The sequence below is a fragment of the Streptomyces flavofungini genome, assembly GCF_014650815.1.
Classification (GTDB): Bacteria; Actinomycetota; Actinomycetes; order Streptomycetales; family Streptomycetaceae; genus Streptomyces; species Streptomyces flavofungini.
The window spans coordinates 172,964-229,746 of the sequence record NZ_BMVR01000006.1; the positions used below are offsets into that span (position 1 = coordinate 172,964).

The window sequence follows — 56,783 nt, forward strand, 5'->3', positions numbered from 1 at the left end:
TTGGTGACGTCGGCCTGGTAGACCTTGACGGCCGCCGGGTCGTCGTCGGCCGGAGCCTTGGCCGGTCCGCTCGCCTGGGCGTGCGGTGCGGCGGCGAGTCCGCCGATGAGCAGTGCGCTCGCGGCGAGGATCGATCTCGCGCTCGCTCTTCGTCTCATGAGCCCCCCTTGCAGTTGTCCGGCACGTTTGTGCGCGAACGCCAGGCTCGTCACCCTTCATGATCATGTCAATACGACGGGTGAGCGGTCCTGGGGCGGACTGCCGGCCCTTCGAGGGGCGGCCGGGCCTTCGGGGGCGGCCGGGGCTCGCGCGGACGGCCCGGGCCCCCGGGGCGCATGGCGTACGGGCGTACGGGCGTACGGGCGTACGGGCGTACAAAGAAGCCGCCGGGGCCCTTGCAGGCACCGGCGGCTTCCGGGGTGTGCGGCGGTGTCAGACCGCCACGCCTCAGCCCACCATGTTGTCGGCGAGCTCCTCGCTCAGGTTGGACTCCGTGCCGGGGATGCCGAGGTCCTGCGCCCGCTTGTCGGCCATGGCGAGCAGGCGGCGGATGCGGCCCGCGACGGCGTCCTTGGTCAGCGGCGGGTCGGCGAGCGCGCCCAGCTCCTCCAGGGAGGCCTGCTTGTGGTCCATGCGCAGCCGTCCGGCGGCGGCCAGGTGCTCGGGCACCTCCTCGCCCAGGATCTCCAGGGCGCGCTGCACCCGGGCGCCCGCGGCGACGGCGGCGCGGGCCGAGCGGCGCAGGTTGGCGTCGTCGAAGTTGGCCAGGCGGTTGGCGGTGGCCCGGACCTCGCGGCGCATCCGCCGCTCCTCCCAGGCGAGCACCGACTCATGGGCGCCGAGCCGCGTCAGCAGGGCGCCGATGGCGTCCCCGTCCCGGACGACGACGCGGTCCACGCCGCGCACCTCCCGGGCCTTCGCGGCGATCTGCAGCCGCCGGGCCGCGCCGACCAGCGCGAGCGCCGCCTCCGGGCCCGGGCAGGTCACCTCCAGGGAGGAGGAGCGGCCGGGCTCGGTCAGCGAGCCGTGCGCGAGGAACGCCCCGCGCCAGGCCGCCTCGGCGTCGCAGGTGGCCCCCGAGACCACCTGCGGGGGCAGGCCGCGGATGGGCCGGCCGCGGCCGTCCACCAGGCCGGTCTGGCGCGCGAGCTGATCGCCGCCCGCGACCACCCGAACGACGTAGCGCGAGCCGCGGCGCAGGCCGCCGGGGGCCATCACGATCAGCTCCGAGCTGTGCCCGAAGATCTCCAGGATGTCCCGCTTGAGGCGGCGCGCCGCCATCGCGGTGTCCAGCTCCGCCTCGATCACGATGCGGCCGCTCACCAGGTGCAGGCCGCCCGCGAAGCGCAGGATCGACGAGACCTCTGCTTTTCTGCAGCAGGTCCGGGTGACGGGGAGCCGGGAGATCTCGTCCTTCACCGCTGCCGTCATCGCCATGGGCCGATCCTTCCATGCATCCGAAAAATACGGTCGTACGCGGCGGCCAGCAGCTCCGGGTCGTGCTTGGGGCTGCCGTCCTGCCGGGCCACCGGCGCCAGCTCCACCGTGGCGCCGAACCGCTTGGCGGCGTCGGTCAGGGATCCACGGTCGGGCACGGCGGCCTCGTCGGCCAGCACCACGTCCAGGGCGAGTTTAGGGGCGTGTCGGGCCAAAACCTCCAAATGACGCTGCGGAGAGAACCCTTCGGTTTCTCCGGGTTGCGGCGCGAGGTTGAGCGAGAGGACCCGGCGGGCCTTGGTCTCGGTGAGCGCGTCGAGCAGCTCGGGCACCAGCAGGTGCGGGATCACCGAGGAGAACCAGGATCCGGGGCCGAGAACCACCCAGTCGGCGTCAAGGACGGCGGCAACGGCCTCCGGCACGGCCGGCGGGTCGTGCGGGACGACGTGCACGGACTGCACCTCGCCCGGGGTGAGCGCGACCGTGGCCTGGCCGCGGACGGTGTCCACGTCGTCGGGGCGGTCCGGGTCGTGGCCCTTGACCAGCGCCTGCAGCTCCAGCGGCACGGCCGACATGGGCAGCACCCGGCCGTGCGCGCCGAGCAGCCTGCCGACCAGGTCCAGGGCCTGGACGTGGTCGCCGAGCTGTTCCCACAGGGCGACGATCAACAGATTGCCGACGGCGTGTTCGTGCAGGTCGCCGCGGGACTGGAAGCGGTGCTGGATGACGCGGGACCAGGTCTGGCCCCAGTCGTCGTCGCCGCACAGCGCGGCCAGCGCCTTGCGCAGGTCACCGGGCGGCAGCACGCCCAGCTCGGCGCGCAGGCGCCCGCTGGAGCCGCCGTCGTCGGCGACCGTCACCACGGCGGTGAGGTCGCCGGTGATGCGGCGCAGCGCGGCGAGCGACGCGGACAGGCCCATGCCGCCGCCGAGGGCGACGACCTTGGGCTGGGTGCCCCGCTTGCGGCCCAGGCGGTTCAGGCGGAGCACCCGGCGGTTGGGCTTCATTCGCGCCCCATGTCCCGGTGGACGAGGACGGTCTCGATCCCGGCGGCGGTGAGGCGGGCGGCCAGCTTCTCCGAGGTGGCCACGGAGCGGTGCTTGCCGCCGGTGCAGCCCACGGCGATGGTCACGTACCGCTTGCCCTCGCGGCGGTAGCCCGCGGCGATGAGCTGGAGCAGTTCGGTGTAGCGGTCGAGGAACTCCTTGGCGCCGGGCTGGTTGAAGACGTACGCCGACACCTCCTCGTTGAGCCCGGTGTAGGGGCGCAGCTCCGGGACCCAGTGCGGGTTGGGCAGGAAGCGCATGTCGACGACGAGGTCGGCGTCGACCGGCAGGCCGTACTTGAACCCGAAGGACATGACCGTGGCCCGCAGCTCGGGCTCCTCGTCGCCCGCGAACTGGGCGTCCATCTTGGCGCGCAGCTCGTGCACGTTCAGGCTGGAGGTGTCGATGACCAGGTCGGCGTCGCCGCGCAGCTCGCGCAGCAGCTCGCGCTCGGCCGCGATGCCGTCGACGATGCGGCCGTCGCCCTGTAGCGGGTGCGGGCGGCGCACCGACTCGAAGCGGCGCACCAGGGCGTCGTCGGAGGACTCCAGGAACACGATGCGCCGGGTGACGTGCTTGGACTCCAGGTCCGCGAGGGACTGGCGCAGGTTGTCGAAGAAGCGGCGGCCGCGGACGTCGACGACGACCGCGATGCGCGCGACATTGCCCTGGGACCGGGCGCCGAGCTCCACCATGGTGGGGATCAGCGCGGGCGGCAGGTTGTCGACGACGAACCAGCCGAGGTCCTCCAGACACTTGGCGGCCGTGGAGCGGCCCGCGCCGGACATCCCGGAGATGATCACCAGCTCGGGAATGGCCGCCTCTGCGGCTTCGCCCGGTTCGATGGTCGTGCCCGTACTCACTTGCTCTCCGCCTTCGTCGTGCTCGCTCATGTCTCCATCCCCCGTCGTGTCCGTGCGGCGCCCACGCGCGTGGGCGCCGTGCTGTCGCTCCGGGCCCCGGTCGTGTCGGGCCCGTCGCCGGGCGAGTCTCCCGCGTGCGCGGGCTCCTCGCCGTGGCCGGAGTCACCCGCCGTCGCGAGTTCCTCCTCTTCCATGATCTCTCCAGTCGCGGTGTTCACCGCGGGGGCCGCCGGAGCGGCCTGGGCGAAGGCCGCGACGACGGCCTCCGCCGTCTTGCGGCCTATGCCCGGGACCTCGCAGATCTGGTCGATCGTCGCGGACCGGAGCTTCTTCACCGAACCGAAGTGTTTGATCAGCGTCTGCTTGCGAGCCTCGCCCAGGCCGGGCACGGCGTCCAACGGGCTCGCCTTGAAGCGCTTGGTCCGTTTCGACCGCTGGTACGTGATCGCGAACCGGTGCGCCTCGTCCCGCACCCGCTGCAGCAGGTACAGCCCCTCGCTGGTGCGCGGCAGGATCACCGGGTCGTCCTCGCCGGGCACCCAGACCTCTTCGAGGCGCTTGGCGAGGCCGCAGACCGCGATGTCGTCGATGCCCAGCTCGTCCAGGGCCCGCTGGGCGGCGGCGACCTGCGGCTGGCCGCCGTCGACGACGACGAGCTGCGGCGGGTACGCGAACTTCTTGGGCCGCCCGTCCTCCTCCACCAGGCTCTCCTGCGCCTCCTCCGGAGACCACTCCCCCGTCTTCTCCTTCTCGGCCAGATACCGCCGGAAGCGCCGGGTGAGCACTTCGTGCATGGAGCGGACGTCGTCCTGCCCCTCGAAGCCCTTGATCTGGAAGCGGCGGTACTCGCTCTTGCGGGCGAGGCCGTCCTCGAAGACGACCATGGAGGCGACGACGTCGTCGCCCTGGAGGTGCGAGATGTCATAGCACTCGATCCGCAGCGGCGCGCTGTCCAGCTCCAGGGCGGCCGCGATCTCCTCCAGGGCGCGGGAGCGGGTCGTGAGGTCGGAGGCGCGCTTGGTCTTGTGCAGCACGAGGGACTGCTGGGCGTTGCGCGCGACGGTCTCCATGAGGGCCTTCTTGTCACCGCGCTGCGGGATACGCAGCGACACGTTCGACCCGCGGCGCTGGGTGAGCCACTCCTGGACCGGCTCGACGGGGTCGGGCAGGGCGGGGACCAGCACCTCCTTGGGGACGGCGTCGCCCGTCTCCTCTCCGTAGAGCTGCTGCAGCGCGTGCTCCACGAGGTCGGCCGTGGTGACCGCCTCGACCTTGTCGGTGACCCAGCCGCGCTGGCCGCGGACGCGTCCGCCGCGCACGTGGAAGATCTGGACGGCGGCCTCCAGCTCGTCCTCCGCCACGGCGATCAGGTCGGCGTCGGTGGCGTCGGCGAGGACGACGGCGCTCTTCTCCATCGCCTTCCGCAGGGCGTCTATGTCGTCGCGCAGCCGCGCGGCGCGCTCGTACTCCATGTCCTCGGCGGCGTCCGTCATCTGCCGCTCCAGACGGCGGATGTACGTCCCCGTGCGGCCCGTCATGAACTCGCAGAAGTCCTCGGCCAGTTCGCGGTGCTCCTCGGCGGAGACGCGGTCCACGCAGGGCGCCGAGCACTTGCCGATGTAGCCGAGCAGGCAGGGGCGGCCGGTGCGGGCGGCGTTCTTGAAGACGCCGGCGGAGCAGGTGCGGACGGGGAACACGCGCAGGAGCAGGTCCACGGTGTCGCGGATCGCCCACGCGTGGCCGTACGGACCGAAGTAGCGCACGCCCTTCTTTTTCTGACCGCGCATCACCTGCACGCGCGGGAACTGCTCGTTCATCGTCACCGCGAGGTACGGATAGCTCTTGTCGTCGCGGTACTTGACGTTGAAGCGCGGGTCGTACTCCTTGATCCAGGTGTACTCCAGCTGCAGCGCGGCCGTCTCCGTGGCGACGACGGTCCACTCGACGGACGCCGCCGTCGTCACCATCGTGGCCGTGCGCGGGTGCAGGTTCGCCAGGTCCTGGAAGTAGCTCGCCAGGCGCTGGCGCAGGCTCTTGGCCTTCCCGACGTAGATCACCCGGCGGTGCTCGTCGCGGAACTTGTAGACCCCCGGCGAGTCGGGGATCTGTCCCGGCTTGGGGCGGTAGCTGGAAGGGTCGGCCATGTCGGACAGCCTACTGGCGGGGGGTGACAGTCAGTGTCTGCGGCTGGGTGGCACGGGCATGGCGGGCCTCGTGCTCCGGCCGCCCGCGGGAAGTCCCCACCCGCCCGCCCTGTGCGGGGCGGGCGGGTGGGGGGGATGTCCCGGCCGGAGGCCGGGGCCGGGTCAGCTCAGGCGGCGGGAGCGGCGCCGGAGCAGGGCCGCGCCGGACAGGCCGAGGGCGACCAGGGCCCCGGCTCCGGCGACCGAGGAGGCCACGGTCATCGCCCCGTCGGAGGAGGACGACGCGGACTCAGGCGCCCCGCCCGCCTTGGCCGAGGTGGCCGCGGGCTCTTCGGCGTACCCACCCGCCTTGCCGGACTTGGCGTAGGCCGACCCCGGCAGCTTGTCCCCGTACGCCTTGTGGACGCGCTTGCGGTAGGCGTCGGTCGAGGTCCCCTCCGCGCCGACCGCACGCACCGCGTCCTTGTCGAGGGGCAGCACCCGCGTCCCCTTGGTGACGTACCAGCCGTTGATCTGCGGCTCGTGGAAAACGGTGCCTCCGGGAAGCTTGTCGGCACCCACGCGCGCGTAGCGGGTCTCGTCGTCCCCGGTGGCGATGTTCACGATCTTCCAGGAGCCCCCCTGTCGTACCGACCAGAGGGACGCCTCCTGGCCGTCGGACGAGACCGCCTTGCTGGCGAGGAACTCCATGCGGGCGACGGGCGCGTCCTTCTTGCCCGCGACGAAGTCGGGCGACAAGTAGTAGACGGGTACGGCCTTGTCGCCCGCCACGCGCGGCTCGGCCGCCGCCTTGGTGACGGCTCCCTCGCGGGCGAAGAAGCGGGAGAGCGTGTCGAGGGTCTTCGGTGCCTCGGCCGCGTCGTGGGCGGCACCGCGAGAGGCGTCCGAGGGTGCCGACGGCGCGGGCGGCGCGGGTCGCGCGGCCGGACCGGAGTCGGCGGAGGCGTGCGGGGCCGCGAGGCCGAGGAGCAGCGCGGCGGTCGAGCCCGCGAGCACGGCTTTGAGCACGCGACCGGACGTACCGAAGGAGCCGGACGTACCGGATACGGACGTACCGGATGCGAGCGAACCGGATGCGGCGGACTCCGGGGAAACGTGACGGGTCATCGCTCTCACGCCCCTATCCGGTACAGCGAGTGGGTCCAGGAGAAGGTGTTGTTGTTGACGTACCAGTCGTGGGACGCCCAGTTGTAGCGGTCGCTGGAGGGCCATGGGTCGCCCCAGTACACCCAGCTGCTGGCGGTGTCGTAGCCGTAGATGACGTGCATGTGGCCGCCGCCGTTGGACCACTGGATGCGGGTCTCGATCGGCCGGTTCGCGTCGATCTCCGACTGCACGGTGGGGTAGCGCAGCCAGCCGGTGACGTACGAGCCGGAGTTGATGCCCGCCCACCGGAGGCCGGTCTGGACGTTGCCCAGGGTGGCCTGGTTGTTGGGGCACTCGGTGTTCTGGTTGCGGCCGAAGGCGGCGTTGCAGAACTGGTTCTGGCTGTAGTTCTTGCCGAGGTACGTGGCGATGGTGTTGCCCGCCGCGGCCCAGCACCAGTTGGTCTTCTGCTGCGCCTGCATGGTGATGTTCAGGCGCTTGGCGGCGAGGACCGACGGGTCGGCCGCTCCCGAGGCGGCCGGAGCGACGGTCGACGACGTGTCGTGCGGTGCCGCGGCGGCGGTGGCCGCCGGTACGGCGAGGAAGGCCGCCGCGGCGACGGCCAGTGCGGACAGCCGTCTGCGACGGCTCAACCCGCGGGTGGAGTGGTGCATCGCGTTCCTCCCGAGCGGAGTGGGGGTGGGATGTGGAGGAGCGCGTCCGGACGCTGCGATTGAGCATCAGGTGTTGTCCAGTGCAGGTCAACACGCTTCAATGCGGCATGGTTTGAAGCGTGAACAACGGCGTACATCTGTGAACGCCGGTCGCGCGCTCACCTGGCCACCCGCTTCGACCGGGGCGTATACCCGCACGGCCGGAGTGAACGTTCACAGAAAGGACCTGCGGTGCGGAACGTCACCCCCCACGCAACGCCCCACGCGACGCCCCTCGCGGACGACACCCCGGCAGACCTCGCCACCGCCCTGCGCACCGGCCCGTTCCACGTCGCCCTGCGCGCCGCGATCGCCGCCCGGCGCCTGCCCCTGCAACGGGTGCGCCACCATCTCGCCCGCGCGGGCGTGCACGTCGGCGTGACCAGCCTGAGCTACTGGCAGCAGGGTGCGCGGCGCCCCCAGCGCGCCGAGTCGCTACGGGCTGTACGCGCCCTGGAGGAGATCCTGCAGCTGCCGGACGAATCCCTCATCCGGCTCCTCGCCCAGGCCGAGGATCGTATCAACACGGAGCGTCCCGCCGCGCGTTCGTACCGTTCCCTGGTGGAGGCCTCCGACGTCCTGCAGTCGCTCCTCGCGGACCTGGAGTCCCCGCTCGACGGCGGTCTGCACACCGTCGGCCACCACGAGCGCATCCGCATAGGCGCCCACCGTGAGCTGGTGGGACGCGATTCCCAGCACGTCGTACGCGCCCACACGGACGGCATCGACCGCTATCTGGCCATCCACCACGGAGACCCCGGCTGCACCCCGGAGCGGATGGAGGTGCGGGCCCTGGAGAACTGCCGCACGGGGCGGGTTCGCTGGCACCACGACACGGGTGTCCTTGTCGCGGAGCTGCTGTTCGACGCCCGGCTGCGCGCGGGCGACACCCATCTGTTCTGTTACGGCTTCGAGGACGGCACGGCGGGAGCGAGCGCCGAGTACGTACGCGGCTTCAGCTTCACCGGTGGCCAGTACGCCCTCCAGGTCCGCTTCGCGGAGGAGAACCTGCCCGTGCGCTGCCACCGCTTCACGCAACGGTCGACGGCCGCGCCTCGCCTCGGCCTGCGGGAGCTGACGCTGAGCGGCAGCCATCGGTCGGTGCACCTGGTGGAACCGCAGGTGCGGGCCGGGCTCATCGGGATCGGGTGGGACTGGGAGTGAACCGGGTGGGGGCGGGGTGAATCGGGTGGGACCGGGGGTGCGCCGGGTGGGACCGGGGGCACCGGGTGGGACCGGGAGTGGCCTGGCGCTCGGGGCGCCGGTGTCTCAGGCTCCCGGGCCCGCAACGATCTTGCCGCCCGCCACCTTCACCGGCAGTTCCTCCAGGGGCGTCACGGCGGGCTCGTGCAGCACCTTGCCGTTCCTCGCGTCGAACTGACTGCCGTGGCACTGGCAGGTCAGCCGGGAGCCCTGGAGCTTCTCGATGGGGCACCGCGCGTGCGTGCAGATGCTGCTGAACGCCTTGTACTCGTCGTCGGCGATCCGGCTGACCACCACGTTCTCGTCGGTGTAGAGCTTCGAGCCGCCCACCGGCACTTCGTCGGCCGCGCCCAGGTCCACCGGCTCGGTCGGCGCGGAGCGGCTGCCGCTGCCGCCGGACGAGCAGGCGGTGAGCCCGAGTCCGACGGCCGGGGCGAGGGCGGCCGCGCGCAGCACGGTGCGGCGGGCGGGGGACGTGCCGGGCATGGAGTCTCCACAGGTCAGGCTGGTTCGGCGACGAATCATGACCTTACCGGTGGACTCTCACGTGACCGGGTGGGGCTCGGGGGTGCCCGAGTGCCGCCCGCGTCGGCCGCAGCCACCGGGTCAGGCTCTAGCCTGTGCGCAGGCGGACGCCGGACCCGCCGGGCCCCCGACCGCCGGGACGCCCGAAGGCCGGAGCCCCGAACGCCGATCGCCGGGAAGGAACCGTCAGTGATAGTCGTCGCAGGTGAGGCCCTCATCGACCTCGTGCCCCAGGACGCCGCGCACGACAGTCCGGCGGACGGGCGCGGTACCGACGCGGGCTCCACCCCGGGCCGCACCCCCGCCCTGCCCGCCCTCGCGCCCCGCCTCGGCGGCGGGCCGTACAACACTGCCGTCGCGCTCGGCCGCCTCGGCTCCCCCACCGCCTTCTGCTCCCGCGTCTCGCTCGACGCGTTCGGCGAGGCGCTGCTCGCGAGCCTGCGGGCGGCGGACGTCGACGTGTCGTACGTCCAGCGCGGCGCCGAGCCGACGACCCTGGCCGTGGCCTCGATCGGCGCCGACGGCTCGGCCGGGTACTCCTTCTACGTGGACGGCACCGCCGACCGGCTCTTCGCCGTGCCGCGCCGGATCCCGGACGGCGTGCGGGCGATGTCGTTCGGGACCTGCTCGCTCGTCCTGGAGCCGGGCGCGAGCGCGTACGAGGAGCTGATGCGGCGCGAGGCGGCCCGTGGCGTCTTCACGGCCCTCGACCCCAACATCCGCTCCGGCCTCATCGCCGACGCGGACGCCTACCGCGCCCGGTTCAAGAGCTGGCTGCCGTCGGTGGCGCTCCTGAAGCTGTCCGAGGAGGACGCCCGCTGGCTGGGCGGCACGCCCGAGGAGTGGCTGGCGTCGGGCCCGGCGGCCGTGGTGGTGACGCGGGGCGGCGACGGCCTGTCGGTCTTCACGCGCGACGGCGGCGAGGTCTCGGTGCCGGGCGTTCCGGTCGACGTCGTGGACACGATCGGCGCGGGCGACACGGTGAACGCGGCGCTGCTGCACTCGCTGGCCGCACGGGACGCGCTGTCGGCACGGGCGGCCGGGGGGCTCGGGGGCGACGCCTGGGCGGAGGTGCTGCGGTTCGCGGCGCGCGCGGCGGCGCTCACCTGCTCACGGGCGGGGGCGGAGCCGCCGTACGCACGGGAGTTGGCCGGGGGCGCGGGGGCGGACCGCTGAGCCGGCCCCGTACCGTCCGGAGCCGTTCCGCTCGCCCTGGCTGCTGACCGCTGGCGCTGACCGCAACCACCTGCCGCGACCGGTGACCGCTGCCCGCGCGCTCCAGGGCCTCGCCGACCCATCGGACAGGCCCTAACCGCTGACCGCGCGCAGGCCCCCCGGCTGACGGCCGTTGAGCTGGTCGAGCGCCGCCGACGTGGCGTCGTCGGCCGGGAGGTGGACGAGGAGGCGCTGGCCGTCGACGTCGGGCAGTGCCAGCGTCTCGTACGACAGCCGGAGCGCGCCCACCTCCGGGTGCGTCAGGCGCTCCACGCCGCTGCGGCGCGGCAGACCGGGCACGGCCTCGACGCGGTCGGAGAACGGCGCCCCGGCGAGCACCGTCAACTCGTCGACGAGCTGCACCACATGGGGGTCGATCATCGGCGATTCGCTTCTGAGGTGTGCGATCTGCTCGTCGGCGACACGGTCCCACTCGGGGAAGACCGCCCGGGCCCGCTCGTCGGTGAAGACGAACCGCAGCAGGTTGGGCCGGTCCCCGTCGAGCAGGCCCAGGGGGCGGGCGACGCGCTCGTAGCCCGTCGTGTACGTGAGGATGTCGCTGAGCCGGTTGAGCAGCACGGCCGGGGTGGGTTCGAGGCGGTCGACCAGGGCCCGCACGGTGGGGCGCACGGACAGCGCCGGGGGCGGGGCCGCGGCGCAGCACGGGTTGTCGGCGCCGTTGCTCGCCTTCTCCAGGCGGCGCAGGTGGATGCGCTCCTCGACGGTCAGGCGCAGCGTGTCGGCGAGCGAACCGAGCACGGACGGCGACGGGTTGCGGTCGCGGCCCTGTTCGAGGCGGGTCAGGTACTCGACGCTGATTCCGGCGAGGGTGGCGACTTCGGAACGGCGCAGTCCGGGGGTGCGGCGGCGCGAGCCGCTGGGCAGGCCCACCTCGGTGGGGGTGACGGCCTCGCGGCGGGCGCGCAGGAAGGCTCCCAGCTCGTTCTCGCTCACCTTTCGAACGTATCAGGGTGATCCCGGGGGTCGCCGCCCCTGATCGTGGCCCTGCCACTACCAGTCTCCGCCCGGCCTTCCTCGGGCTCGACGGCCGCCCCAGAGTGAACGGCATGACCACCGAGACCAACACCACTGACGCTGCCGCCCCCACCGCCCTGCCGCTCCCGGCGGGCCGCTGGACGCTGGACCCGATGCACTCCGCCGTGAACTTCACCATCCGCCACCTGGGCATCTCCAAGGTGCGGGGCCGTTTCACCGAGTTCGACGCGGAGCTGGTGGTGGGCGCGACCCTCGACACCACGGCGGTGAACGCCACCATCGCCATCGCGTCGATCGACACCGGCAACCCGGACCGGGACGCGCACGTCCGCGCCTCCGACCTGCTCGACGTGGAGAAGCGCCCGACGATGGCGTTCCGCTCCACCGGGATCTCCGGTTCCGGCGAGGACTGGACGATGGCGGGCGAGCTGACCATCGGCGATGTCACCCGCCCGGTGTCACTGGCCGTGGAGTTCGGCGGGCTCGGCGAGTTCGGCGACACCCGCCACGCCGGTTTCGAGGCGACGGGCGAGATCCGCCGCAGCGAGTACGGCCTGACGTTCGCGCCCGGCATGCTCGGCGAGGCCGTGAAGATCCAGCTCGACATGCAGTTCCTGGAGCCGGGCAAGGGCGACGCGTAGGGCTGGGCCCCGGGAGGTTCAGCCCGTCCCGAAGGCGCCGTGCCGTCCCGCTCCGGCGGCGAACCGCGCGGCGCCTTCGGCTGCTTCGCCGAGGGCGTGCAGGCCGTGGGCCAACTCGCCCGCGAGCGCCTGCTGTTCGGGCAGTCCGTGCTGCTCGCGGGCGGAGAGCCGGTCGTGCCGCAGGCAGGTCTGGGGGAACGCGGCGATCTCGGCGGCGAGTTGCTCGGCCGCCGCGCGGGCGGTGCCCTTCGGTACGACGCGGTTGACAAGGCCCATGCCCAGCGCCTCCGCCGCGTCGACGGGGCGGCCGGTGAGGATGAGGTCCAGGGCGCGCCCCTCCCCGATGATCCGGGGCAGCCGTACCGTCCCGCCGTCGATGAGCGGCACGCCCCAGCGGCGGCAGAACACCCCGAGCACGGCGTCGTCCTCGGCGACCCGGAGGTCGCACCAGAGGGCGAGTTCCAGGCCGCCCGCGACGGCGTGTCCGGAGACCGCGGCGATGACGGGCTTGGACAGGTTCAGCCGCGTGGGCCCCATCGGCCCGTCGCTCTTCCCGTCCACCTCGGCGACTTCGTTCCCGTCCGGGGTGCCGAGCGCCTTGAGGTCGGCGCCCGCGCAGAACGTGCCGCCTTCGCCCCACAGCACGGCGACCGCCGCCTCCGGGTCGGCGTCGAAGGCCCGGAAGGCCTCGGCGAGGGCCCGCGCGGTGGGCCGGTCGACGGCGTTGCGCACCTGGGGGCGCGCCAGGACGACGGTGGTGACGGCTCCGTTCCGTTCGCTCCGTACGGGCGGGTCGGCTGCGACAGACATGTCGTACGCCTCCTGGGTCGCGGTGGGTGCCTGGGGACCGGCTCGGCCGGTCGCGGTACGTCCGTCCCGTAGCCGACCACGGCGACGCGTCCCCCAACAAGGCGTCAGCGCGCCGCCCCGGCGAGGGGCGACGCGCTGACGTGGCCGTGGACGATGCCGCGGACGACGGCCGGACGGACGCTCGGGGTCAGGCCTTGCGGGTCCTCGTCGCCGTCTTCTTGGCGGGGGTCTTCTTGGCCGCCGCCTTCTTCGTGGCCCCCGACTTGGTGACCGTCGACTTCGTGACGGCGGTCTTCGTGGGTGCCGACTTCGAGGCCACCGTCTTCTTGGCGGCGGTCTTCTTCGTGCTCCTGCGGGCCGGGGGCACCGCCGCGTCGCTGATGCGGTCGGCGGCGATGATGTCCCGCAGGAACTTGCCGGTGTGGCTGGCCGGGACTCCGGCGACCTGCTCGGGGGTGCCCTCGGCGATGACGAGGCCGCCGCCGCTGCCGCCCTCCGGACCCATGTCGACGACCCAGTCCGCGGTCTTGATCACGTCGAGGTTGTGCTCGATGACGATCACCGTGTTGCCCTTGTCGACCAGGCCGGACAGGACCGTGATCAGCTTGCTGATGTCTTCGAAGTGCAGACCGGTGGTCGGCTCGTCGAGGACGTAGACCGTGCGGCCCGTGGAGCGCTTCTGCAGTTCGCTGGCCAGCTTCACGCGCTGGGCCTCGCCGCCGGAGAGCGTGGGCGCGGACTGGCCGAGCCGGACGTACCCGAGGCCCACGTCGTGCAGGGTCTTCAGGTGCCGGGCGATGGCGGGCACCGCCTCGAAGAAGCCGAGCGCCTCCTCGATGGGCATGTCGAGGACCTCGGCGATGGACTTGCCCTTGTAGTGCACGTCCAGGGTCTCGCGGTTGTACCGCGCGCCGTGGCAGACCTCGCAGGGGACGTACACATCCGGGAGGAAGTTCATCTCGATCTTGATGGTGCCGTCGCCGGAGCAGTTCTCGCAGCGGCCGCCCTTGACGTTGAAGGAGAAGCGCCCGGGGAGATAGCCCCTGACCTTCGCCTCCGTGGTCTCCGCGAAGAGCTTGCGGACGTGGTCGAAGACTCCGGTGTACGTCGCCGGGTTCGACCGCGGGGTGCGGCCGATGGGCGACTGGTCGACGTGCACGACCTTGTCGACGAGATCGTCGCCCTCCACGCGCGTGTGGCGGCCGGGGACGGACCTGGCGCCGTTCAGCTCGCGGGCCAGGTGGGTGTAGAGGATGTCGTTGACCAGCGTGGACTTGCCGGATCCGGAGACACCGGTGACCGCCGTGAGGACGCCGAGCGGGAAGGAGACGTCGATGTCCTGCAGGTTGTTCTCGCGGGCGCCGTGCACCGTGAGCCGCCGGGTGGGGTCGGCGGGGCGGCGGAGGTCGGGGACCGGGATGGCCTTCTTGCCCGAGAGGTACTGCCCGGTGACCGACTTGTCGTTGCCGAGCAGCTCCTTCAGGGAGCCGCTGTGCACGACCTTGCCGCCGTGCTCGCCCGCGCCCGGACCGATGTCGACGACCCAGTCGGCGACCTTGATGGTGTCCTCGTCGTGCTCGACGACGATCAGGGTGTTGCCCATGTCGCGGAGCCGGACCAGCGTCTCGATGAGGCGGTGGTTGTCCCGCTGGTGCAGGCCGATGGACGGCTCGTCCAGGACATACAGCACGCCGACCAGGCCGGAGCCGATCTGCGTGGCCAGGCGGATGCGCTGGGCCTCACCGCCGGAGAGGGTGCCCGCGGCGCGGTTGAGCGAGAGATAGTCCAGGCCGACGTCGACCAGGAAGCGCAGTCGTTCGTTGACCTCCTTCAGGACCCGCTCGGCGATCTTCTTGTCACGGGCGTCGAGCTTCAGCTCGGCGAGGAAGTCCGCGCAGTCGCTGATCGACATCGCGGAGACCTCGGCGATGGACCTGTCCATGACCGTGACGGCGAGGACGATCGGCTTGAGGCGGGTGCCCGCACAGGTGGGGCAGGGCACCTCGCGCATATAGCCCTCGAAGCGCTCGCGGCTGGCGTCGCTCTCGGCCTCGCTGTGCCGCCGCTTGACGAAGGGGACGGCGCCTTCGAAGGCGGTGGTGTAGACCCGCTCCCTGCCGTACCGATTGCGGTAGCGCACTTCGATCTGGGTCTTGTGGCCGTGCAGCAGGGCCTTCTTGGCGCGCTGGGGCAGGCCCGCCCAGGGCATGTCGGTGGCGAAGCCGAGCGCGTCGGCGAGCGCGCCGACCAGGCGGCCGAAGTAGTCCTTGGTGTGGCCGTGGGACCAGGGGTGGATGGCGCCCTCGTCGAGCGACTTGTCCTCGTCCGGGACGATCAGCTCGGGGTCGACCTCCATGCGGGTGCCGATGCCGGTGCAGTCCGGGCAGGCGCCGAAGGGCGAGTTGAAGGAGAAGGAGCGGGGCTCCAGCTCCTCGAACGACAGGTCGTCGTACGGGCAGTAGAGGTGCTCCGAGTACATCCGCTCGCGCTCGGGGTCGTCCTCGGCGAGGTCGACGAAGTCGAGCACGACCATGCCGCCGGAGAGGCCGAGGGCGGTCTCCACGGAGTCCGTGAGGCGGCGCTTGGCGCTGTCCTTCACGGTGAGGCGGTCGACGACCACCTCGATGGTGTGCTTCTCCTGCTTCTTCAGCGTGGGCGGCTCGGAGAGCTGGATGGTCGCGCCGTCCACCCGGGCGCGGCTGTAGCCCTTGGTCTGGAGGTCGGCGAAGAGGTCGACGAACTCGCCCTTGCGCTCGCGCACCAGCGGCGAGAGGACCTGGAAGCGGCTCCCCTCGGGCAGTTCGAGGACCTTGTCGACGATGGCCTGCGGGGACTGCCGGGAGATCGGGCGCCGGCACTCGGGGCAGTGCGGCTTGCCGATGCGCGCGAACAGCAGCCGCAGGTAGTCGTAGACCTCGGTGATGGTGCCGACCGTGGAGCGCGGGTTGCGCGAGGTCGACTTCTGGTCGATGGAGACTGCCGGGGACAGCCCCTCGATGAAGTCGACGTCCGGCTTGTCCATCTGGCCGAGGAACTGGCGGGCGTACGACGAAAGCGACTCGACGTAGCGCCGCTGGCCCTCGGCGAAGATCGTGTCGAACGCGAGCGAGGACTTGCCGGACCCGGACAGACCGGTGAAGACGATGAGGGAGTCACGCGGGAGGTCGAGCGAGACGTTCTTGAGATTGTGCTCGCGCGCGCCACGGACGATGAGACGGTCGGCCACGCCGGTCCGCACCTTTCTTGAGAGAAGTGACAGGGGCGGGGCCCCCGTCATTTCACAGACTAGGGCGACCCACTGACAACGCCGGGCCGGATTCTCTGGTTCGCGACCCGGAGGTCGATGAAACCCGGACTACCTAGGATGCCCGATGCCGCAACCGACCTTATAGCACGGACATTCGATTTGCGGGCCTTGCCCACCGCCTTCACCCGAACGTGTGGCGGAGCTATCGTCAGGTCCATGAATGATCATGTGCGCGACCTGGCGTCTGTACGTGACGCGACCGATCGGCTGCTCGCCGCAGCCGCCGCATTGAACAACGTTTCGACGGCCGAGCCGTCACGGCTTCCCGGCTGGACGCGCGGACACGTCCTCGCCCACGTCGCCCGCAACGCCGACGCCCTGGTGAACGTTCTGGCCGGGCGGCCCATGTACGTGAGCGGGGACGCGCGGGACGCCGACATCGAGCGGGACGCGCCGCGACCGCTGGACGTGCAGCTCGCCGACCTGCGCGCGTCGGCTGCCCGCTTCCAGGAGGAGGGCGCCGCTCCCGCGGACTGGTCCCGCACCGTGGAGCTGCGCAACGGCGTCAAGGACTCCGCCGCCAACGTGCCCTTCCGGCGCTGGATCGAGGTGGAGCTGCACCACGTGGACCTCGGCGTCGGCTACGAGCTGGAGGACCTCTCCGCGGAGTTCACCCAGCGGGAGATCGACTTCCTCGCCCACCGCTTCCGGAACCACCCCGCCCTGCCCGCGCTCGCCATCCGGCAGGACGACGGCCGCGTGCTCGCCACGGGCGCCGTCGATGACGTCACCCTGGAGCAGGGACGGGAGGGCTACGAGCGCACGGTCGACGTGACCGTCAGCGGCCGCCAGGCGGACCTCCTCGGCTGGCTCGCCGGGCGCCGCGACGGGGCCGCGCTGACCGCCGACGGCGGCTCCCTGCCCGCCCTGCCCCCGCTATAGGCTGAGCCGCATGACGTACAGCGGAGTGGTGAAGGTCGGCGGGCCCGCGGACGTGCACGAGCTGCAGGACCTGATGATCTCGAAGGTCGCGGTCGGCCCGATGGACAACAACGCCTATCTGCTGCGCTGCCGGGCCACCGGCGAGCAGCTCCTGATCGACGCGGCGAACGACACCCAGACGGTGCTGCAGCTCATCGGTGCCGACGGCATCTCGGCCGTCGTCACCACCCACCAGCACGGCGACCACTGGCAGGCGCTCGCGGAGGTCGTCGCGGCGACCGGCGCGCGCACGTACGCGGGCCGCGAGGACGCCGAGGGCATCCCGACGCCGACGGACGTGCTCGTCGACGACGGCGACACCATCACGTTCGGCCGGATCACGCTCACCGCCCGGCACCTGGTGGGCCACACCCCGGGCTCGATCGCCCTCGTCTACGACGACCCGCACGGCCCCCCGCACGTCTTCACCGGCGACTGCCTGTTCCCCGGGGGCGTCGGCAACACCTGGAAGGACCCGGAGAAGTTCGCGAGCCTCATCGACGACGTCGAGACGAAGCTCTTCGGGACGCTGCCGGACGAGACGTGGGTCTACCCGGGCCACGGCAAGGACACCACGCTGGGCGCGGAGCGGCCGCATGTCGCGGAGTGGCGCGCACGAGGCTGGTGACCCCGCTGGTGGGGCAGGCCTAGCCCTGCCCCACCAGCGCCGCCACCCGCTCCACCCCGAACACGTACCCCTGCACCCCGCACCCCGCGATGACGCCGTCCGCGCGCTGCGAGACGTACGAGTGGTGCCGGAACGGCTCGCGCTGGTGGATGTTGGAGATGTGAACCTCCACCACCGGCATGCCGTCGCAGGTGTTGAGCGCGTCGAGGATCGCGATCGACGTGTGGGAGTACGCGGCCGGGTTGATGACGATGCCCACGTGGTGCTCGCGTGCCTCGTGGATCCAGTCGACCAGCTCGCCCTCGTGGTTGGACTGCCGCAGGTCGACCGTCCCGCCGTGCGCCGCGGCCGCCTTGGCGCACATCGCCTCGACGTCGGCGAGGGTGTCGGTGCCGTAGATCTCCGGCTGGCGACGGCCCAGGAGGTTCAGGTTGGGGCCGTTCAGGATCAGGACCGGGGCGGTGGCGAGAGTGTGGGGCACAGGGACCTCCATGCGTCGGACTGCTGCTCAGGGACGGTCTATCACGCTGCGGGCGCGGTGAGCCGAGCCGTACGCCGCCGGGCACCATGCCGCCCGCGGGTGGGGCGCGTCACCGGGTGTTCCGGCGCGCCCTCGGCCTCCCGCGCGCCCCCGTAACCGCCTGTCACACCGGGTAGTTGACGCACCGTGCACAACAGTGACTCTCCGTCAGAATCCCCACCCGCAGCCCAGCCCACGGCCCCTTCGCTGCCCCGGCTCGCCGCCGCGTCGCTCGCCGGGACGGCCATCGAGTTCTACGACTTCTTCATCTACGGCACCGCGGCGGCCCTCGTGCTCGGGCCGCTGTTCTTTCCGACGTTCTCCCCGCTGGCGGGAACTCTCGCGGCGTTCGCGACATTCGGAGTGGGCTTCGTGGCCCGGCCGCTCGGCTCCGTGCTCTTCGGGCACCTCGGTGACCGGCGCGGCCGGCGGCCCGTCCTGGTGATCTCGCTGCTCCTGACGGGACTTGCCACCGTCGCCGTGGGCTGCGTGCCGACGTACGACACGATCGGCGTGGCCGCGCCGCTGCTTCTCCTGGTGCTGCGGTTCGTGCAGGGCGTGGGGCTCGGCGGCGAGTGGGGCGGGGCGGTGCTGCTGACCGCCGAGCACGCGCCGCCCGAGCGGCGGGCGTTGTGGGCGAGCTTCCCGCAGGTCGGGCCCGCGATCGGGTTCCTGCTGGCCAACGGCGTGACGCTGGCGCTGTCCGCGACGCTCACGGAGGCGCAGTTCGCGTCCTGGGGATGGCGGATTCCGTTCTGGGGAGCGGGGGTGCTCGCGCTGGCCGGGATCGCGCTGCGGGCCTCGCTCGCGGAGAGCCCGGACTTCCTCCAGGTGCGCGAGCACGCGCGCGTACCGCTCGTCGAGGTGGCGCGCGGCCACTGGCGCCTCGTGCTGCTCACGGCGGGCGCGCTCGCCGTCGGGTACGCGGTGTTCTACGCCGTCACGACGTGGTCGCTCTCGTACGGCGTGGAGCGCCTCGGCGTGAGCCGTACGGTCATGCTGGCGTGCATCATGGCCGCCGTCGTCGTCAAGGGCGCGCTGACGCCCCTGGCGGCCATGCTGGGCGACCGGTACGGGCGGCGGCCGATGTGCCTCGCCGGGTGTGCGGGGGTCGCCCTGTGGATGTTCCCGATGGTCGCCCTCCTGGCCACGGGTGAGCCGTTCCTGATGTTCCTGGGCTTCCTGGTGGCGCTGCTCGCGTTCGTCACGATGTTCTCCGTGGTCGCCGCGTATCTGCCGGAGCTGTACGAGCCGCGGGTGCGCTGCACGGGGGCGGCCGTCGGCTACAACCTGGCCGGTGTCCTCGGCGGCGCGCTCACGCCGATGGTGGCGACCGCGGTGGCGCGGGGCGAGGGCACTCCTTGGGGTGTGGCCGCGTATCTGACGGCGATGGCGGTGCTGAGCCTCGGGTGCTTCGCGCTGCTGCCGGAGACGCGGCCGGTGCGGAAGGAGGCGGTGGTGCCGGTGACGGGGTGAGGCGGACGCGGTGTCCGTGTACGACAGCCGGTACGCCCGCACGGACGACCGCTGGGACGTGGTGTCCGGCCGCATCGCGGGGCGCCCGGCCGGACACCACGTCTCACGGATTGACCGCGAGCTCCAGATACGCCGCGAACAACACCAGGTGCACGCCGCCCTGCAGGGGCGTGGCACGGCCGGGCACGACCGTGAGGGTGCCGACGAGGACCGTCAGGACGAGCAGCACCATGTGGGTCGAGCTGAGGCCGAGCACGAGCGGCCCGGACAGCCATACGGAGGCGATGGCGACGGCAGGGATGGTCAGGCCGATGCTGGCCATCGCCGAGCCGAGGGCCAGGTTCAGGCTGGTCTGGACGCGGTCGCGGCGGGCCGCGCGCACGGCCGCGATGGTCTCCGGGAGCAGCACGAGCAGCGCGATGATCACGCCGACGACGGCGTGCGGCAGACCGGCCGACTCGACGCCCGACTCGATGGTGGGCGACACGCCCTTGGCGAGCCCGACGACGCCGATGAGGGCGAGCGCGAGCAGGCCGAGGCTGATCAGGGCGGTGCGGGCGGAGGGGCCTTCGGCGTGGTCGTCGGCGTCGACGACCTCGCCCTCCTTGGTGACCGGCAGGAAGTAGTCGCGGTGCCGGACGGTCTGCGTCGCGACGAACAGGCCGTACAGGACGATCGACGACAGGGCGGCGAAGGTGAGCTGCGCCGTGGAGAACTCGGGTCCCGGCTTGGAGGTCGTAAAGGTCGGCAGGACCAGGCTGAGCGTGGCCAGGGTGGCGACGGTCGCGAGCGCGGCGCCGGTGCCCTCGGAGTTGAAGACGGCGACGCGGTGGCGCAGGGCGCCGGTCAGCAGGCAGAGGCCGAGTATGCCGTTGCAGGTGATCATCACGGCGGCGAAGACCGTGTCGCGGGCCAGGGTGGAGCTCTTGTCGCCGCCGTCGGCCATGAGGGTGACGATGAGGGCGACCTCGATGATGGTGACCGCGACGGCCAGGACGAGCGAGCCGAAGGGTTCGCCGACGCGGTGCGCGATGACCTCGGCGTGGTGGACCGCGGCGAGCACTGCTCCGGCCAGTACCGCCGTCACCAGGGCGACGACCACGCCCGACAGGTCGCGCCCCCAGGTGAGGGCGAGGAGAACGATTCCGAGCACGGGCACGGCGGCGGTCCACCGTGCGGCGAGTGCCCGGAGCTCAGGGATCATGTTTTCGATGCTGCCCCGCTCACGGGAGGGCCGCGACTTCATAGGTTCCTTTCCATGCAGAAGCGGTGCACGGTCGACGACCGTGCACCGCTCCGGGGTGGTTCTCACACAGCCGGCACTCGCCGGTCCGTGCCGGTTCTCACCGGCGGCACCTTCGAGCCGACTCTACGTAGAGGGCCATCAGCCTGCCGTCACGCCTCGATGCTGTCCTTCTGGGCGTCGTCCTTGCCGGACTGGTCACCGCTGCCGGACTCGGCGGCGTCGCGCTCCGCCTGCTTCTTGGAGGCCATCAGGCTGGTGATCGTCGTGATGACCAGGACACCGCAGATGACGCCGAGCGAGACCGGGATGGAGATCTCGGGGACGTGTACGCCGTTCTCGTGCAGGGCGTGCAGGACGAGCTTCACGCCGATGAAGCCGAGGATCACCGACAGGCCGTAGCTGAGGTGGACCAGCTTCCTGAGCAGTCCGCCGATGAGGAAGTACAGCTGGCGCAGGCCCATCAGGGCGAAGGCGTTGGCGGTGAAGACGATGTACGGGTCCTGGGTGAGGCCGAAGATCGCGGGGATGGAGTCCATCGCGAACAGGACGTCGGTGGTGCCGATGGCGAGCATGACGACCATGAGCGGCGTCATGATCTTCTTGCCGTTCTTCCGGACGAACAGCTTCGTGCCCTCGTACCGGTCGGAGACGCCGAACTTCTTCTCGATGGACTTCAGGAGGCGGTTCTCCTCCCAGTCCTCTTCCTCCTCGTCGGCGCGCGCCTCCTGGATGAGCTTCCAGGCGGTGTAGATCAGGAAGGCGCCGAAGATGTAGAAGACCCAGGAGAAGTTGGCGATCACCGCGGCGCCGGCGGCGATGAAGATCGCGCGCAGGACCAGGGCGATCAGCACACCGAACAGCAGCACGCGCTGCTGGAGGTGGGAGGGCACCGAGAACTTCGCCATGATCAGGATGAAGACGAAGAGGTTGTCCACGGAGAGGGACTTCTCCGTGATGAAGCCCGCGAAGAACTCACCGGACGCCTGGGACTCCCCGGCGACCAGCAGGCCGAGCCCGAAGAGCGCGGCGAGAACGATCCAGACGATCGTCCAGATTCCGGCTTCCTTGATCGACACGTCATGGGGCTTGCGCCCGATGAAGAAGTCGACCGCGATCAGGGCACACAGACCGAGAACGGTCGTCACCCACAGGGTCATTGAAACGTCCACTGCGCCTCCGGCGTCGTACGGCTACTGATCAGCGTCGTCGCTGCCGGAGGTCTCTTCCACCCGAGGCGGTTGCCGCCATGAGTCGGGCCGACGCCCCGGGACCGATGGCGGTCCGTATTGACGGGCACGTCGCGTACGGGAGTACTCCCCTCCGCACTGAGAAGAGTACGCGAAGAACCAAGGTTAGGTAAAGAGAGCGGCAAGTGAGAGCCAAATCACCAGACCAGGACGGTGCACGCGGGTTTGGCAGTCACTAGGTCGACTTGGCGGTACCGGGGAGGCGGGAGCGGCATATGTCGACTTGGTGATGCGGAGCGCGCCGCCGTTCAGCGGCTTCCGGTGCGGCGGGCCGCGCCCACGCGGTCCAGGACGTGGCCGATGACCTGGCTGCCGGGCGGGGCCAGCGACGGCTCGAACGTCCACGCATGGCCCACCCACGGGTCAGCGAGGTGGTCCTCCGGCACCGGCGTGAGGCGCAGCAGGGCCCGCCACAGCGGGTCGAGCAGCGGGCCGTACTCCGCGGCGTCCTCGCGGTCGGCGACCATCATCAGGTGTACGCCGACGGCGGGGCCCTCGTCCGCGAGGTAGCGCAGCCGGGTCACGGCGCGGTCGTCGAAGCCGTGCGGGAAGTCGTTGACGATGAGCAGGTGCTCGCCGGTGTCCAGGTCGTCCGGCAGCGCGTCGGCCATGCCGCCCCGGACCGCCATCTGTACGAGGTCCACGCGCTGGGTGAGCCGGGTGAGCACGGCACCGGCGGCCGCGGCACCGGTCGCGGGCGGCTCGTCCAGGACCCCGGCACCGACCAGCGGGGCGAAGGCGCTCTGGCCGCTGCCCGCGGCATCGATGACGTGCACGGTGAACGCGCCGGGCGGGTACGAGGCGAGCAGCCGCGCGGCGTGCGCGACGGCGCTGTCCAGGGCGAGGCGGCGCAGCTGGTCGGCGTCCGCGAGGGAGTCCCTGCCGGAGCGGCCGCTGTCGATCCACAGGCCGCGCTCCAGGGGCAGCCGGACGAGCATGGGGATGCGCAGGTCGGGGCGCTCGGGGAGGCTGAGGCCGCCCAGGCGCAGGGCCATGGGGATCTCCATGGGCGCGCGATAGCCCTGCCAGATGGGGCTCGACCAGTCGGCGAACGCCGGGGGCAGGGCCGGTTCGACGACCTCCGCCTCGGCGGCGAGCTGGGCCAGGTCCCGGTCGAGGGCGGCTCGCGCCTGGTCGACGAGGTCGCCGTGGCGGGCGCGGGCGGCCTCGCGCGCGGCGTCGCCGACGCCGCCGATGCGGCTGCGCGGGTCGGAGAGGACCTTGTCCAGCTCCTGCTCCATGCGGGAGTCGGCGAAGTCCACCGCGCTGCGGCACGCCGCGGCGGAGCGGGCCAGGTCCTCGAACATGCCCCACACCTGGTTGTACAGCCGCTCCTCCATGGACCAGCCGGTGGCGTCGCCCGCGACGGGGCGGGCGGGCTGTCCGGGGGCGGCGGGCTGCGCGGTGGGCGGAGGCGGCGGGGGCGCGCTGGTCTGGCGGCGCGGGTGGGTGTAGTTGACGGTGCCGCCGTCGGCGGGCTGCGCGGCCGGGGTGCCGTCGGCGGGCGTGGGGGCGACGGGCTGCGGGGGCTGGCCGCCCTCGCCGGGGCCCTGGGCCGGGGTGACGGGCTGGGGGGCGTCGGGGCCCGGCTCGGGCGGTGTCGGCTGGCGGCCGGGGCTCGTGTGGCCCTGGGCGGCGGCGCGCACGCGGGCCTCGTCCGCGGGGCGGGGCGGGGGCGCGGCCACCGAGCGGGCGAGGCCGTGCGCCACCGCGTCGTTGATGGTGGTCGCCAGCTCCTGGGCCTCGGGCAGGCCCTGGTCGGCGAGCATGTCGGCGAGGCCGCCCGCGTAGCCCTGGCCGACGGCACGGACCTTCCAGCCGTCCTGCTTGCGATACAGCTCCAGGGCGACGACGGCGGACTCGGCGGCCAGGTCCGTGATCGTGTAGCTGGCGATCTCGGTGCCGTCGAGTCCGGTGACGGCCACGAAGGGCGCGGCGACGGCGCCGAAGGTGACCGGGCCCGCGACGCCGACGGGCAGCGCGAGCAGCACGTTGACCTGGTGCGCGCCGTCCGGCAGCGCGCCCAGGTCGACGGCCAGGCGGTGGTCGGCGGCCGCCTGCCGGGACACTTCCAGGCCGGGCAGGGTGGGGGCGCCTGGGTGGGCGACCCAGGAAGTGCCGCGCACCTTGCGGTGGTCGTCGCAGAGCGTGGCACCGGCGACGATCGGCTTTCCGGCCGACACCCGGATCTCGAGTCGGGTGCCGGGAACCGGATGGTTCTGCCCCCTGACCAGCTCGGCGGTCATCGCGTACGTTCCCCCTTGGTGTCGGCCCCCTCACCGGGCCTGCGTGCGGACTGCCGTCTGGACGGTGCTGCTCGGTCGGGCGGTGCTGCTCCGTGGCGCGGTGCCGCGCAGCGGGTGCGGTGCTGATCAGCGGTTGGACTGCTCAGCGGTTTGACTGCTCAGCGATCGGTACGGCTCAGCGGTTGGTGCTGCTCAGAGGTGCGGCAGGATCGCCGGCATCAGGTCCTGGAAGGTGCGGCCGTTGGCGGGGTTGCCGAGGGCCGTCATCTGCCAGCCGGAACCCGCGCGGTGGACCTTGGCCATGATCTGGGCGGTGTACTGGCCGCCGCCGTCGAGGGTGTAGCGGGCCAGTTCCTGGCCGTTGGTCTCATCGACCAGGCGGCAGAACGCGTTCTGCACTTCCTGGAAGGTCTGGCCGGTGAAGGAGTTCACCGTGAACACGATCTGGTCGATGTGGACCGGGACGCGCTGCAGGTCGACGAGGATGGCCTCGTCGTCGCCGCCCTGGCCGACACCGCCGACCAGGTTGTCGCCGGTGTGCCGCACGGAGCCGTCGTCGCTGACGAGGTGCCGGAAGAACACCACGTCCACGGGCTGCTTGTCGGCGAACAGGACGGCGGACGCGTCGAGGTCGATCTCCCGCGTGCGCGTGCCGAACAGGCCGCGCCGCGGGGCCGCCTGCCAGCCCAGTCCCATGCGCACCGACGTCAGAGCGCCCCCGTCGTCCTTCTGCAGGCTGATGGCCTGGCCCTTGGTCATGTTGACCGTCACGCGCTGTCCCCTTCTCGAACTGCCCTGGGCAACCGCCCGTTGCGGCGGTTGCCCATCACCCTATGCAGCCCTGTCCATCGCGCCGCACCCTGCCGGGCACTTTGTGTCGGTCTTGCAACACAGCGCTACGCCTGGCCGGCCTCCTTCATCTGCCGCAGTTCCTTCTTCATCTCCGACACCTCGTCGCGCAGCCGGGCGGCGATCTCGAACTGCAGGTCCGCGGCTGCGGCGCGCATCCGCGCGGTCATCTCCTCGATCTGCTCGGCGAGTTCGGCGGCGGGCCGGTCCGTGGGCACGCTCTGCCCGGCCTTGCCCTTGGCGGCCTTCCCCGCCGCACCCTTGGCCGCTGCCGTGCCGAGCGAGGGCACGGGGGCCTTGGCGCCCTTGCCGTCCTTCGACTTGCGGTAGTCGGTGCCGAGGAGTTGCTCGGTGTCGACCTCTTCGCGCGCGATGGCCGACACGATGTCGTTGATCTTCTTGCGGAGGGGCTGCGGGTCGATGCCCCGCTCCTTGTTGTACGCGATCTGCTTCTCCCGGCGGCGGTTGGTCTCCTCGATGGCCTTCTCCATCGCCGGGGTGATCTTGTCGGCGTACATGTGGACCTGGCCGGAGACGTTGCGCGCCGCGCGGCCGATGGTCTGGATCAGGGAGGTGCCGGAGCGCAGGAAGCCTTCCTTGTCGGCGTCGAGGATCGCGACCAGGGAGACCTCGGGCAGGTCCAGGCCCTCCCGGAGGAGGTTGATGCCGACCAGGACGTCGTACTCACCGGCGCGCAGCTCGCGCAGGAGCTCGACGCGGCGCAGGGTGTCGACGTCGCTGTGCAGATAGCGGACCTGGATGCCCAGTTCGAGGAAGTAGTCCGTGAGGTCCTCGGCCATCTTCTTGGTGAGCGTGGTGACCAGGACGCGCTCGTCCTTCTCGGTGCGCTTGCGGATCTCGTGCACCAGGTCGTCGATCTGGCCCTCGGTGGGCTTGACGACGACTTCGGGGTCGATGAGGCCGGTGGGGCGGATGATCTGCTCCACGGCGCCGTCGGAGCGGGAGAGTTCGTACGCCCCCGGGGTCGCCGACAGATAGACGGTCTGGCCGATGCGCTGCTGGAACTCCTCCCACTTCAGCGGGCGGTTGTCGAGCGCGGACGGCAGCCGGAAGCCGTGGTCGACGAGGGTGCGCTTGCGGGAGGCGTCGCCCTCGTACATCGCGCCGATCTGCGGGACCGTGACGTGCGACTCGTCCAGGACGAGCAGGAAGTCGTCCGGGAAGTAGTCGAGCAGGGTGTGCGGCGGGGTGCCGGGGCCGCGGTCGTCGAAGTGCATGGAGTAGTTCTCGATGCCGGAGCAGGAGCCGATCTGGCGGAGCATCTCCAGGTCGTACGTCGTGCGCATGCGCAGCCGCTGGGCCTCCAGCATCTTGCCCTGCTTCTCCAGCTCCGCGAGGCGCTCGGCGAGCTCCTTCTCGATGCCGTTGATCGCCTTCTCCATGCGCTCGGGGCCCGCTACGTAGTGGGACGCCGGGAAGACGTACAGGTGGTCGTCGTCGCTGATGACCTCGCCGGTCAGCGGGTGCAGCGTGGAGAGCGCCTCGATCTCGTCGCCGAACATCTCGATGCGCACGGCCAGTTCCTCGTACACCGGGAAGATCTCGATGGTGTCGCCGCGGACCCGGAAGGTGCCGCGGGTGAAGGCGAGGTCGTTGCGGGTGTACTGGATGTCGACGAAGCGGCGCAGCAGCTGGTCACGGTCGATCTCGTCGCCGACCTTGAGCGGGACCATGCGGTCCACGTACTCCTGCGGGGTGCCGAGGCCGTAGATGCAGGAGACGGAGGCGACCACGATGACGTCGCGGCGGGTGAGCAGCGAGTTCGTCGCGGAGTGGCGAAGGCGCTCGACCTCCTCGTTGATCGAGGAGTCCTTCTCGATGTACGTGTCCGACTGGGGGACGTACGCCTCGGGCTGGTAGTAGTCGTAGTACGAGACGAAGTACTCGACGGCGTTGTTCGGCAGCAGCTCGCGGAACTCGTTGGCCAGCTGGGCGGCCAGGGTCTTGTTCGGCGCCATCACGAGGGTGGGGCGCTGGAGCTTCTCGATCATCCACGCGGTGGTGGCCGACTTGCCGGTGCCGGTGGCGCCGAGCAGGACGACGTCCTTCTCGCCCGCGCGGATGCGCTTCTCCAGGTCGGCGATGGCCGTCGGCTGGTCGCCACTGGGCTGGTACGGGCTGACGACCTCGAAAGGTGCCACCGTGCGTTCGATCTTCGATACGGGCCGCATGGAACCCACCGTACGACCACCCACTGACAACGCCCCCGCGCTCACCACCGCTGCGGTGTCCGCGCCCCCGTTCTGCGGCGGGTCCGGCGGCCGGGGCGCGCCACGGACCGGCGGCTGACGTGCGCGATCTGGCGGTCGCCGGAGCGGGGCACGGGGTAGGTGGCGGTGCGCGGGCGGGCCGCCGCGGCCTTCAGGTCGGCCTTGCCCATCATCATCAGCGGGTCGAACATCACGATCACGCCCGCGAGCAGCAGGAAGGCGAGCGGGCCGATCATGAGGGGGGCGAGGAGCTCGGGGGACGAGTCGCCGGGCGGGGCGGTGGACGTACCGTGCAGGTGGACGGTGACGGCGGCCATGCCGGTGTAGTGCATCCCGCTGACGGCGAGGCCCATGACGAGGCTGGCGCCGAGGCTCCACAGGAAGCCCCTGATCTGGCCCGCGGCCCACAGGGCGGCGATGGCGGCGACGACGGCGATCACTACGGAGGCGGCGACGGTCAGCGTGTTGTACTGCAGCCTGCCGCCGAGGCGCATGCCGGCCATCCCCAGGTAGTGCATCGAGGCGATGCCGAGGCCGGTGATGGTGCCTCCGGTGAAGAGCGCCGCTCCGCTGGCACCGCGGTAGCCGACGATGAAGATCCCGACGCCGACCATGACGATGGCGACGGCGAGGCTCGCGAAGGTCGTCGTCCGGTCGTAGTGGATCGGGGTGCCCTGGACGCTGAAGCCCATCATCGCGATGAAGTGCATGGTCCAGATGCCCGAGCCGATGGCGGCCGAGCCGAGGGCGAGCCAGCCGGGCCGCCAGGAGTGCGCGACCAGGAGTGACCGGGTGGTGCAGCGCAGGCCGAGCGCGCCGCCCAGACAGGCCATCAGATAGGCGACCACCGGTGTGACGAGTCCGTAGCTGAAGCCGTCGACCGTGCCCTCCATGAGCGGTAGCCCTTCCGCCTGTCGTACCTGGATGTCCCGGAACGCCCCGTCTGCCCCTGCCCGACGGCCGGGTGACGGGCCGTCGACTGAGGTGAGAGTAGGGCTCAGCCGTGAACGCACGGCCGATTTTCCGGCAAAGAAGCACGGGTTCCACGCTTGGGGTCCCCACTTGGGGGGCCGGTGTTCAACGTGTGGCCATCCTGTACCTGTCCGTAGTTGGCCGTGCACTGTCATTCTCAATCGAACCGTGAGCTCATGACGCGAGGAGAACCCGTGCACGCACGCGCCGCAGCCGCCACGACCGCCGCTCTCCTGGGAACAGGAGCACTCGTCCTCCCCTCCACCGCCGGCGCCCAGGCCCCCGCCGACACCGCCGTCGCCGCACCCGCCGCCCACAAGAACCCGACGGTCGTGGCCCACCGAGGAGCCTCCGCGTACGCCCCCGAGAACACGCTCGCCGCCATCGACAAGGCCGCGCACATGGGCTTCCGCTGGGTCGAGAACGACGTCCAGCGGACCAAGGACGGCGTGCTCGTCATCGTCCACGACGACACCCTGAAGCGGACGACGAACGTGGAGAAGGTCTTCCCGGGCCGTGCCCCGTGGAAGGTGAAGGACTTCACCGCGGCGGAGATCGCCAAGCTGGACGCGGGCAGCTGGTTCGGGCCGAGGTACAAGGGCGCGCGCGTGCCGACGCTCACGCAGTACATGAAGCGCGTCTCGCGCAACCACCAGAGCCTGATCCTGGAGATCAAGAAGCCGGAGCTGTACCCCGGCATCGAGCGGGACACCCTGCGGGTGCTGCGCAAGACCGGCTGGCTGGACCGCCACCACGTCAAGAACAAGCTGGTCGTCCAGAGCTTCAGCGCGGACAGCGTCAAGAAGGTGCACGCCCAGCGGCCCGACATCAAGACCGGCTTCCTGGGCACGCCGTCGACCGCCCAGCTCCCGGCGTACGCGAAGTTCGCGGACCAGATCAACTCGACGCACACGTCGATCTCCGCCGGCTACGTCTCCGCGATCCACCGACTCAAGGGTCCGCACGGCAAGCGCCTGGAGATCTTCACCTGGACCGTGGACGAGACCGCCGCCGCGCGCCGGGCCGAGGGCTTCGGAGTGAACGGCATCATCAGCAACAAGCCGGACGTCGTGCGCAGGGCGATCAGCGACTGACGGTTCCCGCTTGCCGAACGCCGCGGGGCGGCTCGCCCCGCGGCGTTGTCAGTGCCCGGACGTACCGTGGTTTCCATGAACGCCACGGGGCACAACGAGCACATCCGGGACGAGCGTCGGGAGCAGGACGCGCGGCCCGGCGCCGTATGGGCCGTCATCGCCAGCGACATCGGCCCGCTACTGCTGGCCGCGACCGACGCGGGCCTGGTCACGGTCGTCTTCCACGCCACGGACGCCGTGCGCGACAAGGCCCTGGAGCGCCTTGGCTCCCGCCTGGGCACCGAGCCGGTCGAGGATCCCGCGGCGCCGCTCCTTGCCGAGCCCATACGCCAGTTCCGGGCGTACTTCGCCGGGGAGCGGCGCGACTTCGAGCTGCCGCTGGACTGGTCGCTGATCTCCGGCTTCAACCGCCAGGTGCTGCGCGAGCTGGCGGCGGGCGTGCCGTTCGGGACCGTCGTGGGCTACGGCGACCTGGCCCGCCGCGTCGGCCAGCCCGGCGCGGCCCAGGCCGTCGGCATGGCGATGGGCGCCAACCCGCTGCCGGTCGTGGTGCCCTGCCACCGGGTGGTGGAGAGCGACGGCGGCATCGGCGGGTTCGGCGGCGGCCTGGAGACCAAGCGGCAGTTGCTGGCGCTGGAGGGGGTTCTTCCGGAGCCGCTGTTCTGAGGGGGTGCTGCGGGAGCCGCCGCTTTGCGGGGGTGCTTCGAGAGCCGTCGCTTTAAGGGGTGCCGCGGGAGCCGCTTAGCGGGGGGTGGGCCTGGTGCACGGGCCTGCGGCGCCGTTCGGGGGCCTGCGCGCCGGAACACTCTCGTGCACTGCATGTACATGAACACCACCGGTGCTGACACACTTCCGACGTGGTCATATCTCCCTCGTCCTCGCCCTCGCCGTCTCTCGCAGCTGCCCCCGCCCGCTGTCCCCGTAGCCCGCGATGTCCCCGATGAGCACGACCGGGGACGCGGCCGTCGCACCCGTCGACGTCGAGGAGCTGCCCGCGCTGCGGCGGCGGATCACGGCGGTGCTCGTCGCGAGCCAGATCCTCGGCGGGCTGGGCGTGGCCACCGGGATCGCGCTGGCCGCCGTGCTGGCGAAGGAGGTCAGCGGCAGGGAGTCGCTGTCCGGCCTCGCGCCCACCGCGACCGTCGCCGGGACGGCGCTCCTCTCGGTGCCGCTGGCGGCGCTCATGACCGCGCGGGGCCGCCGCCCCGGTCTCGTACTGGCGTATCTGATCGGCGCGTTGGGTGCGGGCGTGGTCGTCGTGGCCGCGGCCGTCGGGAGCTTCCCGCTGCTCCTGGTGGGCATGGCCGGGTTCGGCGCGGCGTCGTCGGCGAACCTGCAGGCGCGGTTCGCGGCGGCCGACCTGGCCGAGCCGGGGGCCAGGGCGCGTGCCATCTCCAACGTCGTGTGGGCCACGACGATCGGCGCGGTCCTCGGGCCCAACATCGCGGCGCCCGCGGGCCGCAGCGTCTCGGGCATCGGCATCCCGAAGGAGGCGGGGCCCTTCGTGTGGGCGGCCGGGATCTTCCTGATCTCGGCGGTCGTGGTGGCGCTGCTGCTGCGGCCCGATCCGCTGCTCACCGCCCGCGCGCTCGAACCCGTCGGCGAGCAGACCGCGGCGGGCCGGTCGCTGCGGGCCGGGTTCGCCGCCGTGGCCGCCTCGCGGCAGGCGCGGCTCGCCTTGGTGACGGTAGCCATCGCTCACACCGCCATGGTGTCGATCATGTCGATGACCCCGGTCGACCTCGGTCACCACGGGGCGAGCATCGATCTGATCGGCCTGGTCATCAGCGGGCACATCGCGGGCATGTACGCGTTCTCACCGGTGATGGGGCGGCTCGCGGACCGGATCGGGCGGCTCGCCGTCATCGCCCTGTCGGTGGGACTGCTCGCCTTCGCGGCGCTGCTCGCGGGGACGGCCGGGAGCAGCCACGGGCAGACGGCGGCGGGCCTGTTCGTGCTCGGCCTCGGCTGGTCGGCGGGGCTCGTGGCGGGTTCCGCGCTGCTCACCGACTCCGTGCCGCAGGCCGCGCGCGCCGCCGCCCAAGGCCTCTCCGACCTGACCATGAACACGGCGGCCGGGGTCGGCGGCGCGGTGGCGGGCCTGGTGGTCGCCCGGGCGAGCTACGGCTGGCTCAACCTGATCGCGGCCCTCCTGCTGCTGCCGCTCGCGGCGTTCGCCCTGTTCACGCGCGGCCCGGGGCGTACGGACGCCGGGGCCGCCGCCGCACAGAAGGCCGACCCCGCCGCCCTGGCGGAGGACTGACCGGCGGGCGGTCAGCCGCCGAGGGTGATGTGGTACGCCTTGCGCAGCGTCTCGTGCACGGTCCACGTCGTACGGTCGCCCTCGCGCAGCACCGCGGCGTCGCCCGGGCCGACCTCCAGGACGTCGCCGCCCTCCACCTCGATGGTGGCGCGGCCGCTGACGACCACGAACAGCTCGTTGGCCTCGGTGTCGGTCACGACGCCCGGGGTGATCTGCCAGATGCCGCGGAGCTGCTTGCCGTCGGCGGACTCCCACAGGACCTTGCCGGTGACGACGGGCTCTCCGGAGACGATCTGCTGCGGGTCCAGCGGCTCCTCCACCAGCTCGGCGTCCGGGATGTGCACGGCAAAAGAGGGCGCGTTCTGATCTTTCGTGGTCATGGCCGGTCACCCTAATGGTTTGCCGCGGGGCGCCGACCGCCAGGGATGAAGGCAGACCCGACTGGCAGGAGGCAGACCGTGTTGGTGGTGTCCGACGAGGTACAGGCGGCTCTCGCACGGCGGCGTCCGGTCGTGGCCCTGGAGTCCACGATCATCGCGCACGGGCTGCCGCGCCCCCGCAACCTGCGCGTCGCCCTCGAACTGGAGGAGGCCGTACGCGCCGAGGGCGCCGTGCCCGCGACGATCGCCGTCCTGGACGGGCGCCCCCACGTCGGCCTGGGCAAGGACCAGTTGGAGCGGGTCGCCGGGGAGGACGGCATCCGCAAGCTGGGCCACCGGGACCTGCCGCTCGCCGTCGCGGCGGGGGCGAGCGGGGCGACCACGGTGTCCGCGACGGCCCTGCTCGCCGCCCGCGCGGGACTGCGCGTCTTCGCCACCGGCGGGCTCGGCGGGGTGCACCGGGAGTGGACCCTCACCCAGGACGAGTCGGCCGACCTGGGGCTGCTGGCACGGACCAGGATCACGGTCGTGTGCGCGGGCGTGAAGTCGATCCTGGACGTGGCCGCGACGCTCCAGCGCCTGGAGACCCTGGGCGTGGCGGTGGCGGGCTACGACACGTCCCGCTTCCCCGGCTTCTACCTCTCCGACTCCGGGCACGACGTGGATTGGACGCTGCGGACACCGGACGAGGTCGCCGCGGTGATGCGCGCCCAGGACGCGCTGGCCGGACCGGAGTCGGCGCTCGTCGTGGCCAACCCGGTGCCGGAAGCCGAACAACTCGAACCCGCCCTCCACGCGCGCGTGCTCGACGAGGCACTGCGGGAGTGCGCCGCGCGCGGTGTGCGGGGCCAGGCGGTGACCCCGTTCCTCCTCGACCATCTGATGCGGCACACCGAAGGGGCCTCCCTGGAGGCCAACCTCGCGGCGGTGCGCGGGAACGTACGGCTCGCGGCGCGGATCGCGGCGGCGTGGGCGCGGCAGTGACGGCTTCCTCCGGAGCGGACCAGCCTCCGCCACCCTCCTCGAACGGCACCGGCGCCCTGCTGGTCGTGGGTGACGTCGTCACCGACATCGTCGCCCGGCACCGTACGCCCCTCGCGCCCGGCACCGACACGGTCGCGGCGATCCGTACCGTGCCGGGTGGCGCGGGCGCCAACGTCGCCTGCTGGGCGGCCCACTGGGGATGCCGCGACGTGCGCTTCCTCGGGCGGGCGGGGGCCGACGCGGCGGCCTGGCACGAGGAGGCGCTGCGCGCCGCCGCGGTACGTCCCCACATCGCCGTCGACCCCGACGCGCCCACGGGCACGGTGATCAGCCTGGTCGACGCGGCCGGGGCGGCGGCCGAGCGGACCTTCCTCACGGACAGCGGCGCGGCCCTGCGCCTGTCCCCCGCCGACTGGACGCCGTCGCTGCTCGACGGTGTGACCTGGCTCCACCTGTCCGGCTACCTGTTCTTCGCCGAGCCCAGCCGCGCGACGGCGCGGGCCGCACTGGCATCGGCACGCGCGCGTGGGGTGACGGTGAGCGTGGACCCGGCGTCGGCGGGGTTCCTCGTCCGGCACGGGGTGGACCGCTTCCTGGCCGACGGGGCCGGGGTGGACGTGCTGCTGCCGAGCCGCGACGAGGCGGAGCTGCTGACGGGGCAGTCCGGGGCGGCCGGGGTGACGGGGATCGCCGACGCGGCCGCCGAGCTGAGCCGCCGGTTTCCCGAGGTGGTGGTCAAGCTGGGCGGGGAGGGCGCCCTTGCCGCGCGGGACGGGCGGGTGCGGGTCCGCGTGCCGGCGGTGCGGGCCGACGCGCGGGACTCCACGGGCGCGGGCGACGCGTTCACGGGGGCGTTCATCGCGTCGCGGCTGGCGGGGGCGGGGCTGCGGGAGGCCGTGAGCGAGGGGTGCAGGGCGGGGGCGCGGGCGGTGTCCCGAGTGGGGGCCCGGCCGGAGCGGGCCCCGCTTTCCGGAGGACTTGAGGGGGGTCGGGCTCCCCGGGGGACGTGAGGGGGTCGGGCTCCCCGGGGGATGCGAGGAGGTCGGGCTCCCCAGGGGATGCGAGGAGGTCGGGCTCCCCAGGGGATGCGAGGCGCCCGGGCCTCCGTAGGCCATGCGGCGCCCGGGCTCCCGGGGCACTCCCGCTCCCCCGGGCCAAGGGCACGTGGCGCCCGGGTCAGGGCCTGCGCAGCGCTCAGGGCTTGCGGGCCCACGCCGACACCAGCGGGGCCGTGGCCGGGACGACGACGCGTTCCGCGACCTGGGCGAGGTGCCGCTCGATGTCGTCGTGCGAGGCGAGGCCCGCGGCGACCAGGTCGGCGCGGACCTGCTCGATGGTGGCGGACTCCAGGGCCGCGCAGGCCGGGGAGACGAGCGGGAAGTACGCGTCGGCCTCCACCTGGCGCAGCCCCGCCGCCCGCAGCAGCCGCGGCAGCACCCGCCCGAAGGCGAGGTCGGCGCCGCGGTCGGCGAGCAGGGCGCGCACGCCGTCGCGCAGCCGGTTCGCCGCCTCCTGTTCGGGGCCGTGCTCGTCGGGGCAGGCCAGCGGTTGCAGGGCGGGGTCGGCCTCCTCGATCAGCAGGCGGCCGCCGGGGCGCAGCGCCTTGATCATGGAGTGCAGGGCCCGCTCGCGGTCCGGTACGTGGGTGAGGACGAGGCGGGCGTGCACGAGGTCGAACGCCTCGGCGGGCGGCGCGTCGGCGGCCACGTCGTGGGTGCGCACCTGTACGGGCGGGCGCGCGGCCGAGAGGAGCGGCGCCGTGTCCGTGGCGGTGGCGAGCACGCGGCCGGTGGGGCCGACCCGCTTGGCGAGCCAGGACACGACAGACGTGCCGCCGGCGCCGACCTCCCAGCAGCGCCAGCCGGGGCCGATGCCGAGGCGTTCGATGTGCCGGAACGTGGTGGGGTCGAAGAGGGCGGCGAAGGCGGTGGAGCGGGTCGCCGACTCGTCAGGTCTGCCGTCGAGGAGATATCCATCGATTCGCGTCATATGGCGATCATTACAGTTCCGGAGCGGAGTATTCCGTTCCCACAGGCCCCGTCGTGGTGTCGGACCGGACTGGCAGACTTGCCCATCAAGTCCAGCACGAGGAGCTGCACATGTCGATGTCGGGCAACCTGCGGAAGGTCGGAAGCCTCCGCAAGGTCGGGAATCTGCGGAGCGTCCGCGGCCTGCGCAAGGTCGCGGGACTGACCCGGCGCGGCCCACGCGTCGACCTGAGCCACCCTGCCCGCTCCCCGCTGGGCTCGTCGGTGGTGAAGTGCGTGACCTATCGCAAGGGGGTGCGCCAGACACCGGTCCGCGACGGCGATCTCGTCGAGGCCGTGGGGCACGTCCGCAAGCACGACGACGGCTTCGTGTGGCTGGGGCTGCACGAGCCGACGGAGCGGGAGTTCGCGGGCATCGCCGAGCTGTTCGACCTGCACCCGCTGGCGGTCGAGGACGCGGTGCACGCCCATCAGCGGCCGAAGGTCGAGCGCTATGGCCAGACGCTGTTCGCCGTGTTCAAAACGGTCTGCTACGTGGAGCACGCCGAGCTGACCGCGACCAGCGAGGTGGTGGACACCGGCGAGATCATGGTCTTCGTCGGCAAGGAGTTCGTGATCACCGTGCGGCACGGCAGGCACGGTTCGCTCGGCCCGCTGCGCGAGGCGCTGGAGGGGACGCCCGACCAGCTGGCGCAGGGCCCGGCGGCGGTGCTGCACGCCATCGCGGACCAGGTCGTGGACGACTATGTGATGGCGGCGGATTCGGTGCAGGCCGACATCGACCAGGTCGAGGCGGAGGTGTTCGCGCCCGAGGGCGCCCGCGGGGCCGACCCGGGCCGGATCTATCAGCTCAAGCGCGAGCTCCTGGAGCTGAAGCGGGCGGTGGTGCCGCTCGGCCGCCCGCTCCAGATCCTCGCCGCCAAGCCGATGCGCCTGATCCCGCCGGAGATACAGGCGTACTTCCGCGACGTGGACGACCACCTCAAGCGGGTCACCGAACAAATAGCGGCCTTCGACGAACTGCTGAACTCGATCCTCCAGGCACACCTCGCCCAGGTGACGGTCGCGCAGAACGAGGACATGCGGAAGATCACCGCCTGGGCCGCCATCGTCGCCGTGCCCACGATGGTCTGCGGGGTCTATGGCATGAACTTCGACCACATGCCCGAGCTGCACTGGCGGTACGGCTACGGCCTTGTGGTGGGGGTGATAGCGACGGCGTGTGTCCTGCTGTACCGCGGCTTCCGGCGCAGCGGCTGGCTGTGACACCGTCCGCGCGGGGTCGGGTACGGGGTGGGCGCGGGGCGGGTCAGGACTTGGCGTAGACGCTCTCGGCCCAGGCGGCGAGCTGGTCCTCGCTGAGGTGCGTGGCGAGGTCGGCCTCGCTGATCATGCCCACGAGGCGCTTGTTCTCGATCACGGGCAGCCTGCGGATCTGGTGGCCCTGCATCTCGTGCAGCACCGCGTCGACGTCGGCGTCCGAGGCGATCCAGCGCGGGGTGCCCCTGGCCATGTCGCCCGCGGTGACCTTCGCCGGGTCGTGCCCCATGGCCACGCAGCCGACGACGATGTCGCGGTCGGTGAGGATGCCGCACAGCCGGTCGTTCTCGTCGCTGATGGGCAGGGCGCCGACGTCGAGTTGGCGCATGAGCTGGGCCGCGCGGTCCAGGGTCTCGTGCATGGGGATCCACTGGGCACCCCGGTGCATGATGTCTCCGGCGGTGGTCATGGGTACCTCCCGGTGCCGGACGGCCGGCGCGGCGCGGGGGCGCCGCTAGTCCCGGCGTCCTCATTCTCGTCGCGGTGCCCACGGGTCGCACCCGCAGACGGCGCGGGGCCGGTCGGGGGCGGGCGGCCGGTCAGGCGAACGGGCGGGCGGGTCAGCCCGTCCAGGCCGGGTGGCGCGGGTCGTCGGCGCGTACGACGACGTCGGCCGCGGCGGCGGGGGCGGTCTCCGTCTCGTACCGGTCGAAGGCGGGCAGGGTCCACTGTTCGCCCTGCGGGGTGCGGCGGCGCAGGGCGCCGGAGGACTGGCGTACGTGCACCGTCAGGTCGAAGGGGAACCAGTGGCCGAGCAGCAGTGGGCCGTGCAGCAACAGCAGGGCGCCGGGAGGGAGTTGGGTGTACGGGGTGCGGGTGGCGCGGTCGGCGCGCGAGTCCCAGAGGTCGGGCAGCACCCGGCCGGTGCCGCCCGGGTCCAGCGGTCCGAAGACCTCGCGCCAGAGCGCGCCGGTGTCGAACCAGCCGCTGTAGTACGCCTCGACGTCCTCGTGTCCGTACTCGAGGCGCAGCGAGGCGGGGCGCAGGAACCCCTCGGTGCCGACGACGAGCGAGGGCCGCCCGCGCACGCGCAGCGCCTCGCCGACCGCGGTGGCGAGTTCGCCGGGCCGGGCCGCCGGGGCGCCGTCGAACGCGACGCGGGGCCAGGCTCCGCCGTCCCCGGGCTCCAGGTCGAGCAGCCGGTCGGCGAGGGTGTCCGTGAGGCGTTCCCAGGTGATCGGTTCGAATCGCACGAGGCCATGATGCGGGGTGCCGGTGGGCGGGAATGAACCGGGCATGGCCGTTCCTCGCGTGCGCACCGGGCCCGTCGTCATCCAGCCGCTGAAGCGCAGGCGTTGTGCGGAGTGCCGGGGTGGACCGCTGTCGCTGCTCATCACCGAGGGCGGGGAGCCGCGCTGTCTGGACTGCGCCGACCTCGGGCATCTGGTGTATCTGCCGCGCGGGGACACGGCGTTGACGCGGCGGGCGCGGGAGGGCAGTGGGCTGGCGGCGGTGGTGGTGCGGTTCAACCGGCGCAGGAGCCGGTACGAGCGGCAGGGCGTCCTGGTCGAGGAGGAGGCGCTCGTCCGCGCGGAGGAGCGGTGCCTGGCCGACGCGGACGCGCGGGCGCGGCGACGGGCACGGGACGCCGCCCGGCGGGCCGGGGAGGACGTGCGGTTCGTCGGGGAGTTCGCGGCGGAGATCCGTCGCCTGTTCCCCGGCTGCCCGGCGGACCGGGCCCACGAGATCGCCGCCCGTGCGGCGGCCCGGGGCAGCGGCCGCGTGGGCCGCAGCGCGGCCGGCCGGGCCCTCACGCCCACGGCGGTGACGGCCGCCGTGATCGCCTCGGTGCGGCACACGGACACGGAGTACGACGAGTTGCTGATGCGCGGGGTGCCGCGGGGGGAGGCGCGGCGGGCCATCGCAGGGGTGGTGGCGGAGCGGTTGCGGGGGTGGGGGGACGGGAGCGAGGGGTGAGGGGTGAGGGGTGAGGAGTGGTCGCCCTGCTGGGCATTCCCCAGTCCCGCCCCGTCTCCGATCCCCTGGCTGCGCCCCGGACCCCGGGGTGGGTGTCCCGGGCCGGCCCAGGTGACGGCGAGACGTCGGCGTATGGGCGCGCGGGGGTCGCGTATGGCGTCTGGTTCGTCATGGTCATTGACTGGTCACAGACACACCGCGCCGGGCAGGATCGGGCGCGCCGAACCGGCCGTCCGAGGCCGGATCCACCCAGGGAGTTGCCATGATCGACGGACCCTACTTCGTGCTCACCGTTCTCGGTGCGGTGACCTGCGGCCTCGTCGCCGGGGTGTTCATCGGCTTCTCCACCTTCGTGATGCGGGGCCTGGCCGCGCTGCCGTCGGCCCAGGGCATCGCCGCGATGAACGCGATCAACGTGACGGCGGTCAGGCCGCCGTTCATGGCCGTGTTCATGGGCGCGACGGGCGTCAACGTCGTGCTCGCCGTGGTCACGTTCGTGGTCTGGCCGGACGAGGGCGGGGTGGAGCTGCTCCTCGGCTGCGCGCTGTATCTCTTCGGCTGCTTCGGCGTGACGGCGGTGGCGAACGTGCCGCGCAACAACGCGCTGGCGAAGGTCGACGCGGACTCCGAGTCCGGCGCGGAGTACTGGCGTACGTACGTGGCCGAGTGGACGATGTGGAACCACATCCGCACGGGTGCCGCCACCGCCGCGGCGGTCTCCTTCATCCTCGGCCTGACCTGACAGCCCCACCCCCAGCCCCCACCCCGCGGTCACTCTCTCCCCCCGCGGCTCTGCCGCCCCTCCCCCGACCACATGCCGACCTCTCCTCCCCGACATACCGTGGTGGCTGGAAGACGCGCCCTACGCGTAGGGAGACGGCTGTGGCCGACCCCAAGGGATTCCTGCGGCATCCGCGCCGGGAGTGGCCGCGGCGGCCGGTGGGCGAGCGGGTGAAGGACTGGGACGAGGCGTACGTCCCCGGGGCGCTGCTGCCCCTGATCGAGGAGCAGGCCGAGCGGTGCATGGACTGCGGGGTCCCGTTCTGCCACCAGGCCTGTCCGCTGGGGAACCTGATCCCCGAGTGGAACGACCTGGTCTCGCGGGCCGACTGGCGCGCCGCCGCCGACCGGCTGCACGCGACGAACAACTTCCCGGAGTTCACCGGCCGGTTGTGCCCGGCGCCGTGCGAGGCGGGCTGCGTCCTCGCCATCAACCAGCCGGCGGTGACCATCAAGAACGTCGAGGCCGCCATCGCCGACCGGATCTGGGCGGACGGCCTCGCCCCGCCGCTGCCGCCCGACCGGCTGACCGGGAAGTCGGTGGGGATCGTCGGGTCGGGGCCCGCGGGCCTCGCGGCGGCGCAGCAGTTGACGCGGGCGGGGCACACGGTCGTGGTGTACGAGCGGGACGACCGGGCGGGCGGGCTGCTGCGGTACGGGATCCCCGCGTTCAAGATGGAGAAGCGCCAGCTGGAGCGGCGGCTCGCGCAGTTGCGGGCCGAGGGCACGAGGTTCCGTACGTCGACGGAGGTCGGCCGGGACATCGGCGCGGCGGCGCTGCGGGGCCGCCATGACGCGGTCGTGCTCGCCGTCGGGGCCACGGCGTGGCGGGAACTTCCGGTTCCGGGGCGCGAGTTGGCGGGGGTAACCCAGGCCATGGAGTATCTGCCGGGGGCCAACCGCGTGTGCGAGGGCGACCTCGACGTCTCCCCGCTGTCCGCCGCGGGCAGGCACGTGGTGATCGTGGGCGGCGGCGATACCGGGGCGGACTGCCTGGGGACGGCCGTGCGGGAGGGCGCCGCGTCCGTGACCCAGGTGGACATCCGCGTACTCCCGTCGACGGAGCGCGACGAGGAGGCCGACCCGTGGCCCACGTACCCCACCGTGCACCGGGTGTCCCCCGCCCACGAGGAAGCCGGTGAGCTGGGCTTCGGCCAGGACCCCGACGCCGACGCGCGCCTGTTCGCGGCGTCGACGCTGCGGTTCTCCGGGGACGCGGCGGGGCGGGTGCGGGCCGTCCACGTGTGCGCCGTGGACGCGCGGCGGCGCCCGGTGCCGGGGGCGGAGCGGGTCCTGCGGGCCGACCTGGTGCTGCTCGCCCTGGGGTTCCGGGGGCCGGAGGTGACCGCCGGGGGCGCGGTCGCGGAGCTGGGCGTGAGCGTGGCGCCGGACGGGACGGTCGCGAGGGACGGCGGTTACGCGACGGACGTTCCCGGGGTGTACGTCGCCGGGGACGCCGGGCGGGGCCAGTCCCTGGTGGTGTGGGCGATCGCGGAGGGCCGCGCGGCAGCGGCGGCCGTGGACCGCCACCTCATGGGCACGACGTCGCTCCCGTCACCGGTGACGGCGCACGACGGCCCCCTCAGACCGTGACCGGACCCGCACGGAACCGCCCCGGCCACCCCCGGCCCACCCGGACGACCCGGACAACCCACACGCTCCACACGACCCGGACGACCGCCCACCGAGACGCCCCGAGCCACCGACCCGGCCACCCGGCCACCCGGCCACCCGGCCACCCGGCCACCCGGCCACGAGGGAACGTACAGAACCGGCCAACCTGGCCCCGACGAACACCACACCCAACCGGCCGCCCCGACCCAAACCAGCACCGCGCAGAACAGGCCAACCCGGCCCCGGCCGAAAACGCTACGAACCAACCACCCCGGCCACAGCCACCCCCTCACAGGCCCGACCGCCCCCGCGGACCACGCGCGGGACCCACGCACCAGCACCCCCGCAGACACCACGACCACCACGCACAGTCACCCCACCGGGGACCGCGACCACCACGCAGAGTCACCCCACCCGGGGCCACGACCGACACGCAGAGTCACCCGCAGGCCACCCCACCCGGCTCGCGAGCGGCCAGCACCCTGCCAGTCACCCCACTCGGACGGTCAGCGCCCAGCGCCCTCACTCCACCCGGACGGTCAGCGCCCAGCGCCCCTCACCTCTTACGGGCAACCCCGCCGTAAATGGGCAACGGCTCGTCCCCGACGGGCTCCCCCGCCGCACCCGGTTCCGGATGCCACGCGTCAGCCACCGTCACACCGGGCTCCACCAGTTCGAGGCCGTCGAAGAAGCGGACGACCTCGGCGCGGTCGCGCAGGGCGAGGGTGAGGGCGCGGGACTTGTAGAGGTCCCCGGCGCTCCTGGCCCGGTCGGGGGTGAACTCGCCGGTGCCGTGGGACAGCATGAGGTAACTCCCGGACGGCAGCGCGGACACCAGCTCGTCCACCACCTCGTACGCGCCGTCCTCGTCGGGGACGAAGTGCAGCAGCGCGACCAGGGACAGCGCCACCGGGCGCGTGAAGTCGAGGGTCTTGCGGGCCGCGGCGAGGATCGCGGCGGGCCGGCGCGCGTCGCCCTGGATGTACTCGGTCGCGCCCTGGGGCGTGGACCGCAGGAGCGCCTCGGCGTGGGCGAGCACGATGGGGTCGTTGTCGCAGTAGACGACGCGGCTCTCGGGTGCGATGCCCTGGGCGATCTGGTGCAGGTTGGGCTCGGTCGGGATGCCGGTGCCGACGTCGAGGAACTGCCGGATCCCGGCCCTGGCGAGCCAGCGCGTCGCGCGCTGCATGAACGCGCGGTTGGCCCGGGCGACGGCCGGGATGCGGGGGTCCATGGCGACGAGCTGGCGGCTCATCTCCTCGTCGACGGGGTAGTTGTCCTTGCCGCCGAGCCACCAGTCGTACATCCGCGCGGGATGCGGTTTGCTCGTGTCGATGTACGGCGAGCCGCCCTCGTTCCCCTGGGCCTGCCCCGTCCCGGTCATCTGTGGCTCCCTTGCCCCTTCACGTGCCCCTTCACGGACTCACCGACGCAGCGACGTACGAAAGAACCCGCTCACGACAGCAGGAAGTCCGCCTCCCCCGACTTCGCTCCCTGTATGAACGCCCGGATCTCGCCGTCCGTGTAGATGAGCGCGGGTCCGTCCGGGTCGGAGGACTGGCGGACGGCGACGCGGCCGTCGTCCAGCTTCATGGCTTCGAGACAGTTGCCGCCGTTGCCGCCGCTCCACGGCTTGTGCCAGCCCTCGGCGCCGAGTTCGCGCGCGGGCATGCCGTTGTAGATCCGGGACCCGGGGGGCCGGGAGTCGGCGCGGGTGTCGGGCCGGGACGCAGGGCCCGTACCCGCACGGTGTCGATCTCGGTCCATTCACAGCTCCTTGCGGACATCCCGGAGGATCTCCTTCGTGCGTTGTGCGGTAGCGGCCTGGGCCGCCATGCGGTCCATGACCTCAAGATGCGTCGCCACCTCGGTGCGGGCGTCCAGATAGACGGCACCGGTCAGGTACTCGCTGTAGACCATGTCCGGCAGCTCCGCCATCGCGAAGCGGAAGAGCACGAACGGTCCGAAGGTGCCCGGGTGCGGACCCGCGGCGAACGGCGCGACCTGGAGCGTCACGTGCGGCATTTCCACGGCTTCGAGCAGCCGGTCGATCTGTGCGCGCATCACCTCGGGCCCGCCGACCGGCCGACGCAGCGCGGTCTCGTCCATCACGGCCCAGAGCCGGGGCGCGTCCTCGCGGGTGAGCAGCGCCTGGCGTTCCATGCGCAGCGCCACGTACCGCTCGATGTCCTCGGGCCGGGTCTGGCCTATGGCCCCGGAACGCAGCACGCCACGCGCGTAGCTTTCCGTCTGGAGCAGTCCGGGCACGAAGTGCGGTTCGTAGGACCTGATGAGGCTCGCGGCGCCCTCCAGGCTGACGTACATGCTGAACCAGCCGGGCAGGATGTCGTGGAAGCGCTGCCACCAGCCGGGCTTGTTCGCCTCCTCGGCGAGCAGCACGAAGGCCTCGGCCTCTTCGTCCGTGACGCCGTACGCCTTCAGCAGCAGCTGGAGGTACGGGATCTTCAGGGCGACCTCGGCCGTCTCCATGCGGCGGACCGTGGCGGGGGCCACGCGCAGTACTCGCGCGGCTTCGTCGCGTTTCAGACCGGCTCGTTCGCGCAGGTCCTGCAGGCGACGACCGAGAACGACCTGTCCGACGGTCGGCGCCGACCGCGGTTCGCTCACGTCCTACCTCCACCCACTTCGCGTCGCTCTCTGCATCGCCGTTGTGCCACTCGGGTTACCGTGCGTCACCGCACTTCACCGCGCGCAGCGCACGTCACGCCGCTCGGTGAGGCGTTGCGAGAAGTGTGCCATGGGACGTCTCAAAGGGACATGTCACTGTGCACTTTTCAGAGTGGCCCTTGCCAAGGTGTTCGCGGCGGGGCGATAGTGGAGAGCGTGACTCCGCCCGCATCGTTAGGAACTGAAGCCACCCGAGCCCGACTTGGCGTGTCCGCCAAGGGTCGGGCGGAGGCTGGCGAGCCTTGTGTCACCTTCACCCTGGCCGCGATGCCGAGTTCCGTGGCACGGGCAAGGCGGCTGACGCGCGATCGGCTCTGTTCCCTCGCGGTCGGCGACGACGCCTGCGACCTGGCGGCGCTCGTCGTATCGGAGCTGGTCACCAATGCGATCGTGCACACCGCGAGCCGCACCGTCGTCTGCGAGATCTGCACGGGGGCCGACACCGTGCGGATAGCCATACGCGACGAGGGGCAGAGCTCGGGCGTGCCACGGCCGACGGGGCTGCGGGGGCCCGACGAGGAGCACGGGAGGGGATTGCTTCTCGTGAGCGCCGTGAGCAGCGCATGGGGTGTCCAGGACTCCGGATCCGGCCTTTCGGTGTGGGCGGAGCTGCCCAGATCTCCCGATCCGGCGGCGTGCTCCTTCGACACGGAGGAGCACGGTGTCCACGGTTTCGATACGGAGGCCTTCGACGTCGACGGCGTCGAGGCCTTGGCCGACGGCCTGTGAGCCGATTGACGGGGATGCGAGTGCGACAGTGATGCGGTCGGGGGACATGTGAGCACGAGGACAGCGCGACTGCTCGACCTTGACACCTTGGTACGGCTCTCGCGAGAGCGGGAGCGGGCGGTCGGACGGCGAGTCGTGAGTGTGCAGCCAGTGGCACGACTCGCCGTCCCCGCCGGAATGCGGCAACCCCTCGGCTGCGACGCGGTCGCCATGCCGGCGGAGTTCGGTCCGCGCCTCCTGGAGCGGCTGCCCCGGGTGGGATGTGTGTACGAGGACGGGCCGCGCTGGTGGTGGATCGTGCCGGCGGACTCGGACGTGGCCCTGCAGTGGCCGCCGTCGGCGTTCTACTCGCCGGGGGCGCTCGTCCCGGACGCGACCCGGGAGCCGGTGCTCGTGCACCGGCCCGAGGGCTCTGTCCCCTATACCCCCCCGATCCCCCTGTACCTGGGCCTGTGCCGCCTGGCCGGGGCCGTCCCGGGGTGGGCGGGGGCCGTCCGGGCCTGAGGCCCGGCTGTCCCGGGGGCTTGGGGCCCGGCCTTCGCGGGCATCTGGGGTCCGGCCTTCCCGGACACCCGAGGCCCGGCCGTCCCGGGCCCGCGGACGAAGAACGGGCCGGAGAGTGGTTCCCCTCCGGCCCGGTCCGACTCCCGCGGTGTCACGCGGCGAAGCGCTCGCTCGCCTCCTGACCGCGCACGATCACCAGGAACGCGTCGCTCGACAGGTCCATCACGACCTCCGCGCGCTGCCCTTCACTGCGCCGGTCCCGCGCGAACTCCTCCGCGGGCCACGACCCGCGCGGTCCGCCCGCCGGAAACCTCTCCAGCACCACTCGTCCGTTCATCATGTTCTTGTTCCCCCGTGTACCACTCAGTGTTCGGTACGAAGTCCTCGCAGACGAAGACCCTGCACTGAGGAGAACGCACGCCGCACCCTCATCGACTCACAACGTGACCTAACCGAGACGGAGTTGGAGCCGTACGGCAGTCAGTACCCGTACCCGTCGTACGCCCCGTACTCATCGTATTCGTCGTGGTACCGCACCCGGTCGCTGCCCGCCGGCGCCCCGAGCGCCGACGCGCGGCCCTTCGGCTCCTCCCACTCCTCCTGGCGGCCGAGCGCGGTGAGGTCGAGCAGGCTGGTGGTGGAGCCGAGGCCGTCGAGGCCCCGGTCGAAGGTGGAGTACGTGTGGAAGACGCGGTCGCCGTCGCGCAGGAAGCAGCTCAGGCCGGGGCGGTCGTGGACGCGGCCGTCGGCGCCCGCGTAGGACGCGGCGAAGTCGCGGTTGAACTCGCCGCCGCACGCGGAGAACCAGGGCACCACCCAGCCCATGCGGGCCTTGAAGGGCAGGATGCGCGTGAACGGGGCGCGCGAGACGGCCACGAAGGTCGTGCCGCGGGCCCGCAGGTGCGCGAGGTGCCCGATCTGGTCGAGGAACGCCGAGCAGCTGCGGCAGCCCGCGTCCCACTCGGGGGCGAACATGAAGTGGTGGACGATGAGCTGGCCGCGGCCGTCGAACAGGTCGAGCAGCGTCGCCTTCCCGTCCGCACCGTCGAACAGATAGTCCTTGTCGATCTCGACCATGGGCAGCCCGCGCCGGTCGGCGTTCAGCGCGTCGCGGGCGCGGGTGGCGGCCTTCTCCTTGGCGAGCAGCCTCTCGCGGGCGGCCAGCCACTCCGCGCGCGTGACGATGTGCGGCAGTCCCATGGCGCATTCCTCCGGATCCGGTCCGCGGTTCGCGGGTTCTCGGGAGGGTTGACTGGATGTCTCACAAGAACTCATCGGTCCCGTACGGAATTTCCCGGGTTTTTTCTCAGCGACCCCCGGGCGATCTCCCGGAGGCCGCCTCCGGCACCCCGTCAGCACCCTGCCGCACAGGCCCGGTTCAGAACACCACCGGCAGCGCGAGCAGCCCCCGCGCCCGCATCGAGGGCCGCCACCGCAGCTCGCCCTCCGGTACGCCGAGCGCGAGGTTCGGGAAGCGTTCGAGCAGGGCGCCGATCGCGGTCGTCAGCTCCAGGCGGGCCAGCGGCGCGCCCACGCAGTGGTGGATGCCGTGGCCGAGGGCGAGGTGGCCGCTCGCGTCGCGGTCGAGGTCGAGGCGGTCCGGGTCGGGGAAGCGCTCGGGGTCGCGGCCCGCGGAGCCGAGGCCCAGGAACACGGTCTCCCCGGCCGGGACGGTCACGCCGCCGAGCGTGAGGTCCTCGCGCGCGAACCGCCGGATGGAGAACACCGCCGACGTGTCGTACCGCATGAACTCCTCGACGGCGCCCGGCAGTCGCGCCGGGTCGGCCCGCAGGGCGGCGAGCTGGCCGGGGTGGCGCAGGAGCGCGAGGGCCGCGTTGCCGATGAGCTGTACGGCGTTCTCGTACCCGGCGAAGTGGAGCAGGAAGGCGAGGGACGTCAGCTCGTCCTCGCTGAGCCGGTCGCCGTCGTCGCGCGCCACGATCAGGTCGGACAGCAGGTCCTCGCCGGGCTCCTTGCGCTTGTCCGCGATGAGCGCGGTATAGAACCCGAGCATCGCGACGACCGTCTCCTTGGCGCGGTCGGGCCGCGCGGGGTCGGGTGCGATGAGCGCGTCGGTCCAGTCGGTGAAGTCGCGCCGGTGGTCGGCGGGGACGCCGAGGAGGTCGCAGATGGTGGTGATGGGCAGCGGCGCGGCATACGCGGCCACGAGGTCGGCGCGGCCCTCGCCCGTGCCGGGGCGTTCGGCCTCGATGGCGTCGAGGAGTGTGTCGGCGGTGCGCCGGACGGGCTCGCGCAGGCTCTCGACGCGGTGCTTCGTGAACGCCTTGACGACCAGGCGGCGGATGCGGGTGTGGTCGGGCGGGTCCATGTTCAGCATGTTCGCGTCCAGCGCGGGCGGCAGCTTGAAGCCCCGGTAACTCCCGGGCAGCGCATGCCTCTTGTCCACGGAGAGGCGCTGGTCGGCGAGGGCCGCACGCACGTCCGCGTACCGCGTCACGAGCCAGGCGGGGGTGCCGTCGGGCCCGGCGATCCGCCGCACGGGGGCGCTCTCGCGCAGGTGTGCGTAGGTGCCGTAGGGGTCGGTCATGAGCCCGCCGAGGTGCTCGGGCTGCGCGGGGGTGGCCATGGGTTCCACCCTAAGGAGCGAGACCCGACGCCGGGTCGCCGGGCCGCACGGCGCCCCTCACCCGTCGTACTCCTGGATCCGCTTCCCGTGCCCCCGCTCCACGAGCGCGGGCAGCCGCTCCCCCAACTCCCGCACGACCTCGGCCACCTCCACGGTCAGCAGCTCCCGGTCCCGCATCAGCACGCGCCCGTCGACGATCGTCGTCGTCACGTCGCCGCTGCGTGCGCTGTGCACGAGGGTGGCGGCCAGATCGTGCACGGGCTGGGTGTGCGGGCCGGTGAGGTCGACGAGGATGACGTCGGCGCGGTGGCCGACGGCGAGGCTGCCGACGCGGTCGCCGAGGCCGACCGCGCGGGCACTCTGCAGGGTGGCGTGGTGCAGGGCCTGGCGGGAGGTCAGCCAGCGGGGGTCGCCGGTCGTGGACTTCTGGACGAGGGCGGTGAGCGCCATGGCCTCCCAGATGTCGAGGGAGTTGTTGGAGGCGGCGCCGTCGGTGGCGAGGCCGACGGGGATGCCGAGGTCCGCCAACGCCCGTACGGGGGTGGGGTCCCAGGCGAACTTCAGATAGCCGCGGGGCGCGCTGGCGACGCCGACGCGGCCCGTGGCGGCGGCCAGGACGGGCAGGTCGCGCTCGATGATGCCGGTGCCGTGGGCGATGAGGACGTCGACGTCGAGGAGGCCGGTGCGGTGCAGGATCTCGATCGGGGTCGCGCCGTGCCGGGCGAGGCTGTGCTCGGTCTGGGCGCGGCTCTCGGCGGCGTGCAGATGCACCAGCAGGCCGTGCTCGCGGGCGAGTTCTGCGGTCGCGGCGAGGTCGGCGTCGTCGACGGTGTACGGCGCGTGCGGGGCCAGGCAGGTGGTGACGCGGCCGTCGGCGGACCCGGCCCGGCGCAGCGCGAAGTCCAGGGACGCCGCCCGGCCCTCGGGGCCCTGGGAGGAGAAGTACGCCTGCCCGAGGCTGGCCCGCAGGCCGGTCTCGGCGACGACGTCGGCGACGGTGTCCATGGCGAAGTAGTGGTCGGCGAAGGTGGTGACGCCACCTCGGATCAGCTCGGCGCAGGCGAGGCGCGCGCCCAGTTCCACGTCGCGCTCGCCGAGGTTCGACTCGATGGGCCAGACGTAGTCGTTGAACCACTCCTCGACGGGCAGGTCCTCGGCGATGCCCCGCAGGGCCACCATCGGCGCGTGGGTGTGGCAGTTGATCAGGCCGGGCAGTGCCGCCTGGCCGCGGGCGTCGATGCGTTCGACGGCGGCGAGCGGGGCCGCGGCGGCGGTCGTGGTGACGTCGGCGATGACTCCGTCGCGTACGACGATCGCGGTGTCCTCAGCGAAGCCGACGCTTCCGGCCGAGTCGTGGACGAGGGCCGTGCAGCCCGTGATGATGAGGTCGGCGGGGCCGGATGCGGCGGGCGCGGTCATCCGTTCACGGTACGGGGAGTGCGTCGTCCTGGGCCTGTCACGGCAGGCGTTTCGGGGGCACTCTGGCGTCAGCCGCCCGCCCGCGGTGGCATCGGCCGCCCGCCGCCCCCGGGCCCGCGGGAACACCTCACGACGGCGCCCGCGCGAGCGCCCGGCCCGGCCGGAGAACGCCCGGGCCGGGTGACGCTCCCGTCACGACGCCGAGAAGGAGCCCGGCATGCTCCTCGGCACCTGGAACCTGGAGAACCTGTACCGGCCCGGCGGCCCGTTCGGGCCGAGCGACAAGGCGGCGTACGAGGCGAAGCTGACCGCGCTCGCGGAGACGGTCCGCGCGCTCGACCCGAGCCTGCTCGGCGTGCAGGAGGTCGGCGATCCGGCGGCGCTCGGCGACCTCGCCGGGATGCTCGACGGCCGCTGGCGCGCGGCGGTGTCGGAGCACGCGGACAGCCGGGGCATCCGGGTGGGGTTCCTGAGCAGGCTCGACCTGGAAGTGCTCGCCGACGTCGAGGCGTTCCCGGCGAAGCTGCGGCCCGTGCAGGGCGACGACGCGGGCACGCGGGTCGGCACGACGGGGCGGGGCCTGTTCGCCGTGCGGATCGTCACCCGCGCCATCACCGTGGACGCCGCGGTCTGCCATCTGAAGTCGAAGCTCCTGACGTACCCCGGCGGCCGGTTCCAGCCCCGCGACGAGGGCGAACGGGCCCGCGTCGGGGCGTACGCCCTCTACCGCCGCACCGCCGAGGCCGCGACCCTGCGCGCGCTCGCCGACCGACTGCTCGGCGGGGCCGGGCAGGACCGCGACGTGGTGGTGCTCGGCGACCTCAACGACGAGGTGGCGGCCGCCACCACCCAGATCCTGCTCGGCCCGCCGGGATCCGAACTCGGCACCCCCGGACACGCCAAGCCGGACCAGGGCGACGCCACCCGGCTGTGGAACGTGGCGCCGCTGATACCGGCCGAACGCCGCTTCTCCCGCGTCAACTTCGGCCGCCGCGAGCTGATCGACCACGTCCTGACGAGCCACCGCCTGACCGGCCGGGTGACGGCCCACGGCGAGGCGGGCACCGGGTTGCCGGACGGGACGGCGGGGCCCGAGCTGCCGTCGGTGGGGGCGGATCCGGGGGCGCGCAGGGATGCGGCGGGGTCGGATCACGCGCCGGTGTGGATACGGTTCCAGCCCTAGAGCCCTGAGGCCCTGGAGCCCTGAGGCAGACCCCGGTCAGCCGCGCGGAACCACCGTGGAAAGCACCCCCGGCAACGGATACCAGTCGGACGAGACGATGCTGGCGTGCCGTCCCGCGAGAAGGGAGACGCGGTCGCGGGCCTGCGTCTCGGTCGGATCGGTGGCGCTCATGGCGGGCGGCACGTTGTGGGCGTCGGACATGACGACGAGATAGCGCCGGTCGGCGTACCACTTGGTGTCGACGGACCCGCCCGCGTACACCGACGCGTCGCCGTCGAAGAGCACGAACCACGGCCGGATCGAGGCGTCCTGATAGCGGGTGCGCGGGTCGCCGGACGCGGCGCCGAGGACGGCGGGGAAGGCACCGGCGTCCGCGAGGCGGCCGGCGGCGGCGAGGTCCCGCAGGTGGGTGGCGTACTCACGGTCGGTCCACAGGGTGTCGGCCGGGTTGCCCTGCTCGACGGTGCCGGGGATGAGCTCGACGATGAACTTGCCCGCGAGGTCGGCCCGGCCCGGCCAGCCCTTCTTCTGCACGGCCTCGTCGAGGTTCGCGCTGCCTTCGGCGAGCTGGCCGGGGCGGTAGAGGGCGTCGCCGAGCTTGCTCCGCAGCAGGGCGTCGAGGTCGGCGGGGCCGCGGCCGTTCTTCCCCTGGAAGCCGTCCTTCAGCTCGACCTTCACGAGGACGGGCCGGTGGCCGGGGTGGGCGTCGTGCCAGGCCTTCATGTCGGCGAGGCAGCCGTCGAGCCGCTGGTTGCGGGCCTTGGTGCGCAGCTCCTCGGGCTTCTGCGCGTTCTCGCAGTTGTTGTCGTTGCCGATCGGGTTGCTGTGCGAGACGCGCCAGCCGCCGCCGAAGACGTTCGTCCACACGTCGAGTTCGAGCATCGCGGCGCCGGAGTCGAGGGCGTCCGCGAAGTAGGGGTACTTCGCCTTCTCGTACGCGTTGTGGACACCGACGCCGGTGGTGGCGGCGTACGAGGAGTCGGCGGCGGGGGCGGACCGGGGGCCGCTGTCGGCGAGGGCGGCCGGGGCGGCGGTGAGGGCACCGGCGACGACGAAGGCCGCGGCGAGGGCGAGGCCCTGGCCCCGCGCCGTGCGCAGCCTCCGCTCCGCCCGCTCCACCCCGGACCCCATCGCCTTCTTGCGTTCCGTCACTTCGCGCACCGTCGTCCCCTCCGCCACACCCGTCAAGTCCTGGGAAAGGTAAGGGATGAGGGTGACGGGACGGAAGACGGCGACTTACGGACAGCCCCGTGCGCCGACACGTCCACGGGACCCGGGTCCTCTACTGTTTACGCCGGTCGACGCCGCGCACACCCGCCGGTCGGCCCCCGCCGCGCCTGCCAACCCTGCCCTCCCCGTCGCCCGGCCCGCGCGGCCGCGCGCCCGCACGAAAGGCGGCCCTCATGGCCCTCACCCTCACGCTCACCGGTCCGCGCGTCGCCCTGGCCGCCGCGGCGGCGGTCCTCGCGATCGGCGCGCCGACGGCGTACGCGGCCCTGGACTCCGAGGAGGCGCCGCGCACCACGCAGGCCACGGCGTCCCGCGGCGAGCCCTTCGTGGAGACCCGCCTCTTCTTCGGCACCGAACGTCCCGACGGCGGCCCGGCCGTGACGGACAAGCAGTTCATGAAGTTCATCGACACCGAGGTCACCCCCGGCTTCTCCGACGGCCTCACCGTCCAGCAGGGCCGGGGCCAGTGGAAGGACAGCAACGGCAAGATCGAGCGGGAGCGCTCCTACGAACTGATCCTGCTGTACCCCACGGCCGAGGCGAAGAAGCGGGACGTCCTGATCGAGGAGATCCGCTCCGACTACGAGAAGAAGTTCGCGCAGGACTCGGTGGGGCGGTTGGACGACCGGGCGCGGGTGGACTTCTGAGGCGTCGGCCCCACCCGCCGGGCACCGGGTTTCAACGGCCCGGTGCCGGGCGCCGATGGCGGGGCGCCGGGAACTCGCCCCCTGCGTGGCGTGCGCCTACAGCCCGGCGCGCCGGGCGCCCGCCGACCTAACCGAGCGTGACGTCGCCCACGGTGTGGGCCTGGATGACGTTCCCGTGCTGCACGCCGCCACTGATGCTGTTGCGCACGACTCCGCCCCGCCCCTCCTCGCCCCCGTCCGGCGTCAACTCGTCGAGCAGCACCCGCAGTTCGGCGGCGGCCTCGGGGTCGTCGCGCAGCGCGCGCCGCATCCGGTTGCGCCACTCGGCCTGTACGTCGGCGGCGGTGTCCGCGTCGTCGGCGTCCCGCGCGGCGACCAACTCCTCGCGCGCCTCGTCGAGTTCACCGGCGACCACACCGCCGTCGCCGCCCTCCGCCCGCCGCCGCGTGAAGAACCCGACGACCCGCTCCCGCGCGCTCGCCCACCCGTCTCCCACCATCGACTGCACGAGCGCCGTAGCTCCGGCCGCCGCGAGGGCGGTCAACTCTGCGTCCACGGGGTCTCCTTCGTCGCCGCTGCTGCTGGAGAGTCCACGGTAGCGGCCGTCGGTGTCAGGAGCCGAGCAGACTCGTGAGGGCTCCCACCGGGTCCTCGTCGGCGGGGCCGTCCGGCCACCAGTCGGCCCGGCCGGTGTGCGGCTCGGCGCGGTAGGGGTACCAGCGGCCGTCGTGGCCGTAGCGGAGCTGGTGGGTGCCGGTCGGGTCCGTGAGGTGGTTGCGGTGGATCGTCATGCGGGGCAGATCCGCGGCGGTGAGGGCGCCCCTGGCGCGGTCGAAGGGGCCCGCCGGTGGGTCCCAGGGGGACTCCAGGACCGCCAGGCCCTCCTCGCCGCCCTGCCGCCAGGCCGCCGCCGCGCGGGACAGGTCGGCGGGGGCACGGCCCACCGACGCGGCCAGCGCCGCGAATTGGCGGCTGAACGTCCGGCGGCCCGTCAGGCCGGGGTGGGAGGCGGCGAGCCGCACCGCGTCCAGCCAGGGGTCGGCCGCGAACGGGGACGCGCCCCACCGCAGGTACGCGTGCGCCCGCGCCGCCGCGTCCGTCGCCAGGAACTCCAACGCCGTAGGGTCCGGCGCGCCCGGCACGGCGGGGAGCACGGGCGGCTCACCGGGGCGCGGCGGGACGGGGAAAGGGGGTGGCAGCGGGGGACGGTGGTCGGTGGTCAGGGCTTCCCGGGCGGGGGTGCCGGGGAGGGAGGGTGAGGGGGGCGATGGGGGTGCGAGGGGGGCTGCCGCGGGGAGCTCGGGGTGCTCGGGGAGCGGTGCGGAGGTGTCTTGCGGTGGGGAGGACGGCTCGCCCGTCACGGCTGAGGGCAGCTCGCCCGTCGCGGTGAAGGACGGCTTGCTCATCGCGGCTGAGGACAGCTTGCCCGTCACGGCTGAGGACAGGTCGCCCGTCGCGGTGAAGGACGGCTCGCCCGTCACGGCTGAGGACAGCTCGCCCGTCACGGCTGAGGACAGCTCGCCCGTCACGGCTGAGGACAGCTCGCCCGTCGCGGTGAAGGACGGCTTGCTCATCGCGGCTGAGGACAGCTCGCCCGTCGCGGCTGAGGACAGGTCGCCCGTTGACTCGTCGGGCAGGGGGTTCTTCGCGGTGTGCGGTGCGGCGGACGTGGCGCTTTCCGTCTGGTGGCGGGGCGGCAGGCCGGTCGGCTCGGTGGGGGCCGGTCGGCGGATGGCGTTGCGGGCCACGTCGGACGGGCGGGGGGTGGTGCGGGGCGTGGCCTTCGGGCGCGGGGCGTCGGCCGCCGCGGGCGCCGGGCGGGCGGCGGCGCGCGCCGTGGGCGTCGAGGGGGCGGCGGCGCCCGCCTCGGCCACCGGACGGATGGCCTTCCGCGCCGCGTCCGACGGGCGGACGGCCCTGCGCGCCTCGTCCGCCACGCGGCTGCCGTCGTCCGCCTCGGCCACAGGACGGACGGCCTCGGCCCGCGCGCGCCCGCCGTCGTCCCCCGAAGTCGCCGCAGGCGTGGCCCCGGGCATCGGCGGTTCCCCGTCCGGGCCGGGCCGGGGCGCCGCAGAGCCCGGCCGGGCCTCCCACGCCCCCCGGCGCGCGTCACGCCGCGACAGCTCGTCCAGCACCCGCGACTCCTCCGCCCCCCGCACCAGGAGCAGCACGAACGGGTCGGCGTCCAGGATGCGGGCCGCCTGGTAGGTGAGGGCCGCGGCGTGCTTGCAGGGGTGGCTGCGGTCGGGGCAGGTGCAGGTGGGGACGAGGTCGCCGTGGCCGGGGAGGAGGGGGACGTCGGTGCGGGTGGCGGTGGTGGTGAGGGCGTGGGGCATGTCGTGGGTGAGGAGGGCCGCGAGGTGCCCGGGGTCGGCGACGGCCGCGTCCAGGAAGCGGTCCCAGTCGGCGGGGGCGAGGGTGCGCATGCGGAGTTCGGTGCGGTAGGGGCGGGGGCGGCTGCCGTGGACGTACGCGGTGATGCGGCCCGGCGCGACGGTGATCGTGTCGACGTGGCCCTCGCGGGCGTACGCGCGGCCGCGGGCGAGGCGGGCCGGGTCGAGGGCCGAGTCCTCCAGGGCGGCGATCCACGCCTCGCCCCACCAGGTGGAAGCGAACGGCGCCTCGGGGTCGGTACGGGGCGGGAGCGCGGGGAACACGCGGGAGCGGGCGCCGCCGCCCAGGGCGGGGCTCATCGCGCCCTCCGCAACGTCACCAGGTCGGACAGCTCCGCGTCGGACAGTTCGGTGAGGGCCGCCTCGCCGCCGTCGCCGAGCACCGCGTCCGCCAACGCCTGCTTCGCGGCGAGGAGTTCGGCGATGCGGTCCTCGACGGTGCCCTCGGTGATGAGGCGGTGGACCTGGACGGGCTGGGTCTGGCCGATGCGGTACGCGCGGTCGGTGGCCTGGTCCTCGACGGCGGGGTTCCACCAGCGGTCGTAGTGGACGACGTGGCTCGCCCGGGTCAGGTTCAGGCCGGTGCCCGCCGCCTTGAGGGAGAGCAGGAAGACCGGGACCTCGCCCGCCTGGAAGCGGTCCACCATCGCCTCGCGCGCGGCCACCGGCGTACCGCCGTGCAGGAGTTGGGTGGGTACGCCGCGCGCGCCGAGGTGGGCTTCGAGGAGCCGCGCCATCTCGACGTACTGGGTGAAGACGAGCACGGAGGCGCCCTCGGAGAGGATCGTGTCGAGGAGTTCGTCGAGGAGGTCGAGCTTGCCGGAGCGGGCGCGGCCCACGTTGGTGGCGCCGTCCTTGAGGTACTGCGCGGGGTGGTTGCAGATCTGTTTGAGGGCCATGAGCAGCTTCATGACCAGGCCGCGGCGGGCGATGCCGTCGGCGGCCTCGATGCGGGCGAGGGTCTCGCGCACGACCGCCTGGTAGAGCGCGGTCTGTTCGCGGGTGAGGGGCGCGGGGTGGTCGCTCTCCGTCTTCGGGGGCAGTTCGGGGGCGATGCCCGGGTCGGACTTCTTGCGGCGCAGCAGGAAGGGGCGGACGAGCCGGGCGAGGCGGGCCACGGCCTCGTCGCTCTCGGCGGAGCCGCCGGTCTCGGCGAGGCGGGCGTGCCGGGCGCGGAACGCCTTGAGCGGGCCGAGCAGGCCGGGGGTCGTCCAGTCGAGGAGGGCCCACAGCTCGGACAGGTTGTTCTCGACGGGCGTGCCGGTGAGGGCGACCCGCGCCGCCGCGGGGATGGTGCGCAGCGCCTTGGCCGTGGCCGCGTGCGGGTTCTTCACGTGCTGCGCCTCGTCGGCGACGACCAGGTCCCAGTCGTGGGCGGCGAGTTCGGCGGCGCTGGTGCGCATCGTGCCGTACGTGGTGAGGACGATGGCACCGTCGGGGACGTCGTCGAGGCTGCGCCCGGAGCCGTGGAAGCGGCGTACGGGGACGTGCGGGGCGAAGCGTTCGATCTCGCGCTGCCAGTTGCCGAGCAGGGAGGTGGGGCAGACGACGAGGGTCGGTGCGGGGCGGGCCCGGTGCAGGTGCAGGGCGATGATGGTGACGGTCTTGCCGAGGCCCATGTCGTCGGCGAGGCAGCCGCCGAGGCCGAGCGCGGTCATGCGGTCGAGCCAGGCGAGGCCGCGGAGTTGGTAGTCGCGCAGGGTGGCCTTGAGGGCGGGCGGCTGCGGGACGGGCCGCGGCTCGCCGGTGAGGCGTTCGCGCAGGTGGGCGAGGGCGCCGGTGGGTACGGCGGGGACGCGTTCGCCGTCCACGTCGGCGGCGCCGGTGAGCGCGACGGTGAGGGCGTCGACGGGGTCGAGCAGGCCGAGGTCGCGCTTGCGGGCCTTGCGGACCAGCCCGGGGTCGACGAGGACCCACTGGTCGCGGAGCCGCACGATGGGACGGTGGGCCTCGGCGAGGGCGTCCATCTCGGCCTCGGTGAGCGGGCCGCCGCCCTCGGACCCGGCCTCGCCCTGGTCCGGGCCGAGCGCCAACTGCCAGCGGAATTCGAGCAGTTGCTCGGTCTTGAAGAAGTCGAAGTTGTCGGCGGCGGTGCCCGGCGCGGGCCGCACCACGGCGGTCGCGGTCAGCTCGCGGGACAGCTCCCGCGGCCAGTGCACATCGACCCCGGCCGCGCCGAGCCGGGTCGCGGTGGCGCCCAGGAGGTCGTACAGCTCCGCCTCGGTGAGCGGCAGCACGTCGGGACGAGGCCGGTCGAGGAGGCGGCCGAGCGGCGGCCAGACGCGGGCGGCCCGGCGGACCGCGAGCAGCGTCTGGGCCTTGGCGCGCGGCCCGAAGTGCTCGGCGCCCGCCCAGAGCAGGGCGGCGTCGACGACGAGAGTGGGGTCGGCGAGGCTGTGCACCTGGAGCACGGCGGCAGCGGCCCCGGCGGCTCCGGCACCCCCACCGGCCCCGCCGCCCCCGGCCCCGCCGCCCCCTTCGCCCACTCCGGTCCCCACCCCCACCCCCTCTTGCTCCCCGTCGAACAAGTCCCGCGCCCGCAGGTCCACCCGCACCGACACCCGCACCCCCGCGTCCTGCCCGGCGGCCACCTCCGCCGCCCACTCGCGCGCCCCGGGCAGCGGCTGCGGGACGCGGGCGGCGAAGGGCGCGCCGACGGCGTACGCGGCGGCGGGGGTGCGCGGCAGTACGTCGACGACGGCGTCGACGAACGCCCTGACCAGCGCGTACGGCTCGGGCAG

The 56,783-nt window shown here is 72.8% G+C and carries 52 protein-coding genes (2 of these 52 running past the window's edge); 19 read left to right on the forward strand and 33 right to left on the reverse strand.

The window, feature by feature from the left end:
- From IE274_RS17250 to IE274_RS17280, 7 genes are all read right to left on the reverse strand, one after another.
- Positions 1-158 carry the start of a M14 family metallopeptidase gene (locus IE274_RS17250; RefSeq protein WP_190116667.1) on the reverse strand. It extends 2,809 nt beyond the left edge of the window, so 158 of the gene's 2,967 nt are visible here — the first part of the coding sequence; it begins with the start codon at positions 156-158; the stop codon falls past the left edge of the window.
- Positions 159-447: 289 nt separating this feature from the next.
- A complete protein-coding gene (gene whiA / locus IE274_RS17255) occupies positions 448-1,437 on the reverse strand; it encodes a DNA-binding protein WhiA (protein ID WP_190116668.1) in 990 nt (329 codons plus the stop codon).
- Entirely contained in the window at positions 1,428-2,444 is a 1,017-nt protein-coding gene (locus IE274_RS17260; protein ID WP_190116669.1) for a gluconeogenesis factor YvcK family protein, read from the reverse strand. Before IE274_RS17260 ends, whiA begins: the two co-directional genes overlap by 10 nt.
- A complete protein-coding gene (gene rapZ, locus IE274_RS17265) occupies positions 2,441-3,376 on the reverse strand; it encodes an RNase adapter RapZ (protein ID WP_190116670.1) in 936 nt (311 codons plus the stop codon). Before rapZ ends, IE274_RS17260 begins: the two co-directional genes overlap by 4 nt.
- Positions 3,373-5,490, reverse strand: coding sequence for an excinuclease ABC subunit UvrC (gene uvrC / locus IE274_RS17270; RefSeq protein WP_229909609.1), 2,118 nt, complete (start codon positions 5,488-5,490; stop codon positions 3,373-3,375). The genes rapZ and uvrC overlap by 4 nt, the downstream gene beginning before the upstream one ends.
- A gap of 162 nt (positions 5,491-5,652) precedes the next feature.
- Entirely contained in the window at positions 5,653-6,597 is a 945-nt protein-coding gene (locus IE274_RS17275) for a hypothetical protein (protein ID WP_229909610.1), read from the reverse strand.
- Between the two features lie 5 nt (positions 6,598-6,602).
- A complete protein-coding gene (locus IE274_RS17280) occupies positions 6,603-7,250 on the reverse strand; it encodes a papain-like cysteine protease family protein (protein WP_190116671.1) in 648 nt (215 codons plus the stop codon).
- 231 nt (positions 7,251-7,481) lie between these two features.
- Between IE274_RS17280 and IE274_RS17285 the strand changes: the two genes are divergently transcribed.
- On the forward strand, positions 7,482-8,453 hold the full coding sequence (locus tag IE274_RS17285; protein ID WP_190116672.1) for a hypothetical protein: 972 nt from the start codon (positions 7,482-7,484) through the stop codon (positions 8,451-8,453).
- 105 nt (positions 8,454-8,558) lie between these two features.
- Here IE274_RS17285 and IE274_RS17290 read toward each other — a convergent pair whose 3' ends face one another.
- Positions 8,559-8,978, reverse strand: coding sequence for a Rieske (2Fe-2S) protein (locus IE274_RS17290; RefSeq protein WP_190116673.1), 420 nt, complete (start codon positions 8,976-8,978; stop codon positions 8,559-8,561).
- A 228-nt stretch (positions 8,979-9,206) separates the two neighbouring features.
- Here IE274_RS17290 and IE274_RS17295 point away from each other — a divergent pair, with 228 nt between their 5' ends.
- Positions 9,207-10,193, forward strand: a complete 987-nt coding sequence (locus tag IE274_RS17295) for a carbohydrate kinase family protein (RefSeq protein WP_190116674.1) — start codon at positions 9,207-9,209, stop codon at positions 10,191-10,193.
- Positions 10,194-10,325: 132 nt separating this feature from the next.
- Here IE274_RS17295 and IE274_RS17300 read toward each other — a convergent pair whose 3' ends face one another.
- A complete protein-coding gene (locus IE274_RS17300) occupies positions 10,326-11,186 on the reverse strand; it encodes a helix-turn-helix transcriptional regulator (protein ID WP_190116675.1) in 861 nt (286 codons plus the stop codon).
- A gap of 113 nt (positions 11,187-11,299) precedes the next feature.
- Between IE274_RS17300 and IE274_RS17305 the strand changes: the two genes are divergently transcribed.
- Entirely contained in the window at positions 11,300-11,869 is a 570-nt protein-coding gene (locus IE274_RS17305) for a YceI family protein (RefSeq protein ID WP_190116676.1), read from the forward strand.
- Positions 11,870-11,887: 18 nt separating this feature from the next.
- Here the strand turns inward: IE274_RS17305 and IE274_RS17310 are convergent, their stop codons facing one another.
- Positions 11,888-12,679, reverse strand: a complete 792-nt coding sequence (locus IE274_RS17310; protein WP_190116677.1) for a crotonase/enoyl-CoA hydratase family protein — start codon at positions 12,677-12,679, stop codon at positions 11,888-11,890.
- 187 nt (positions 12,680-12,866) lie between these two features.
- Positions 12,867-15,905 (reverse strand): excinuclease ABC subunit UvrA, encoded by a 3,039-nt coding sequence (gene uvrA, locus IE274_RS17315; protein ID WP_190116678.1) that lies wholly within the window; start codon positions 15,903-15,905, stop codon positions 12,867-12,869.
- Between the two features lie 237 nt (positions 15,906-16,142).
- Here uvrA and IE274_RS17320 point away from each other — a divergent pair, with 237 nt between their 5' ends.
- Together IE274_RS17320 and IE274_RS17325 are read left to right on the forward strand one after the other, a co-directional pair.
- Positions 16,143-16,868 (forward strand): maleylpyruvate isomerase family mycothiol-dependent enzyme, encoded by a 726-nt coding sequence (locus IE274_RS17320; protein WP_190116679.1) that lies wholly within the window; start codon positions 16,143-16,145, stop codon positions 16,866-16,868.
- Between the two features lie 10 nt (positions 16,869-16,878).
- Positions 16,879-17,535, forward strand: coding sequence for an MBL fold metallo-hydrolase (locus IE274_RS17325; RefSeq protein WP_190116680.1), 657 nt, complete (start codon positions 16,879-16,881; stop codon positions 17,533-17,535).
- Positions 17,536-17,554: 19 nt separating this feature from the next.
- Here the strand turns inward: IE274_RS17325 and aroQ are convergent, their stop codons facing one another.
- Positions 17,555-18,016, reverse strand: coding sequence for a type II 3-dehydroquinate dehydratase (gene aroQ / locus IE274_RS17330; protein ID WP_190116681.1), 462 nt, complete (start codon positions 18,014-18,016; stop codon positions 17,555-17,557).
- Positions 18,017-18,262: 246 nt separating this feature from the next.
- On the opposite strand from aroQ, the gene IE274_RS17335 reads away from it, so the two are divergent.
- Positions 18,263-19,531: an MFS transporter gene (locus IE274_RS17335; protein ID WP_190117041.1), complete on the forward strand. Its 1,269-nt coding sequence runs from the start codon at positions 18,263-18,265 to the stop codon at positions 19,529-19,531.
- Between the two features lie 103 nt (positions 19,532-19,634).
- Here the strand turns inward: IE274_RS17335 and IE274_RS17340 are convergent, their stop codons facing one another.
- From IE274_RS17340 to IE274_RS17365, 6 genes are all read right to left on the reverse strand, one after another.
- Positions 19,635-20,735, reverse strand: coding sequence for a calcium:cation antiporter (locus tag IE274_RS17340; protein WP_190116682.1), 1,101 nt, complete (start codon positions 20,733-20,735; stop codon positions 19,635-19,637).
- A 191-nt stretch (positions 20,736-20,926) separates the two neighbouring features.
- Positions 20,927-21,946: a TerC family protein gene (locus tag IE274_RS17345; protein ID WP_190116683.1), complete on the reverse strand. Its 1,020-nt coding sequence runs from the start codon at positions 21,944-21,946 to the stop codon at positions 20,927-20,929.
- A gap of 326 nt (positions 21,947-22,272) precedes the next feature.
- Entirely contained in the window at positions 22,273-24,270 is a 1,998-nt protein-coding gene (locus tag IE274_RS17350) for a TerD family protein (RefSeq protein ID WP_190116684.1), read from the reverse strand.
- Between the two features lie 192 nt (positions 24,271-24,462).
- The gene (locus IE274_RS17355) at positions 24,463-25,041 is read right to left on the reverse strand and encodes a TerD family protein (RefSeq protein ID WP_190116685.1); all 579 of its coding nucleotides are present in this window, start codon (positions 25,039-25,041) and stop codon (positions 24,463-24,465) included.
- A gap of 125 nt (positions 25,042-25,166) precedes the next feature.
- The gene (gene uvrB, locus IE274_RS17360; protein ID WP_190116686.1) at positions 25,167-27,311 is read right to left on the reverse strand and encodes an excinuclease ABC subunit UvrB; all 2,145 of its coding nucleotides are present in this window, start codon (positions 27,309-27,311) and stop codon (positions 25,167-25,169) included.
- A 41-nt stretch (positions 27,312-27,352) separates the two neighbouring features.
- Positions 27,353-28,243, reverse strand: a complete 891-nt coding sequence (locus IE274_RS17365) for an MHYT domain-containing protein (RefSeq protein WP_190116687.1) — start codon at positions 28,241-28,243, stop codon at positions 27,353-27,355.
- A gap of 273 nt (positions 28,244-28,516) precedes the next feature.
- On the opposite strand from IE274_RS17365, the gene IE274_RS17370 reads away from it, so the two are divergent.
- The 3 genes from IE274_RS17370 to IE274_RS17380 all read left to right on the forward strand — a co-directional run bounded on the left by IE274_RS17370 (position 28,517) and on the right by IE274_RS17380 (position 31,679).
- A complete protein-coding gene (locus tag IE274_RS17370) occupies positions 28,517-29,416 on the forward strand; it encodes a glycerophosphodiester phosphodiesterase (protein WP_190116688.1) in 900 nt (299 codons plus the stop codon).
- 75 nt (positions 29,417-29,491) lie between these two features.
- Positions 29,492-30,082: a methylated-DNA--[protein]-cysteine S-methyltransferase gene (locus IE274_RS17375; protein WP_229909611.1), complete on the forward strand. Its 591-nt coding sequence runs from the start codon at positions 29,492-29,494 to the stop codon at positions 30,080-30,082.
- A 274-nt stretch (positions 30,083-30,356) separates the two neighbouring features.
- Positions 30,357-31,679: an MFS transporter gene (locus tag IE274_RS17380; protein ID WP_229909612.1), complete on the forward strand. Its 1,323-nt coding sequence runs from the start codon at positions 30,357-30,359 to the stop codon at positions 31,677-31,679.
- Between the two features lie 11 nt (positions 31,680-31,690).
- Here IE274_RS17380 and IE274_RS17385 read toward each other — a convergent pair whose 3' ends face one another.
- Positions 31,691-32,059 (reverse strand): cupin domain-containing protein, encoded by a 369-nt coding sequence (locus IE274_RS17385; RefSeq protein ID WP_190116689.1) that lies wholly within the window; start codon positions 32,057-32,059, stop codon positions 31,691-31,693.
- 78 nt (positions 32,060-32,137) lie between these two features.
- On the opposite strand from IE274_RS17385, the gene IE274_RS17390 reads away from it, so the two are divergent.
- Positions 32,138-33,043 (forward strand): pseudouridine-5'-phosphate glycosidase, encoded by a 906-nt coding sequence (locus IE274_RS17390; RefSeq protein WP_190116690.1) that lies wholly within the window; start codon positions 32,138-32,140, stop codon positions 33,041-33,043.
- Positions 33,040-34,053, forward strand: coding sequence for a carbohydrate kinase family protein (locus IE274_RS17395; protein WP_190116691.1), 1,014 nt, complete (start codon positions 33,040-33,042; stop codon positions 34,051-34,053). Before IE274_RS17390 ends, IE274_RS17395 begins: the two co-directional genes overlap by 4 nt.
- A 184-nt stretch (positions 34,054-34,237) precedes the next feature.
- On the opposite strand, the gene IE274_RS17400 is transcribed toward IE274_RS17395, so the two are convergent.
- A complete protein-coding gene (locus tag IE274_RS17400) occupies positions 34,238-35,032 on the reverse strand; it encodes a methyltransferase domain-containing protein (RefSeq protein ID WP_190116692.1) in 795 nt (264 codons plus the stop codon).
- A 110-nt stretch (positions 35,033-35,142) separates the two neighbouring features.
- On the opposite strand from IE274_RS17400, the gene IE274_RS17405 reads away from it, so the two are divergent.
- Entirely contained in the window at positions 35,143-36,297 is a 1,155-nt protein-coding gene (locus tag IE274_RS17405) for a magnesium and cobalt transport protein CorA (RefSeq protein ID WP_190116693.1), read from the forward strand.
- A 43-nt stretch (positions 36,298-36,340) separates the two neighbouring features.
- Here the strand turns inward: IE274_RS17405 and IE274_RS17410 are convergent, their stop codons facing one another.
- Positions 36,341-36,760, reverse strand: a complete 420-nt coding sequence (locus IE274_RS17410) for a CBS domain-containing protein (RefSeq protein WP_190116694.1) — start codon at positions 36,758-36,760, stop codon at positions 36,341-36,343.
- Between the two features lie 151 nt (positions 36,761-36,911).
- Positions 36,912-37,544 (reverse strand): nucleoside/nucleotide kinase family protein, encoded by a 633-nt coding sequence (locus IE274_RS17415; protein ID WP_229909613.1) that lies wholly within the window; start codon positions 37,542-37,544, stop codon positions 36,912-36,914.
- Between the two features lie 43 nt (positions 37,545-37,587).
- Between IE274_RS17415 and IE274_RS17420 the strand changes: the two genes are divergently transcribed.
- The 3 genes from IE274_RS17420 to IE274_RS17430 all read left to right on the forward strand — a co-directional run bounded on the left by IE274_RS17420 (position 37,588) and on the right by IE274_RS17430 (position 40,641).
- On the forward strand, positions 37,588-38,268 hold the full coding sequence (locus IE274_RS17420; RefSeq protein ID WP_190116696.1) for a DUF2293 domain-containing protein: 681 nt from the start codon (positions 37,588-37,590) through the stop codon (positions 38,266-38,268).
- 262 nt (positions 38,269-38,530) lie between these two features.
- Complete coding sequence (locus tag IE274_RS17425; RefSeq protein ID WP_190116697.1) at positions 38,531-39,010, forward strand: anthrone oxygenase family protein; 480 nt, start codon at positions 38,531-38,533, stop codon at positions 39,008-39,010.
- Between the two features lie 140 nt (positions 39,011-39,150).
- Positions 39,151-40,641 (forward strand): glutamate synthase subunit beta, encoded by a 1,491-nt coding sequence (locus IE274_RS17430; RefSeq protein WP_190116698.1) that lies wholly within the window; start codon positions 39,151-39,153, stop codon positions 40,639-40,641.
- Between the two features lie 577 nt (positions 40,642-41,218).
- On the opposite strand, the gene IE274_RS17435 is transcribed toward IE274_RS17430, so the two are convergent.
- The 3 genes from IE274_RS17435 to IE274_RS17445 form a co-directional block, all read right to left on the reverse strand.
- Entirely contained in the window at positions 41,219-42,046 is an 828-nt protein-coding gene (locus IE274_RS17435) for an SAM-dependent methyltransferase (protein ID WP_190116699.1), read from the reverse strand.
- A gap of 71 nt (positions 42,047-42,117) precedes the next feature.
- Entirely contained in the window at positions 42,118-42,333 is a 216-nt protein-coding gene (locus IE274_RS17440; protein WP_190117043.1) for a DUF397 domain-containing protein, read from the reverse strand.
- Between the two features lie 96 nt (positions 42,334-42,429).
- Positions 42,430-43,290: a Sco1979 family transcriptional regulator gene (locus tag IE274_RS17445; protein ID WP_190116700.1), complete on the reverse strand. Its 861-nt coding sequence runs from the start codon at positions 43,288-43,290 to the stop codon at positions 42,430-42,432.
- A 327-nt stretch (positions 43,291-43,617) separates the two neighbouring features.
- On the opposite strand from IE274_RS17445, the gene IE274_RS17450 reads away from it, so the two are divergent.
- Positions 43,618-44,079 carry an ATP-binding protein gene (locus IE274_RS17450; protein WP_229909614.1) on the forward strand — a complete coding sequence of 154 codons (462 nt, stop codon included), beginning with the start codon at positions 43,618-43,620 and terminating at the stop codon, positions 44,077-44,079.
- A gap of 48 nt (positions 44,080-44,127) precedes the next feature.
- Positions 44,128-44,583 (forward strand): hypothetical protein, encoded by a 456-nt coding sequence (locus IE274_RS17455; protein ID WP_372447021.1) that lies wholly within the window; start codon positions 44,128-44,130, stop codon positions 44,581-44,583.
- Positions 44,584-44,734: 151 nt separating this feature from the next.
- Here the strand turns inward: IE274_RS17455 and IE274_RS17460 are convergent, their stop codons facing one another.
- The 4 genes from IE274_RS17460 to IE274_RS17475 all read right to left on the reverse strand — a co-directional run bounded on the left by IE274_RS17460 (position 44,735) and on the right by IE274_RS17475 (position 48,589).
- Positions 44,735-44,923, reverse strand: a complete 189-nt coding sequence (locus IE274_RS17460) for a DUF8839 family protein (RefSeq protein WP_190116703.1) — start codon at positions 44,921-44,923, stop codon at positions 44,735-44,737.
- A 140-nt stretch (positions 44,924-45,063) separates the two neighbouring features.
- Positions 45,064-45,783: a DUF899 domain-containing protein gene (locus tag IE274_RS17465; protein WP_190116704.1), complete on the reverse strand. Its 720-nt coding sequence runs from the start codon at positions 45,781-45,783 to the stop codon at positions 45,064-45,066.
- 178 nt (positions 45,784-45,961) lie between these two features.
- Positions 45,962-47,170: a cytochrome P450 family protein gene (locus IE274_RS17470; protein WP_190116705.1), complete on the reverse strand. Its 1,209-nt coding sequence runs from the start codon at positions 47,168-47,170 to the stop codon at positions 45,962-45,964.
- A gap of 57 nt (positions 47,171-47,227) precedes the next feature.
- A complete protein-coding gene (locus IE274_RS17475) occupies positions 47,228-48,589 on the reverse strand; it encodes an amidohydrolase (protein WP_190116706.1) in 1,362 nt (453 codons plus the stop codon).
- Between the two features lie 217 nt (positions 48,590-48,806).
- On the opposite strand from IE274_RS17475, the gene IE274_RS17480 reads away from it, so the two are divergent.
- Positions 48,807-49,772, forward strand: a complete 966-nt coding sequence (locus IE274_RS17480) for an endonuclease/exonuclease/phosphatase family protein (protein WP_190116707.1) — start codon at positions 48,807-48,809, stop codon at positions 49,770-49,772.
- Positions 49,773-49,808: 36 nt separating this feature from the next.
- Here the strand turns inward: IE274_RS17480 and IE274_RS17485 are convergent, their stop codons facing one another.
- Positions 49,809-50,933: a phosphatidylinositol-specific phospholipase C domain-containing protein gene (locus IE274_RS17485; RefSeq protein ID WP_229909616.1), complete on the reverse strand. Its 1,125-nt coding sequence runs from the start codon at positions 50,931-50,933 to the stop codon at positions 49,809-49,811.
- A 242-nt stretch (positions 50,934-51,175) separates the two neighbouring features.
- Between IE274_RS17485 and IE274_RS17490 the strand changes: the two genes are divergently transcribed.
- Positions 51,176-51,649: a DUF3574 domain-containing protein gene (locus tag IE274_RS17490; RefSeq protein WP_190116708.1), complete on the forward strand. Its 474-nt coding sequence runs from the start codon at positions 51,176-51,178 to the stop codon at positions 51,647-51,649.
- Between the two features lie 127 nt (positions 51,650-51,776).
- Here the strand turns inward: IE274_RS17490 and IE274_RS17495 are convergent, their stop codons facing one another.
- The 3 genes in view from IE274_RS17495 to IE274_RS17505 are tightly spaced (at most 55 nt apart) and all read right to left on the reverse strand, a layout consistent with a single transcriptional unit that may run on beyond the window.
- Positions 51,777-52,205, reverse strand: coding sequence for a hypothetical protein (locus IE274_RS17495; RefSeq protein ID WP_190116709.1), 429 nt, complete (start codon positions 52,203-52,205; stop codon positions 51,777-51,779).
- A 55-nt stretch (positions 52,206-52,260) separates the two neighbouring features.
- The gene (locus IE274_RS39515) at positions 52,261-54,342 is read right to left on the reverse strand and encodes an SWIM zinc finger family protein (protein ID WP_229909617.1); all 2,082 of its coding nucleotides are present in this window, start codon (positions 54,340-54,342) and stop codon (positions 52,261-52,263) included.
- On the reverse strand, positions 54,339-56,783 hold the 3' portion of the coding sequence (locus IE274_RS17505; protein WP_190116710.1) for an SCO1167/SCO6262 family helicase. 702 nt of this gene lie beyond the right edge of the window; only the last 2,445 of its 3,147 coding nucleotides appear in the window; its start codon lies off the right edge, out of view — the gene reads right to left on this strand; its stop codon occupies positions 54,339-54,341. Before IE274_RS17505 ends, IE274_RS39515 begins: the two co-directional genes overlap by 4 nt.

Coding starts and splice junctions, on each gene's coding strand:
- IE274_RS17460 (WP_190116703.1), bottom strand. CDS start 44,923: ATGATGAACGGACGAGTGGTGCTGGAGAGGTTTCCGGCGGGCGGACCG.
- IE274_RS17365 (WP_190116687.1), bottom strand. CDS start 28,243: ATGGAGGGCACGGTCGACGGCTTCAGCTACGGACTCGTCACACCGGTG.
- IE274_RS17280 (WP_190116671.1), bottom strand. CDS start 7,250: ATGCACCACTCCACCCGCGGGTTGAGCCGTCGCAGACGGCTGTCCGCA.
- IE274_RS17420 (WP_190116696.1), top strand. CDS start 37,588: ATGGCCGTTCCTCGCGTGCGCACCGGGCCCGTCGTCATCCAGCCGCTG.
- IE274_RS17340 (WP_190116682.1), bottom strand. CDS start 20,735: ATGATCCCTGAGCTCCGGGCACTCGCCGCACGGTGGACCGCCGCCGTG.
- IE274_RS17440 (WP_190117043.1), bottom strand. CDS start 42,333: ATGCCCGCGCGCGAACTCGGCGCCGAGGGCTGGCACAAGCCGTGGAGC.
- IE274_RS39515 (WP_229909617.1), bottom strand. CDS start 54,342: ATGAGCCCCGCCCTGGGCGGCGGCGCCCGCTCCCGCGTGTTCCCCGCG.
- IE274_RS17480 (WP_190116707.1), top strand. CDS start 48,807: ATGCTCCTCGGCACCTGGAACCTGGAGAACCTGTACCGGCCCGGCGGC.
- IE274_RS17310 (WP_190116677.1), bottom strand. CDS start 12,679: ATGTCTGTCGCAGCCGACCCGCCCGTACGGAGCGAACGGAACGGAGCC.
- IE274_RS17260 (WP_190116669.1), bottom strand. CDS start 2,444: ATGAAGCCCAACCGCCGGGTGCTCCGCCTGAACCGCCTGGGCCGCAAG.
- whiA (WP_190116668.1), bottom strand. CDS start 1,437: ATGGCGATGACGGCAGCGGTGAAGGACGAGATCTCCCGGCTCCCCGTC.
- IE274_RS17425 (WP_190116697.1), top strand. CDS start 38,531: ATGATCGACGGACCCTACTTCGTGCTCACCGTTCTCGGTGCGGTGACC.
- IE274_RS17410 (WP_190116694.1), bottom strand. CDS start 36,760: ATGACCACCGCCGGAGACATCATGCACCGGGGTGCCCAGTGGATCCCC.
- uvrC (WP_229909609.1), bottom strand. CDS start 5,490: ATGGCCGACCCTTCCAGCTACCGCCCCAAGCCGGGACAGATCCCCGAC.
- IE274_RS17490 (WP_190116708.1), top strand. CDS start 51,176: ATGGCCCTCACCCTCACGCTCACCGGTCCGCGCGTCGCCCTGGCCGCC.
- IE274_RS17350 (WP_190116684.1), bottom strand. CDS start 24,270: ATGACCGCCGAGCTGGTCAGGGGGCAGAACCATCCGGTTCCCGGCACC.
- IE274_RS17380 (WP_229909612.1), top strand. CDS start 30,357: ATGAGCACGACCGGGGACGCGGCCGTCGCACCCGTCGACGTCGAGGAG.
- IE274_RS17385 (WP_190116689.1), bottom strand. CDS start 32,059: ATGACCACGAAAGATCAGAACGCGCCCTCTTTTGCCGTGCACATCCCG.
- IE274_RS17450 (WP_229909614.1), top strand. CDS start 43,618: ATGCCGAGTTCCGTGGCACGGGCAAGGCGGCTGACGCGCGATCGGCTC.
- IE274_RS17275 (WP_229909610.1), bottom strand. CDS start 6,597: ATGACCCGTCACGTTTCCCCGGAGTCCGCCGCATCCGGTTCGCTCGCA.
- IE274_RS17400 (WP_190116692.1), bottom strand. CDS start 35,032: ATGACGCGAATCGATGGATATCTCCTCGACGGCAGACCTGACGAGTCG.
- IE274_RS17475 (WP_190116706.1), bottom strand. CDS start 48,589: ATGACCGCGCCCGCCGCATCCGGCCCCGCCGACCTCATCATCACGGGC.
- IE274_RS17405 (WP_190116693.1), top strand. CDS start 35,143: ATGTCGATGTCGGGCAACCTGCGGAAGGTCGGAAGCCTCCGCAAGGTC.
- IE274_RS17325 (WP_190116680.1), top strand. CDS start 16,879: ATGACGTACAGCGGAGTGGTGAAGGTCGGCGGGCCCGCGGACGTGCAC.
- IE274_RS17435 (WP_190116699.1), bottom strand. CDS start 42,046: ATGACCGGGACGGGGCAGGCCCAGGGGAACGAGGGCGGCTCGCCGTAC.
- uvrB (WP_190116686.1), bottom strand. CDS start 27,311: ATGCGGCCCGTATCGAAGATCGAACGCACGGTGGCACCTTTCGAGGTC.
- rapZ (WP_190116670.1), bottom strand. CDS start 3,376: ATGAGCGAGCACGACGAAGGCGGAGAGCAAGTGAGTACGGGCACGACC.
- IE274_RS17290 (WP_190116673.1), bottom strand. CDS start 8,978: ATGCCCGGCACGTCCCCCGCCCGCCGCACCGTGCTGCGCGCGGCCGCC.
- IE274_RS17320 (WP_190116679.1), top strand. CDS start 16,143: ATGAATGATCATGTGCGCGACCTGGCGTCTGTACGTGACGCGACCGAT.
- IE274_RS17305 (WP_190116676.1), top strand. CDS start 11,300: ATGACCACCGAGACCAACACCACTGACGCTGCCGCCCCCACCGCCCTG.
- IE274_RS17375 (WP_229909611.1), top strand. CDS start 29,492: ATGAACGCCACGGGGCACAACGAGCACATCCGGGACGAGCGTCGGGAG.
- IE274_RS17465 (WP_190116704.1), bottom strand. CDS start 45,783: ATGGGACTGCCGCACATCGTCACGCGCGCGGAGTGGCTGGCCGCCCGC.
- IE274_RS17470 (WP_190116705.1), bottom strand. CDS start 47,170: ATGGCCACCCCCGCGCAGCCCGAGCACCTCGGCGGGCTCATGACCGAC.